The following is a 56,670-nucleotide window of genomic DNA, read 5'->3' as shown; positions in this document are numbered from 1 at the left end:
CCTCGGGCACATGGGGGCCGGGTCTTCGGCCCGACTCGCCCGGTTCACCTGTCACTCCTGTCCAGGTCCCGTTCCCACGATTCGCTGTCGTAGTCGCGTACGACGTGCACGGCGGCCTCCTCGGCCGCCGCCGCGCCGCCGTCGATGCCCACGTCGGAGGCGAACAGCTCCCTGTCGGTGTCCGGGTGGGCGCCCTCGTCGGGTGCGACGAGCCGTCCCGCCCGCCGAGTCCCGGCCTCGGGATCGATCGGCTCGCCCTCGCCGCCGGGGAGGTCGCCGATGCCGTCCCCGTCGTCCGCCGCCGTGTCGGGCAGTTCCTGGCCCAGCCGCTCGTCGAGAGACTCGCCGTCGTGCTGCTCCGCCGCGGTCGTACCCGTCCTGTTCACCCCGAGCGGCTTCTCCGGCGGAGAGTAGCCCTCGTCGAGGATGTCGTCGTAACTGCGCTCGTCCACCGCGTCCTGCAGATCCAGTGGCGCGGCGTCCTCCTGCTCCTCGTTGCTGCCCGTCGGCTGATAGACGTCGTCGGCCATGCTGCCGTCGCTCGTCATGACTGCCTCCCTTCTCCCCGCCCCGGCCCCGCGCCGGGCCGGACTGTGCGGCCCGGGTGCGGCAGGCGTTTCGGACAGGGGCCGTACGAGACGGTGTCCACGGGCGGACGGTCGTGGGGCCGCGCACCGAGCGTGGCGCTCGAGGGCGGCTTCGTTCCTGTGGGAGACATCCGACTGGCCAACGACGGTCTCCTCCTCTCCGCGCGGAACCGCGTACCGTCGCGTCGCGAGTGCCCCTGCCGGCCGGCGCGAACCCTCCGCCGCCCGCCGCGCAGCGCACACTGCCCGCGTCCGTCCCCCGCACGGCCACGGGCTCCCGCCTCAGCCCGCCCGCGGCTCCCGTTGCCGCGTGAGTGGCTGCCGGACCCGCGAGACGGCAGGCTGGCTGTGTGGGTGGTGCGCCGATCGTCGTGCACCGGCCGTCCGCGTCGGGCGGCCGGCGGGTGAGCGTGCACCTGCACGGCCGGGACGAGATCCTGGGGACCGCCTACTCCGATCACGACCTGGTCGTCTTCCTCGAGGCGAGCGGTATCGAGGACCCGGACACGGTGATCGACGACCCGGCCTGGGTCGAGTGGCGCGGCGGCCGCGCCCACCAGTGGACCGCCGCCTGACCCACCGGGCACCGAGCTCCACCGCGAGGAGCGGACACCGCCGGCCCTCGCGGGACGAGGCGAAGGAGGACGGTTGTGCGTGCGCGGGACCTTGCCGAGGCGTATCCGTTCGTGACGACCGACGACGGCGCGATGGACGCGGCCAGGATGCTGGCCGAACGGTCGCTCCCGGCCCTGCTCGTCCTCGACGCCGACGGCCATCCCTACGCCATCGTGCCCGGTTCCCAGCTCGTGCGGCAGCTCATGCCGCACTACATCGTCGAGGATCCGCGGCTCGCGGCCGTCGTCGACGAGCGGCACGACACGGATGTCGCCGAGCGGCTGCCAGGGCTCACCGTCGCGGAATGGGCTCCCCGGAGCGCGTTCCCCCCGCCGGTCGTCGGACCTGACGCCCGCCCGATGGAGGTCGCCGCGCTGATGGCCCGCACGCGCAGCCCCCTGATCGCGGTCATCGAGCGCGACGCCGACGGAGTACGCCTGCTCGGCACGGTCACCGCCGCCCGCCTCATGGCGTACTTCATCGAAGTGAAGTGACGGGTCTCCCCGGGGGCCGGCGCCACGGCTGTCGCTTCGGCCGGCACGTGCGTACAGGTACAGGTACAGGCACAGGCACAGGTACAGGTCAGGAAAACCATGCGTGGGTGGACAGTTCGGGCCGGACCCCGCGGTGCACTCGGGCGAGTACGACCGCGCTGGACACCAGTCCGACGTGGCTGAGGGCCTGCGGGAAGTTGCCCAGGAAGGCGCCGGTGCCGGGGTCTATCTCCTCGGAGAGCAGACCGAGAGGGCTGGCGTAGGAGCAGAGCCGCTCGAAAAGCTCCGAGGCCTCCTCGACGCGGCCCTGACCGGCCAGATTGTCCACGAGCCAGAAGCTGCACAGGACGAAAGCGCCCTCGGGCTCGTCCAGTCCGTCCGGTGACAGCTGCGGAAGATAGCGGTGGAGCAGCCCGCCGCCGGCGTCGAGCCGGCTCGCCATGGCCCGGGTGGTGGCCACCATGCGGGGGTGGTCCGCGGGCACGACCCGCCGCAGCGGGAGGGCGAGCAGCGAGGCGTCGAGACCGCCGCCGGGGCCGAGGTGCTCGGTGAGCGTGCCGGTGTCCTCGTCCCAGGCTTCGCGCAGGATGTGGTCGGTCAGTCGACTCGCCTCCTTGGCCCACGCGTCAGCGTCACCGGGCAGGTCCAGGCGGTCGACGAGCCGGGCGGCCCGGTCGAGAGCCACTTGGCACATCGCGGCGGAGTAGGTGAAGGGACGGCCGGCCGTGCGCACCTCCCAGATACCGCGGTCCGGGGTCTGCCAGGCGTGACGGGCCCGCCCTGCCAGAGCGGCCAGCCGCTGCCACAAGCCGCTGTCGAGCCGGCCGCCGGTCGCCGTCCACTGGAACGCGCAGTCCAGGATCTCCCCGTACACGTCGTGCTGGATCTGCTCGGCAGCGGCGTTTCCCCAGCGCACCGGGGCCGACGCACGGTAGCCCTCCAGCTCCTCGTCGACCGTCTCGGTCTGAGGCAGCTGCCCGTCGACGTCGTAGAGAACCCGGGGCCGGTCGCTCCACCGGGCTGTGGTGAGGGCCCAGTGCAGAAAGCCACCGGCCTCCATGGGCAGCCCGATGCGCCGTAGCGCGAAGACCGCGTACGCGGCGTCTCGTATCCAGGTGTAGCGGTAGTCCCAGTTCCGGCTGCCTCCGATGCGCTCCGGCAGGGACGAGGTGGGGGCCGCGATCATGGCGCCGTTCTCGACGTAGTCCAGGAGCTTGAGGGTGATCGCCGAGCGTCGCACCAGATCGGCCTGGGGAACGTCGCGCACCACCTGCGCCGACCAGCGCCGCCACGCCTGGACGGTGTCCTGGAGCGCCGAGTCGACCCGTTCCACGGAGGTCCGCACAGGCCCGCCCCAGCTGAGCGTGAGCGCCAGCCTCTCTCCGGAGTGCAACGACAGCGTGCAGTCGCAGCCGGGCAAGGGGCGCGACGATCCCAGATGGAGGGAAACGCCCTGCTGGGGGCAGATCAGGAGCCGGCCGTCGGCCTGTCGCTCGGTGCGGACGCCGCCGCGTGGCCGGAGGAGTACGCGCAGATCGACGCTGCCGGCAAGCACGTGTACGCGCCGGGCCAGCACGTGGGCACCCGCTCGTTCGTCCTCTTCCAGGAGGGCCTCGGACCGGAGCAGGAACGCGTCGGTCACCTCGACCACGCCTGTAGGCGTCTGCAGCCGCGTGACGAGCACAGCGGTGTCGCCCACATACCGTTGGCTGCTGCTGTGCAGCCCTTCCGGGGCGACGAGGAAGCGCCCGCCGCGCCGGTTGTCCAGCAGATCGCAGAACAGCGGCGGGGAGTCGAAGCGGGGCACACACATGAAGCTGACGGCGCCGTCCCGTCCCACCAGGGCCGAACCCCGGCCGTCCCCGAGCAGACCGTGATCGGCTATCGGAAGGTACCCGTCACGTTCCACCAGACGCCTCAGCCCGTTGCTGCCCATAAGGCTCCCTTCCCGCCCACTGCCGAGTCGAGGTCCGGCCCCTCACCGCTGCCGGACCGGACGGCGCGAGCGCCGTGGAGCCGGCCGCCCCGGGGCTCTGCGTGCTGTGCGGCGAAACGCACGCATGCAGCTGCGGAGCCGAGCGGGTACCCGCATTCCGCGCCGCCAGACGCCGACGGCCGGGGGACCGCAAGTGGGCCTTGGTCGCAGGGGCCGCTGCCGCTCACTACGGCCCGTGGCGCGCCGGGGCTGAGCCTGACGCGCCTGCCCCGGGGCTTGGCTCCCAACCGGACCGGACCAAGTACGCGACCGATCGGGTGCGCCCCGCTCGGGACGCGGCGGGCTTCGGCGGCCCGTTGCAGGGAGTAACTCCGGTCAATGACGGCCGGATCGCTCCCGCCCCCGTGAGGTCTCCGGTCAGCGCAAGGTCCTTGGCCTTCCCGCGCCGGCGGCCTCAGCCCGGTGCCCGGCCCGGCGGCGGCCTCAGCCCGGTGCCCGGCCCGGAGGCCGGCCGTGTCGCGGAGGAAGGCCAGCGCGGTGAGGCGGCGTACGGCCGGCTTCTCCATGATGTGAAGCCGGATCGGGTCGGCCGGCGCCGCCGGCACCGGGAGCAGCTCGTCGCCGGCCGGCGGCAACAGGCCGGGCTCTCGGCGCCGGCCCCCGGTCCGGCCGTCCGAGGCCCGTCGCGCGCAACGTGCCCGGACGGTGGCACCAGGTGGCGCCATGTGGCACCACCTGGTGCCACGCAGTGCTATTCCACGTCCCGCCATGCCGTGATGCCATAGTGGCTCAGGCTGCCCCGTCCATGTTTCCGCAGGTCGGCCGTGTCTCATCGCGGATTCTCGCCCATGCTGCGCCATCGGCCTTGCGTATGGCGCCACTATGGTGCCATGATGGCGTCATGGACCTCACCCCGTATGTCGAGACCCTCCGCCGCGAACTCGCGGTGGCCGCCGAAGCCGGCGGCGACGAAGCCCGCGAGCTGGCCGACAGGCTCACCGCTCCCCTGGAGTCGGCGACCCGGCTGACGATGCTCGGCGTGCTCTCCGCCGCGATGGACGAGATCACCCGTGAACTCGCCCCCGGTTCGGTCGACGTACGGCTGCGCGGACTCGACCCCGACTTCGTGGTGACACTGCCGTCCGTCGGCGGCGGTGTCCCGGCGGAGCCGGCCGCGCCCGTCGAACCGCCGAGGACCTCAGCCCCGGCCGACAGCGAGGAGGGCGGCACCGCCCGCGTCAACCTGCGCCTGCCGGCCCACCTCAAGGCCCGCGCCGAGGAGGCCGCGACCCGCGAGGGCCTGTCGGTCAACGCGTGGCTGGTGCGTGCCGTGTCGGCCGCGGTCGACGGCGGCGCCCGGCCCCGTACGACGGAGAAGGCCCGGACCGTCGGTCAGAGCTTCACGGGCTGGGTGCGCTAGCCGCGCCCCGCCCGCACCACTCACCTCACTGCTTCATCCACATCACGTCCCACCAGCGGGGACGCCCTGAAGACCCAAGAGGACGGGACAGCCATGCCTTCTTTCGACACTCCCGAACCGATCTCGGCCACGGCGCATGTGGTGGCCGGCTCCATCCAGTTCACCGCCGGCGACCGCCTCGACGCCGTCGTCGAGGTACGCCCCCGCGACCCGAAGAAGGACCTTGACGTACGGGCGGCCGACCAGACCGAGGTCACCTGCGCGAACGGCACACTGACCGTCAGGACGCCCAAGCCCAATCTGCTCGGCCTCGGCCGCACCGGCACCGTCGACGTGACGGTCGAACTGCCCACGGGCTCACACGTCGACATGAGCGGCTCCTGGGCCCAGGTGCTCGGCGAGGGCCGGCTCGGCGACGTCCAGGTGAAGACCTCGTCCGGCGACGTACGCCTCGACGCGACCGGCGCCCTGAAGCTGACCGCGTCGCACGGCTCGATCACCGTGGACCGGGTCGGGGGCGCGGCCGAGATCACCACCAGCTCCGGCAGCCTGCGCGTCGGCATCGTCGACGGCCCCGCCGTCCTGAAGAACTCGCACGGCACCACGACCGTCGGTGCCGTGACCGGCGAGCTGCGGGTGAGCGGCGCGAACGGTGACATCGAGATCCGGCGCGCCGAGGACTCCGTCACCGCCACCACCGCCCACGGCACGCTGCGTGTGGGCGAAGTGGCCCGGGGGATCGTCCAGTTGGAGACCTCCTACGGTGCCATCGAGGTCGGTGTCCGCGAGGGCACGGCCGCCTGGCTCGACGTCAGCTCGGACGCCGGCCAGGTACGCAACACGCTCACCGCGTCCGGGGCGCCGGAGAAGACCGAGGACACCGTCAAGGTCCGCGCCCGGACCCGCTACGGCAACATCGACGTGCGCCGCGCCCGGGGCTGAGCCCCCGGCCCCGCGGCTCTCCCCGCCAACCCTCACCTCAGCCACCCCAGTTGCCTCACCCTTCGAATGGGAGGGCTCCATGCCTTCATCTGTCATGTCCACGTCCAGGCGAGAGGGCGGTTCGCAACCGCCCGCCGCCGTCTCCACCGTCGGCCTGCGCAAGTCGTACGGCGACAAGACCGTGCTCGACGGCATCGATCTGCGTATCCCCGCCGGTACCGTGTTCGCGCTGCTCGGCCCCAACGGCGCCGGCAAGACCACCGCCGTCAAGATCCTCTCCACCCTCATCACCGCCGACGCCGGCGAGATCCGAGTCGGCGGTCACGACCTCGCCGCCGACCCGCAGGCCGTGCGCGCCGCGATCGGCGTCACCGGCCAGTTCTCCGCCGTCGACGGCCTGATCACCGGCGAGGAGAACATGCTCCTCATGGCGGACCTGCACCACCTCTCCCGCAGCGAGGGGCGGCGCACCGCCGCCGAGTTGCTGGAGCGCTTCGACCTCACCGACGCCGCGAAGAAGCCGGCCTCCACCTACTCCGGCGGCATGAAGCGCCGCCTCGACATCGCCATGACCCTGGTCGGCAACCCGCGGATCATCTTCCTCGACGAGCCCACCACCGGCCTCGACCCCCGATCCCGTCACAACATGTGGCAGATCATCCGCGAACTCGTCTCCGACGACGGCGTCACCGTCTTCCTCACCACCCAGTACCTGGAGGAGGCCGACCAGCTCGCCGACCGCATCGCCGTGCTCAACGACGGCAGGATCGCCGCACAGGGCACCGCGGAAGAGCTGAAGCGGCTGATCCCCGGCGGCCACGTCCGGCTCCGGTTCGCCGACCCGGCCGCGTACCGGACCGCCGCCCTCGCGCTGACCGAGGTGACCCGGGACGACGAAGCGCTGGCGCTGCAGATCCCCAGCGACGGCACCCAGCGTGAGCTCCGCTCCATCATCGACTGGCTGGACGCCGCCGGCATCGAGGCGGACGAACTGACCGTGCACACGCCCGACCTCGACGACGTGTTCTTCGCCCTGACCGGCTCCGACCGGCCGAACCAGCCCAACCTGCCGACGGAGGCTGTCCGATGAGCTCCCTCTCCCTCGCCGTACGCGACTCGTCCACGATGCTCCGCCGCAACCTCCTGCACGCGCGGCGCTACCCGTCCCTCACCCTGAACCTGCTGCTCACACCGATCATGTTGCTGCTGCTCTTCGTCTACATCTTCGGCGACGTGATGAGCGCGGGCATCGGCGGCGGCAGCGCCGACCGCTCCCAGTACATCGCCTATCTGGTGCCGGGCCTCGTGCTGATGACCATCGGCAGCACCACGATCGGCACCGCGGTGTCGGTCTCCAACGACATGACCGAGGGCATCATCGCCCGCTTCCGCACGATGGCCATCCACCGCAGCTCCGTGCTCACCGGACACGTCATCGGCAGCGTGCTCCAGTCGATTCTGAGCACGGTCCTGGTGGGCGCCGTCGCCGTGGCCATCGGCTTCCGCTCCACGGACGCCACCGCCCTGGAGTGGATCGCGGCATTCGGGCTGCTGGTGCTCTTCGCCCTGGCGCTCACCTGGATCGCCGTCGGGATGGGCATGGTCAGCCCGAGCGCCGAAGCGGCCAGCAACAACGCGCTGCCGCTGATCTTCCTCCCGCTCATCTCCAGCACCTTCGTCCCGGTCGACGCGATGCCGGGCTGGTTCCAGCCGATCGCCGAGTACCAGCCGTTCACGCCGGCCATCGAAACCCTGCGCGGCCTGCTGCTCGGCAGCGAGATCGGCCACAACGGGTGGCTCGCCGTCGCCTGGTGCCTGGGCCTGACGGTGCTCGGCTGCTTCTGGTCGAAGGCGGTCTTCAACCGCGATCCGAGGTAGCCGGTACGGACCGTCTTCCGCGGCCGGTCCCGCTCATGGGCGGCGCACTCCGACACGATGTCGGCGTCCGCCGCCCTTCAGCGCGTTCCCGGCCACCCCGCCCGGGGGCTCACGACGGGTCCGCCGAGCCTCGCTTGTCCTCGACATGGACGACGTGGAGTTCGGTGCCGTCCCGATGGCGCTTGGAACGTCCGAGCAACCCGACGGCGATCTCCGACCGATCGCGAGCCTCATCAGGGCCGACGTAGGTGAGGACGTCGTTGTGGTGCCCGGTGACGACCCATCCCTCGGCGTCCTGGGGGCCGATCACCCCGACGTCACCCGCCGAAGACCCGGCGTGCGCCGGGCCGAACTGCTTCAGGATCTCGGTGGCCTGTTCTGCAAGGTCGCCGTCCGGAGCGGTCAGCACCACACACGTGCCGTGCTCGAACAGCACCCAGGACTTGCCGGGGTCGGCGAGAAGCCGCCGCCAGACGTCTGTCAGTTCGGTATTCACGGCAGGCATGATGCCGCAGGGCGCCGACACAGGCACCGGCGACCGGGGCGCGCCCACCGGCGACCGGAGGAAGCACCGCACGCCCCGGACGGAGACTCGCGTGTCCACGCGGGTTGACGCCCTGCGGGAGAGCGGCGCTATCGGAACGGGCCAGACGTTGTCAACTCCCCTTCTTCTCGGCCGGGGCAGCGCTCTACGCTGATTTCGTGACATACATGAGCTGGTCAGACGTATTGAGGAGAGGAACTGCGGACTCCGGCTTGACCTTTGCCCGGTCGCGCTGGACGCAGCCAGGGAAGTTCGTGTGGGTGGTGCCACGCCAAATGATCAGCGCTCCGACAGGGGATCAGTATCCGCTGTGCACCACGGTGTACTTCAAGGACGTCGACGACCTGGTCAAACCGTACTTCCCGAGCATGGACGGGATGACCGAGGCCGACGACTGGTACGTGGGAGTCTCCGGCCGGCCCCCGGAATAGCGGGCTCGGCGTTCCGGCAGGGGAGGCGTCGCCCGCTCGTCGGCCCGGCGCGACGCCCGTCGCGTTCGGCCGACGGCCGGCCCCCGAGCCGGACCGTCGGCGCCGTTCGGCATACTTCCCGCATGAACCGCTCCGCCCGCCGCGCCCACCTGCTGATATCCGTGGAGCTGGCCATCGGCGCCGGTGTGCTCGCCGCCTGCGGCGCCTACGTCACGGTCGGGGCCGGGGCCGCGGTCATCGCCGGTGCCGTGACCGGCCTGGGTGCCTGGGCCGGCACGCTCCTCGTCCGCCGCCGGGTCTTCGCCGACCTGGCGAGGGCCGAATCGGAGGCGGGCGCCCAGGGCTACGCCGAGGGGCTCGCCCATGCCGTGGTCATGGGTGTGGTCACGTACGAGGCGGCCGTCTTCCCGCTCACCGGCGCCGGCGGCGTCACCGCCCAGGAGCGGCTCGCGCGCCGCACCGTCGCCTACCGGATCGCCGCTGACGACGGCCTCCCGCACCAGGTGCGCACCGCGGCCGCGGCCGCCCTCGAGGCCATCGACCACGGCGAGGACCGCGAGCGCGCCCACGACGCCGTGGAGGCGCTGCACGGCGCGGTCCACAAGCTGCGGCGCGCGGAGCAGCAGGATCTGACATGACCCTCGGCCACGAACTGCGCGCCCCCGGCGGGACGCTCCACTCCACGACGGCGGCCGGCCCCGTCTACCGCCCGCACGCCCTGCGCACCGACCCGCCGAAGCCCGGCCTGCTCCACACCGGCCCGGGCGGCATCTCCATCGAGGCCGAACTCCGGAACTCCCGTCCCGGGGGACTCGCCGCCCTGCCCCGCCCGATGACCGTCGGCGGAGTGGAAGTACCGTGCCTCCGCGTCTCATGACGACGCGTCCCCTCCGCCCTCACCGCCCAGGGACAGGGTCTGACCGGACGCGCCACCGGCGTGGTCGGCGGGGTCGACAGGATTCCTCCAGTGACTGTTGCTGCCATGGGCACGCTCGCGCCGCACGTCGATGGCCCACTGGACCGCTCCGTACAGCACGACGACCGCCGCCAAACCGCCGATCACCAACCACATCTCCACGGGTGCCCCCTCGTCTCTGCCCCGGGGGCCGCGGACGCCCGCGGCCCCATGTCCTGGTTCATGGGGGCAGCGTCCCCCGCAGGTCACCGTGTTACTGCCTATTTGAGCAAGCTCAGAGGTGGCACAGAACGAGCCGCCCGCGCGGCCGCTCGGCGCCGTCCGGCCGGACTACCGGCGCTGTCCCCTTCCGCTCAGCGCGTCCCGCACGCTGTCCCACAGGCTCAGGGGCGGAGCAGTCAGCTTGTTCGCCCGGGGGGAGTCGAGGGCACGCGGACGGGGCCGGGTCGGGGTGGCCTTCCTGGCGGTGCGGACGCGGTCGCCGAGCCGCTGAAGGAGATCGGGAGGACAGAGCGCCTGCAGGCGCGGGAAGAGACGCTGTTCCTCCTCGCGGACGTGATCGGTGACGAGTGTCATGAGCGAGAGCGTGAGGGGTACGAACCGGGCGTCGTCGGGTCCGGTTTCGTCCAGCTCCCGCAGGAGCTGCTCGACCTCCGCATGGTCGGCGAGTTCCCGGTCGGCCCACTGATCACCGTCGACCACGTGATCGCGCACGGCCGGATACAAGTACTCCTTCTCGACCGTCGAATGGCGTACGAGTTCGATGGTGGCCTGCTCGACGAGTTCCTTGCGGGCGTGACTGCCGGGCGCCGCGGCACGGATCTGGTCGAACAGTCGCTGTACCGCGCGGTGGTCGGCGGTGAGTTCCTCGATGATGTCTGCCTCATGGCCCACCTTGGCCCTCCGGAGAATCCCGTCGGCCCGAACCTCGCGTCCGGGGACTGTCTGTCGGCTGCCTGCCGGGAAGCCGAAACCGGCTGTCCCGTCCGGGACCGTAGCAAGCTACCGCGCGGCCGGCAGCGGGCCGCAAAGGCCACGAGGGCGTGCCCCTGTTGGGCCTAATGCGGACCCTGTAAGGGATTGAGGACCCATAGTTCGGGTACGCACGTGCCTGCCGTGGGGTACGCCGCCGGATGGTCGCCGAGGGACGAGGGAGCGGGACGCATGCTGTTCGGGAAACGGAGGGCGAGGCTCCGGGGGCAGAGCCGCCAGGCGGCCTTCAGTTCCTATGTGGCCGTGGACCGCAGGGCGCCGCTCTCCGAACTCGGCAAGGAGCTGCTGCGCAAGGCGTTTCCTGACCACTGGTCCTTCCTGCTGGGCGAGATCGCGCTGTACAGCTTTCTGGTCCTGCTCATCACCGGCAGCTATCTCGCGCTGTTCTTCGACCCCGGGCTGACCGAAACGGTCTACACAGGCTCCTACGAGCCTTTGCAAGGGCTCCGGATGTCCGCCGCCTACGTCACGACGCTCGACATCAGTTTCGACGTCCGCGGCGGTCTGCTGATCCGGCAGATGCACCACTGGGCCGCTCTCGTCTTCGTCGCCGCCATCGCCGTTCACATGCTGCGGATCTTCTTCACGGGCGCGTTCCGCCGGCCACGCGAGATGAACTGGATGATCGGGGTGACGCTCTTCGTTCTCGCCCTCCTGGAGGGCTTCGCCGGATACTCCCTGCCGGACGACCTGCTCTCGGGCACCGGCCTTCGCACGGCGGACAGCATTGTGAAGTCCGTTCCCGTCGTGGGGACTTATCTGAGCTTCTTCATCTGGGACGGCGCCTTCCCGGGCGACGCGATCATCCGGCGCCTCTACATCCTGCACGTACTGTTCATTCCCGGCGCGATCCTCGCCCTGATCGTCGTCCACCTCTTCATGGTCGTCTACCTCAAGCACACCCAGTGGTCGGCCCCCGGCAAGACCAATCGCAACGTCATCGGCCCGCCACTGTTCCCCCACTACACCGCGAAATCGGTCGGCCTGTCGATGGCGGTCTTCGGCGTCACCGCCGTGATGGGAGCCGTCGCCCAGATCAACCCCGTCTGGAACTACGGCCCTTATCGCCCGGACCACATCTCCACCAACGTCCAGCCGGACTGGTACGTCGGTTTCCTCGAGGGCGCCCTGCGGCTGATGCCACCGCTGCAGACCACCGTGGCGGGGCACACCGTCATGTGGAACGTCTTCGTGCCGGCGATCGTGCTTCCCGGGCTGCTCTTCATGCTGCTGTACCTCTATCCGTACGTCGAGAGGTGGATCACCGGGGACCTGATGGAGCACCATCTGTGCGACCGGCCGCGGGACCGCCCGACGCGCACCGGCCTGGGAGTCGCCGCCATCGTCTTCTACGCGGTGCTGCTGGCGGCCGGCGGCAACGACGTGATCTCGCTGGTCTTCCGTGTCCCGTTGGAGGGTCTGACCTGGTTCTTCCGGGTGACGGTGATCGTGGGCCCGGTGATCGCCTTCATGGCGACCAAACGCATCTGCCTCGCCCTGCAGTCGCACGACCGCCGGCTGCTGGAGGAGGGGGAGGAGAGCGGCAAGGTCAGCCAGAGCCCCTACGGTGCGATCAGCGAGAGCCACGAGCCGCTCGACGCCGAGCGGCGCTACCGCCTGCTGGTCCGGGCCCTTCCCGAGCCCCTGACGCACCCCGGGGCCTCGGCGCCGCGCAGGCACCGGCTCCGGGCCCGGCTGAGCGCGTGGTTCTACCGCGAGCGTGTGGACATGCCCACGACTCCGGAGGAGCGCCTGCAGATCTCGGGCAAGGTCCTGGACCCCACCGCCGCCCCGGAGAAGGAATGACGACCAAGTACTCCGCAGGGCCGTCGGCGCGTTTCAGTCCTCACGTCCGGCGAATTGGAAGACCAGGCCCATGACGCCCGCGGCCGTGACCCCGAAGCCGATGAGGGACAGCCACAGCAGTCCGAACACGATGCCGGCAGCCAGCAGCGCGACACCCAGCCCGGTCACCAGGGGGTGGCTGCTGTGCGGAGGAAAGAAGTCGATGGGACCGCTGCGCTCACTCACGTGTGAATCCGGCCGGTCCTCCGGACGTTTGCCCTTCCGCCGGTAGTTGACGACACAGAAGAACGCGATCAGCGCCGACATGAGGAAGGAGACGGTGAGCGCCGCGATGCCGACCGGTTCCTGTGCGAACCAGATGTACGCCGCGTCCGTGACGAGGAAGAACAGGGCGACACCGGCGAACAGATACGCTTCCGTTTTCATCGCTTCTGATCTCCCAGCGTGTCCGGAGTGGCTTCGACGGTTCCCGTCTCGGCGGCGGGCAGTTCGTGCGCCTGTGGATGGTGCAGGTCGAAGGCGGGGGAGTCGGAACGTACGCGCGGCAGGGCGTCGAAGTTGTGGCGGGGAGGCGGGCAGGACGTGGCCCACTCCAGGGAACGCCCGAATCCCCACGGGTCGTCGACCTCGATCCTTTTGGCGTACTTGGCTGTCTTCCAGACGTTGTAGAGGAAGGGCAGCGTGGACAGCCCCAGCAGGAACGAGCCGATCGAGGAGACCGTGTTGAGGGCGGTGAATCCGTCCGCCGCCAGATAGTCGGCGTAGCGGCGCGGCATACCGCTCTCGCCCAGCCAGTGCTGTACGAGAAACGTGATCTGGAACCCCACGAACAGGGTCCAGAAGTGAATCTTGCCGAGCCGTTCGTCCAGCATCTTGCCCGTCAGTTTCGGCCACCAGAAGTAGAAGCCGCCGAACATGGCGAAGACGATGGTGCCGAACAGCACGTAGTGGAGATGGGCCACGACGAAGTAGGAATCGGTGAGGTGGAAGTCCAGGGGCGGCGAGGCGACGAGTACGCCGCTGAGTCCGCCCAGGAGGAAGGTCACCATGAAACCGATCGCCCACACCATCGGCGTCTCGAACGACAGCGAACCTTTCCACATGGTGCCGATCCAGTTGAAGAACTTGACACCCGTCGGCACGGCGATCAGGAACGACATGAACGAGAAGAACGGCAGCAGCACGGCCCCCGTGGCGAACATGTGATGCGCCCAGACGGTCGCCGACAGCATCGTGATGGCGATCGTCGCCCCCACCATGCCGACATAGCCGAAGACGGGCTTGCGGCTGAACACGGCGACGATTTCGGTGACCACACCGAAGAACGGCAGCGCGACGATGTAGACCTCGGGATGCCCGAAGAACCAGAACAGGTGCTGCCACAGGAGCGCCCCGCCGTTCGCCGGATCGTAGATGTGCGAGCCGAACTGCCGGTCCGACTCCAGTGCCAGCAGCGCGGCGGTCAGCACCGGAAAGGCCAGCAGCGCGAGGATGGAGGTGAACAGAATGTTCCAGGTGAAGATCGGCATCCGGAACATGGTCATCCCGGGCGCCCGCAGCGAGATGATCGTGGTGATGAAATTGACCGAGCCGAGCGTGGTGCTCAGGCCCGCCACGACCAGCCCCATGGTCCACAGATCACCCCCGAGACCGGGCGAATGGACGGCGTTGTTCAGTGGCGCATAGGCGAACCACCCGAAAGGGGCCGCTCCGCCGGGAAGGAGAAATCCCGACACGACCATGATCCCGCCGAACAGGAACAGCCAGTACGTCAGCGCGTTGAGGCGCGGAAAGGCCACATCCGGAGCGCCGATCTGCAACGGCATGATGGCGTTGGCGAACCCGGCGAAGGTGGGCGTCGCGAACAGCAGCATCATGATCGTGCCGTGAATAGTGAAGAACTGGTTGTACTGATGGTGGGTCAGCAGCTGCATGCCCGGCCGTGCCAGCTCCGCCCGCATCAGCATCGCCAGCAGTCCGGCGACGAGGAAGAAGGCGAACGAGGTCACCAGATACATGTTCCCGATCTTCTTGTGATCGGTTGTCGTGAAATAGGTTCTGATTCCCTCGCCGGAACGGACACGCGCGTGGGTGGACGCGTCCCGCGCCGCTTCGCGCCGCTGCTCGTCCATCTTAGACATGGACCCCTCCGAAGTGCCTTGCCGGTGGTGGGCGTCGGCCCGTCATGGCGCCTGCTGGTGTAGCCCGGTCGTGGGTCGGCAAACATGCGAAGCGCTCGCGTTGAGCATCGCAAGGCCCGCGGTGATCGAAACGGAGCATCCGTAGGCTTGCCCGTTGTTACGGAGGGACGCTCGAATCCCGTGTGCCAGGGCCATCTCGTATGTCACATCCGCTGTTCATGGTGGCCGCGCTTCCGAGCGGCCTCGTGCGTCGTCGCGCCGGCACGACCGGAGAGCCTGTCCGGGCGAGAACGCGTGCCCGTGACGCGATTCCCGGGGACGGTGAGGAACGGCTTCGTGGCGTCGACAGCAGGAGGCTATAGGCCGCGCCGGGCATGAGCAGGAGACTCGCCTGACGGACAGCAGAAACGCGCGACGGTTCCTTCCACAGCGGTATCCGCGCATGCCGTGCGTCCTGTTTCCGCTGTGGCGCGGTGCGGCCCGCCGGCTCTTTGAGGTATGACGGTTCGGAGATATGACGGAATGGTGCCGCGGCTCGCGGCTACGAGGGGTGCGACGAGTCAGGCACTGGCCGGACGGCGAAAGGGCGACAGGGTGGCGCGGACGAGGACCGACCCGCAGGAGCTCCCGGCGCCGGACAGCGCGCCGGAGCCACTGCGGCACTACGCGCTCCTGGCCGACGGCGAGCGGGGCGTCCTCGTCGGCCCCCACGGCGAGTACACCTGGATGTGCGCCCCCCGGTGGGACTCCGACGCGGTCTTCTCGACCCTGGTCGGCGGCCCCGGAACGTATGTGGTGACGCCGTCGTGCCGCAGTGTCTGGGGCGGCTACTACGAGGAAGGATCACTCATCTGGCGCAGCCGCTGGGTCACCGACTCCGGCATCGTGGAGTGCCACGAAGCACTGGCCTTCCCCGGCGATCCGCACCGCGCGGTCATCCTCAGGCGGGTCGTCGCCCGCGAGAACGTCGCCCGGGTCTCCGTCGCCCTGGAGCCGTGCGCGGGATTCGGCCGCCATCCGATGCAGGACCTTTCCCGCGACGAGTGCGGCGTGTGGACCGGACGGTCCGGCGATGTGTGGCTGCGCTGGTCGGGCTGCCCCGACGCCCGGCCGGTCGGGGCGGGGGACCGGCGGCTCGCCACGGAGCTGAAGGTGGAGCCCGGCGCCCACCACGACATGGTGCTCGAGATCAGCGACCGGCCGTTGTCCGCTCCGCTTCCCGAGCCGGACATCGCGTGGGAGACCACCCGGGCGGCGTGGCACCGGGACGTGCCCGGCCTGGAGAACACGATCGCCCGCCGTGACGCACGTCAGTCCTGCGCGGTCCTGCGGGGGCTCACGGGAGCGGCCGGGGGAATGGTCGCGGCCACGACCACGAGCCTGCCGGAGCGGGCGGCGGAGGGCCGCAACTACGACTACCGCTACGTGTGGATCCGGGACCAGTGCATCGCCGGCCAGGCCGCGGCAGCCGCCGGCGCCCACGGCCTCCTGGACGACGCGGTGCGTTTCGTCACGGGCCGGCTGCACGAGGACGGGCCCGGTCTCGCACCCGCGTACACGGTCGACGCGCGCCCGGTCCCGGACCAGCGGCAGATCGACCTGCCCGGCTACCCGGGCGGCTTCGACCGGGTGGGGAACCATGTCAGCGCACAGTTCCAGCTCGACGCCTTCGGCGAAGCGCTCCTGCTGCTGGCCGCGGCGGCCCGCCATCACCGGCTCGATGCCGGGGGATGGCGAGCGGCGGGCATCGCCGCCGACGCGATCGCCCGGCGCCGGCGGGAACCCGACGCGGGCATGTGGGAGCTGGCTCCCCGCCGCTGGACCCACAGCCGCCTCATCTGCGCCGCGGGCCTGCGGGCCATCGCCACGGCCGGCTCCCCGCACCGCCGGACGGCCGATTGGCTGTCACTGGCCGACAGGATCGTCACCGACACCGCGGCGGAGTCGTTGCACCCGTCGGGACGCTGGCAGCGCTCGCCCGAGGACCCCGCCGTGGACGGGTCGCTGCTGCTGCCCGCCGTCCGGGGGGCCCTGCCGGCCGACGACCCGCGGAGCGTCGCCACATTGCGCTCCTACGTCGCGGAGCTGACGGACGATCACTTCGCCTACCGCTTCCGCCAGGACCGCCGCCCACTGCACGAGGCCGAGGGCGCGTTTCTCCTCTGCGGGTTCGCCACCGCACTGGCGGAGCACCAGCAGGGCCGCGAGGTGTCCGCGTACCGCTGGTTCGAGCGGAACCGGGCCGCCTGCGGACCGCCCGGACTGTTCTCGGAGGAGTACGACATCGCGCAACGCCAGATGCGCGGCAATCTTCCCCAGGCGTTCGTCCACGCCATGATGCTCGAATGCTCGGTGCGGCTCGCCACGCCGTGGCAGCAGCCGTGACACCACGGCCCCCGCCGCTTCCGATCTCAGCGAGAAAGGTGCTTCCATGACTCAGACCGTGGTCATCACCGGGGCGAGTGCCGGCATCGGCCGCGCCACCGTCCGGGAGTTCGCCCGCCGCGGTGCGCGGATCGGACTGCTGGCCCGCGGCAGGACCGGTTTGGAGGCGGCGGCGCGTGAAGTCGAACAGGCCGGTGGCAGCGCGCTGGTGCTGCCGACGGACGTCGCCGACCACGGCCAGGTCCGGGCCGCCGCCGACGCCGTGGCAGAGGCGTTCGGACCGATCGACGTATGGGTCAACGCCGCCTTCACCTCTGTCTTCGCACCCTTCACGAAGATCGGCGCGGACGAGTTCAAGCGGGTCACGGAGGTCACCTATCTCGGGTACGTCCACGGCACGAAGGTGGCGCTGGACCACATGCTCCCGCTGCAGCACGGCACGATCGTGCAGGTCGGTTCCGCCCTCGGAGACCGCTCGGTGCCACTCCAGTCCGCCTACTGCGGCGCCAAGCACGCCATCAACGGCTTCACTTCCTCCGTACGCACCGAGCTGATGCACGACAAGAGCAACGTCCACATCACCGTCGTGCAGATGCCCGGCGTCAACACGCCGCAGTTCCAATGGGTGTTGTCGCGCCTGTCGCGGCACCCGAGGCCCGTGGCGCCCGTCTACCAGCCCGAGGTCGGGGCCCGCGCCGTCGTGTACGCCGCCGACCATCCGCGGCGCAAGCAGTACTACGCCGGGGGTTCGACGGTCGCCACCATCCTGGCGGACAAGTTCGCGCCCGGTCTGCTCGACCGGTATCTCGCCCGTACCGCCTACGGCTCCCAGCAGACCGACGACGAGGTACGCGAGGACCGGCCGGACAATCTGTGGGAGCCGCTCGACGGCGGCGAGGACGGCCGGGACTTCGGCGCGCACGGCATCTTCGACGCGCAGGCGCACGACCGCGCACCCCAACTCCTCGCATCCCGGCATCCCGGGATCGCGGCGGGTGTGGCGGCCGGAGTGCTCACCGGCGCGTGGTACGGCCTCCGCCGCTGCCGCCGGCGGTCCTGAGACCGGCCGCCCGCAGCACCCGGGCGCCCAGGGCCACGACAGCGGCTGCCGTCGCCCCGGCGGCCGACACCCGCAGCACCCGGTGCCGCAGCGGAGGCGACGGGCGGGAGCGGGCGCCATCCCGCTCCCGCGCGGCCGTGCCCGAGCCGTGTGTGCGGGCCAGTTTCATGAGCTCGGCCGTGTGAAGGGCACGTCGTCCGGTGCCGGCGTCCTTGATCTGGGTCTTGCAGGAGAAGCCGTCCGCGACGACGAACGTGTCCCTGTCGGCGTCACGGACTGCGGGGAGGAGCGCCTGCTCCCCGCACTCCATGGAGATGCCGTACTTGCCCGACTCGAATCCCCAGGAGCCGGCCAGACCGCAACAGCCGCCCTCCAGATTCTCGACCTCGGTCCCCATCCGTTCCAGCAGCTGCTGTGCCGGCTTCATGCCGCCGGTGGCCCGGTGGTGGCAGTGCCCCCACAGCAGGGCCTTCCCGCCGAGCTGCGGAGGCTCGATGTCGAAGGCGCGGAAGAATTCGGCGAAGTGGTAGGCGTTGCGGGTGAGCCGGGCCGCGTCGTCGTCGTGGGGGATGAGCTTGCCCAGTTCGTCCTTGAAGACGGCGAGGCAGCTCGGTTCCATGCCCACCACCGGTGTTCCGGCGCGGATGTGCGGCCGGAGGGTGTCGAGCACGCGGTGCAGGTAGCGTTCGGCCGCGTCGAGGAAACCGTAGTCGTACAGCGGACGGCCGCAGCAGAGATGGCTCGTCGGCATGACGACCTGCCAGCCGGCCGCCTCGATCGCCTCGACGCAGGCGACGCCCACGTCGGTGTGGAAGTAGTTGTTGAAGGTGTCCGGGAAGAGGACGACGGGCCGGCCGGCCGGGTTCGTCGTGCCGCCGCGCCGGGCGAACCACTGCTGGAGCGTCATCGGTGCGAACGTGGGCAGCGGGCGCCGCCGGTCGATGCCCGCCACCGCCTTCGTGAGCCGCGCCGGCCCGGGGGCGTGGGCGGCGAAGTTGGCCAACTCCGGGAACCGGGAGGCCAGACGGGCGGCCTTGTCGATGAAGCCGAATACATAGGCGTAGCGGGGGCGCCAGCGGCGTGCGGACTTGAAGTGGTGGTGCAGGAACTCCGCCTTGTACGTCGGCATGTCGACGTTGACCGGGCAGTCGTTGGTGCATCCCTTGCAGGCGAGGCAGAGATCGAGGGCGTCGGCCACCTCCCTGGACTGCCACCCGTCGGTGACGACGTCCCCCTCCAGCATCTCGAACAGCAGGCGGGCCCGGCCCCGGGTGGAGTGCTTCTCCTCCCGGGTGACCTGGTAGCTGGGGCACATCGTGGTCTCGGCCCCGGGCACCCGGCACTTGCCGACGCCGACACACCGGAGCGCCGCATGGGCGAAGTCCCCGCCGTCCTCCTCGTACGCGAACTTGGTCTTCGGCCGGGGCGGGTTGTAGTCCGTGCCGAGCCTGAGGTTCTCGTCCAGGCGGTACGCGTCGACGACCTTGCCCGGGTTCATCTTGTGCCCGGGGTCCCAGATGGCCTTGAACTCCCGCATCGCATGGACCAGTTCCGGTCCGTACTGCTTCTCCAGGAGCTCGGCGCGCTGCTGGCCGTCGCCGTGCTCACCGGACAGCGAGCCGCCGTAGCCCGTCACCAGGTCCGCGGCCTCCTCCATGAAGGCGCGGTAGGTGGCCAGGCCGTCGGCGTGGCGCAGGTCGAAGCTGATCCGGGAGTGGATGCAGCCCTGGCCGAAGTGGCCGTACATCGCCGCCGTGAGGCCGTGCTTGTCCAGGAGCCCGCGCAATCCGCGTACGTACTCGCCGATCCTCGCCGGCGGGACCGCCGAGTCCTCCCATCCCGGCCAGTGGTCCTTGCCGCCCGGCGGGAAGGCGGTCGAGCCCAGGCCGCTTTCCCGGATGGCCCACAGCCGCTCGCTGATCCCGCCCTCCGCCACGCTCTTGGCGATGAGGACCCGGTCGCGCGCGTATCCCCTCTCCTTGGTCAGCCACGCCACGAACGCGTCGGCGCGCCGGGCGCACTCGTCTGCCGTGTCCGCGCCGAACTGCACCAGCAGCCAGGCTCCGCCGTCCGGGCGGGGCAGCTGCCGGATCTCCTCGACGTTCAGGTGCTCGAGCTGCTGGTTCTTGATGATCACATCGTCGAGGGCCTCCAGGCCGATGGGCCTCCAGCGCTCGATGATCTCCAGGCAGTGCTCGGCGGCGTCGGCGAGTTCGTCGTACTCGACCACGACCAGCGTGCGCTTGAGCATGGCCGGCGTGAGCATCAGCACGGACCGCAGGGCGGTGGCGCAGGTGCTTTCGCTGCCCACGAGGGCGCGCGCCACGTTGAAGCCCCGTTCCGGCAGCAGCTCGTCCAGGTTGTAGCCGGAGACCCGCCGGGGGACCTCGTCCACCGGGCGGAAGCCGGCGCGAATGGCGTCGGCGTACCGGTCGCGCAGGTCCTTCAGGGCGGCGTAGATCTCCCCCTTCGGGCCGCCCTCGGCGATGATCCTCTCGAGGTCCTTCTCCTCGTCGACCCCGACCCAGAAGCGCTCCCCGCCGTAGGTGACGACTTCCAGGGCGTGGACGTTGTCGGAGGTGCGCGGCCCCGGCCCGTAGAGCTGGGACTGCACCGAGTGGACACCGCAGGAGTTGTTGCCGATGTTGCCGCCGATGACGCAGCGGGAGTGGGAGGACGGGTCCGGGCCGAAGACGAGATTGTGGACGCCGGTCCGGCGGTTCAGCTCCTCGTTGATCACCCCGGGCTCGCACGTCACCAGACGCCGGGCGACGTCGATGTCCTCGATGCGGGTGAGGTACTTGGAGTGGTCGATGATCACGGCCTCGTTGACCGTCTCGCCGGAAAGACTGGTGCCGCCGCCGCGGTTGAGGACCGGCGCGCCGAACCGGTGGCACACCCGGTGCACGGCGACCACGTCGTCCAGGGTGCGGGGCACGACGACGCCGATGGGCACCTGGCGGTAGTTGGAGGCGTCGTTGGCGTACAGCGCCTTGGACGCCGTGTCGAAGCGCACCTCACCGTCGACGGCCTTGCGCAGCGCCCGCTCGAGCCTGCCCACCTCGATGGTGTCGCGGCCCCGCGGCGGCCCGGAGACCTCCGGACGGGTCTTCGCCGGTACCTCGCGCCTCGCACGTCGCGATGGCTTCGTCATCGTCCTGCACTCTCCCTCGTACGCCGGTCACGCCTGCGCGGGGCCGTAGACCCGGTACGGCTCCGCATCGGCCCATTTGATCTCCAGCCCGAGGCCCGGGCGCCCGGTGTCGGGCCACAGGGCGGCGCCGTCGGGCGGCAGCGTCCCCTCGAACAGCAACTCCTCGACACGGACGTGGTCGTGGAAGTACTCCAGATGCCGCAGTCTCTCCACGGCGCAGAAGGCGTGTGCGGACACGGCGGGTGCGCAATGGGCGGAGAGGTCGACGTGATGGGCCGCCGCGAGCCCCGCGACCTGCAGAAGCCCCGTGATGCCGCCGCAGCGGGTCACATCGGCCTGCAGACAGTCCACCGCGGACGCGGTCAGCAGATTGGTGAAGTCGCGCAGCACATAGCCGTACTCCCCGGCGGCCACCTCGAGCCGCCCGGGGGCGCGGTCACGCAGCATCCGCAGGCCCTCGAAATCAGCCGAACTCACCGGCTCCTCGAACCAGTGGACGTCCCACTCCGCGGCGTACCGCTGCGCCCAGTGCAGCGCCTCCTTGCGGCCGAACGCGCCGTTCGCGTCGGCGAACAGCTCGGCATCGTCACCGATCGCGCCGCGTACGGCGGCCAGCCGGGCCGGGTCCTGTTCCGGCCTCCGCCCGGTCTTCATCTTCACCCGCGGGATGCCCCGGTCCACCCAGCCGGCGAGCTGCTCCGTCAGCCGGCCGACCGGGTAGTTGGTGAACCCGCCGCTGCCGTAGACCGGCACATGGTCGTGGAAGGCCGGCAGCAGCCGCGTCAGCGGGAGGCCGAGGAGGCGCGCCTTGAGATCCCACAGGGCCACGTCGGCCGCCGACACGGCCATGGCCCCCGCACCGGGCCGGCCGGCGTTGCGGAGCCGCGCACCCATCCGGTGCCAGAGCGCGGAGGGTGACGACGCGTCGGCGTGCAACAGGAGCGGCACGAGCCGGGAGGTCAGGAGGTGGGCGACGGACACATCGCCGTACGTGTAGCCGATGCCCGTGCGGTCGCCCGACCGCACCCGTACCAGAACGACAGTGGTCGAACCCCACTCCAGCGTTCCGTCCTGTTCCCGTCCGCCGGGGCCGTCGGTGGGAATGTCGAACGCGTGCACGTCGACGGCGTCGATCGTCCACTCGGGTGCGCGGCGGCTCGCCGTCGGACTACGTGTCATGGCTGCGGCCGGGCTTCGCCGGGGCGTGCACGACCGCCGTGGCGGCCTTCCTGCCGGACGTCGCCTCGCGGCGGCCCCGGCGCCGCAGTACGAAGTCGGCGACCAAAGCCATCGGATCTCCCTTGAACGTGCCCGTCCCGTCCCATTGGGGTGACCGTGAACGCAAAGGTGCAAACCCTGTGCGGAGGCGGGCCACCCTCGTGGCGCTCAGACCGCAGGAGTCGTTCAGCGGCCGCGGCCGCTGAGCATGTCGCGGGCGCGGTCGACCAGGCCGGCGCCGGGTCCGAGCAGCTTGTTGGCCGGAGGCTTGTCCGGTGCGGCCGGGTGCGGCCGGGTGGGCGCCTTCTCCTTCGCCGCCCGGACCTTGTCCCCGAGCTCCTGCAACTGCTCAGCCGAGCAGGCGGCCCGCAGCAAGGGGAACAGCCGGCCTTCCTCGTCCTGGACGTGCTCGGTGACCGACTGCACCAGCCGCGTCATCGTCTGCTCGAACTCCGTCTGCCCCGGCTCGGCGCCCTCCAGGTCCTTGAGCATCCGCTCGACATCCGCGTGGTCCGCGAGTTCCTTGTCCGCGAGCCCGGCGCCGCCCTCGACGTGCTTGCGCACCGCCGGGTACAGGTACTCCTCCTCGGCGACCGAGTGCCGTACCAGTTCGATCGTCATCCGGTCGGCCAGCTCGCGGCGCCGCCCGCCGTCCATGGCCGTGTCCTGGATCTGCTCGAACAGCGCTTCCACCTCGCGGTGATCCTCGGTGAGCTCCTCGATCACATTCCCGCCGTGCGCCATGTCCTTGCCCTCTCCTCGTCCGGAGTGCGGCCGCTCGCCGGCCGCGATGCACCCGGCATGTGTATCCCGGCAGCGGGCATACCTAACCGGGCTTTCCGGCCGGGCGACCGGGAGGAGTGTGCGCCGGATCGCGGGGAGCCGCTCGCCGGGAGTGCGGCGACTGCGGTCGTACCCACCGTTCGCCGCTCGAGCGTGGGTAGAGGGGCCGGCGCGACCCCGAGCCGGGACCGGCGCGCTCACATGCGGGCTTGGCCCCGGTGTGCACGGAGCGGTCGCTGAGCTCGCCCACCAGGCCCACAGCGCTTCGGCGCCGCGGCCCGGCGAGTCCAGCAGAGGCGGCCTCTTGACCGCGCTTCGTCAGAGCCCTACGCTCCCCGCACATCGTCAGGAAACCTTCCTAACAATCACTCCGCAAGTCTGTCGCCCGTCCCCCTGCCGCCGGAACGTCCCCGACTCCGCATCCGGCCACGGTGTGTCCCGATCAGGCACCCACCCCCAGCCCACACAGCGAGGAGATCTCCGTTGTTACCCACCCCACCCCACGGCCGCTACGCCGGGACCTCCCGCCGGGGCATTCTCGGTGCGGCGGCCGGCGCCCTGGCCGCAGCCGCGCTGCCGGCCACCCTGCGGCTGCCGTCCGCGACCGCGGCCGCCCAACCGCTCGCCGGCTCCTGGGCGTTGCGCTGGGCGCCCGCTCCGGCGTCCGTCGGTCTCGGCGCCTTCGAGACCATCGAGGACGACCGGGCCGACTCCCACACGGCCGGCCAGCCGCACATCTACCCCGTCAACGACACCTTCCGGTTCAACATGCACATGGCCGACCGGGACACCTCCACGGACCGGCAGCGCCAGGAAGTGACCGGCATGCGCACGTCCAGGAGCTCGTATCTGAGCTGGCTGCCGGGCGAGACATGGCGCACGACGTACCAGATGTACCTACCGAGCTCGCTGAAGGCGACCACGTCCTTCACGCACATCATGCAGACCAAGCGGCCCGGCCCCGGCACCTCACCCATCACCGTGATGTCCCTGCGCCGGGTCAACGGCGTGCAGACGATCGAACTGAAGCTGTTCGAGTCGAACATCCTCGTCGGCCGCACCGACCTCGCCCCGCTGCGCAACTCCTGGGTCGACGTCGACTTCCAGATCAAGATCGGCGACGGCGTCGCGGGCAGCGTGCGCTGGATTCTCCGCAAGGACGGCGTCCTGCTCGTCGACGGGACGAAGACGGGTGTCGACACCTCCCTCGGCGACCGGGTGCGGCCCAAGTGGGGCATCTACCGCTCGCTCGGCGACACCTCCGGTTCGCTGCAGGACTGCCACCTGCTGCTGCGGAACATGCGCGGCTACCAACTGGTCGACGGCCCCGCCGCCACCGACCACCAGGCCGAGAACGCCTTCGTCTCGCAGGGCGTCGTCGAATCCAACCACGCCGGATACTCCGGAACCGGCTTCGTGAACTACGACAACGTCACCGGCTCTTTCGTCGAGTGGTCCGTCCCGGCGAGCACAGCGGGCCAGGCGACCCTGGCCCTGCGCTACGCCAACGGCACGGCCCTGAACCGCCCGATGAACATCGCCGTCAACGGCACGGTCGTCTCCGCCGGGCACGCCTTCAACCCCACCGGCGGCTGGGCCTCCTGGGCGACCACCACGCTCACCGTGCCGCTGTCGGCCGGCACCAACACGATCCGGGCCACGGCCACCACCGCCAACGGCGGACCCAACGTCGACAAGATCACGCTCAGTTGAATTCCCGTTGACCTCCAGTTGATCCCCACCGCGAGGACATCATGCGCAGACACCTCTCCACGCTTCTCACCGGCGCACTGCTTGCCGGTCTGAGCCTCGGCCTCATCCCCGCCTCGGCGTCCGCCACCGCCACCACGTCCGCCACCGCCACCATGTCCGCGACTGCCACCATGTCCGCCCCCGCCCCCGCCGTCGAGGCCGCCGCCCATCAGGAGTGGCGGCCGAACACGTATTACGCGGCGGGCACGCGAGTGTCCTACGCCGGCAAGGACTACGAGTGCCGGCAGAGCCACACGTCCCTGACGGGCTGGGAGCCTCCCAACACCCCCGCGCTGTGGACAGTGCTCGGGGACGGCAGCGGCGGCGGCAGTGACACGACGGCACCGACCGCTCCGGCCGGCCTGCGCGCCACCGGTACCAGTTCCTCCACTGTGTCGCTGGCCTGGAACCCGTCCACCGACAATGTGGGTGTGACCGGCTACGTGGTGTTCCGCAATGGTGTCCAGGTCGCCACGCCGACCGGGACGACGTACACGGTCGGCAGCTTGGCGGCGAGTACGTCGTACACGTTCACCGTTCGCGCCGAGGACGCGGCGGGCAACGAGTCGGCCGCGTCGGACTCGCTCACCGCCACCACCCGGAGCAGCGGCGGCGGCACACCCGCCTCGATCAACGGCCGGCTGAAGGTGTGCGGCGTGCAGCTGTGCAACCAGTACGGCAAGCCGATCCAGCTGCGCGGCATGAGCAGCCACGGCCTGCAGTGGTACAGCCAGTGCCTGACCAGCGGTTCCCTGGACGCGCTCGCCGGCGACTGGAACGCCGACGTCCTGCGCATCTCCCTCTATGTCCAGGAGGGCGGCTACGAGACCGACCCCAGGGCGTTCACCGACCGGGTCCACCAGCTCATCGAGATGGCGACCGCCCGCGGCATGTACGCCCTCGTCGACTGGCACCAGCTCACGCCCGGCGACCCCAACCACAACCTCTCCCGTGCCAAGACCTTCTTCACCGAGATCGCCCAGCGCCACCGCGGCAAGACCAACCTGCTGTACGACATCGCAAACGAGCCCAACGGCGTCAGCTGGTCGCGGATCAAGTCCTACGCCGAGCAGCTCATCCCCGTCATCCGCGCCCAGGACCCCGCCACGCCGATTCTCATCGGCACCCACGGCTGGGGCTCCCTCGGCATCTCGGACGGCCGCGACGAGACCGACATCGTCAACAACCCGGTCCAGGCCACCAACATCATGTACACGTTCCACTTCTACGCGGCCTCGCACGGCCAGGAGTACCTCGACGCGCTGCACCGGGCGTCGGACCGCCTCCCGGTCTTCGTCACCGAGTTCGGCACCCAGGAAGCCACCGGTGACGGCCCGAACAACTTCACCCGCACTCAGCAGTACCTCGATCTGATGGCCGCCAAGAAGATCAGCTGGGTCAACTGGAACTTCTCCGACGACGAGCGCTCCGGCGCCGTGTTCAAGGCGGGCACCTGCGACAATAACGGCCCCTGGACCGGCACCACGTCACTGAAGCCGGCCGGCGTCTGGATCCGCGACCGGATCAGGACCCCGGACTCCTTCCCCACGAGCTGAGCACCGCACCCGACCGAATGACCGCACCCCCACCACCGGGACCGGAGGCCGACAACAGCCTCCGGCCCCGGCGGCGTGCGTGGGCCACCGGCGCTGAGCACTCCGGCGGACCTCCGTCTCCACCGGGCAGCGGAGACGGTCCGTGCCTGCGAACGATGCCTGCGGGCACCGGCGTTGACGGCACCGTCAAGGTCCACACCCGGCGCCCACTGGCCGCCCTGCGAGCCCACCCGGCCCGGGCCGCCTACGCGAGCGCAGCCACTGGAGAAGAGACGTGCTTGAGCCTGCCGGTACCCGACGGTCCGTCACAACTGCCGGCGAGCCTGAGCGTGTACGGCGCGGACGGCAGGGTCATCGTCGAACAGAAACTGTCCGGGAACTGAGACCCCTCCGGTACAGAGCGCCTGACCTGCACCGACGCGCCAGAAGCGACGACCGCCCATCGAGCGCCCCCGGTACAACAGCGACCCGGTTCCACGACCGAGACCGGTGATTTGCACGATGCCGGGGCGTGCGGACTCCCGAGAGACTGCCCGGGCAGTTTCCGTCCCCTTCCCTACGGAGGTGCTCGATGTCCGCCCTGCTCTCCAAGTGCTTGGCGAGAAGTCGCCGGCGATTATCAGGTACGCGAAGGACCGGGGCGCTGTACGGCGCCCTCGTGCTGTCGATCGTCGCAACGGCCCTCGTGCCCGCCGGCGTCGCCACGGCTTCCGGTCCTTCGGGCGCCTCGGCGGCCGAAGGACCGACCGTCACCACCCGGCAGGGGGAGGTGCGAGGCAAGGCAGGGCAGACGGCGAACTCCTACCTCGGCATCCCGTACGCCGCGCCGCCGGTCGGGTCGCTGCGGTGGAGGCCGCCGTCCGCGCCCGAGCGCCGGCACGGCGTTCGGGACGCCACCACGCCGGGCAACCCCTGTATGCAGGCCGTCCGGTCCAGCCCGTGGGGGAACCTCGCGGGCCCGGGCACGCCCAGCGAGGACTGCCTGTACCTGAACGTCCACACGCCCGCGCAACGGTCCCTCAAGAAGCGGCCGGTGATGGTGTGGATCCACGGCGGTGGCTTCACCGTCGGCTCCGGGACGTTCTACGACGGCAGCAACCTGGCGGCCAAGGGCGACGTCGTCAACGTCACCTTCAACTACCGTCTCGGCGCGTTCGGTTATCTGGCCCACCCCGGCCTGGCCGAGGAGTCGGCGCAGGGGTTGTCCGGCAACTACGGTCTGCTCGACCAGCAGGCCGCCCTGCGCTGGGTGCGGGACAACATCACGGCGTTCGGCGGCGACCCCGACAACGTCACGGTCTTCGGTGAATCGGCGGGCGGCGGCAGTGTCTGCCAGAACCTGATCTCGCCCCGCGCGATCGGCCTGTTCGACCGGGCCGTCGCCCAGTCCGGCTGCGGCTTCCCGCTGCCGACCCAGGAGTCACAGCAGGACAGGGGCGCGACCTGGGGGACCTCGCTCGGGTGCACGGACGTGGCCTGCCTGCGTAACCGCCCCGCCGACCAGGTGCTCAGCGCCTCGCTGGGCCCCACCGCCCGCTGGACCCCCAACGTCGACGGCAAGGTCCTGCCGCTCCAGGTGCCGGACGCGCTGGAACGCGGCCGGTTCCACCGGGTCCCCGTCCTCCAGGGCACCACCGCCGACGAGGGCCGGCTCACCGTGGCGACCACCTACGACCTGGCCGGCAGGCAGCTCACCGCGGCGGGCTACCCGGTCGCGGTCCGGGAGCTCTACGGTGATCGGGCCGACGAGATCCTGGCCCGCTACCCGCTGTCGGACCACGGCACGCCCGCGGAGGCCCTGGGCGCCGTCTTCACGGACTCCCAGTTCGCCTGCCTCCAGTCGCGGACGGCGAGCCTCATGGCCGCGCACACCCGGTCCTACCAGTACGAGTTCGCCGACCGTCACGCCATGGACTATCTGAACCTGCCGATCGGTTTCCCGATCGGCGCCCCGCACGGTTCGGAGATCAGGTACGTCTTCGGCAGCGTCTCGGGCACCCCCGCACAGAACGCCCTGGCGGACAGGATGCTCGGCTACTGGACCAACTTCGCGAAGACCGGCGTTCCGTACGCGGCCGACGCTCCGCGATGGAACCTCTTCCCGAACGTCCAGACCCTGGCTCCCGAGGCGATCACCGGGGGGACGGCCTTCCCCCAGGACCACAAGTGCGACCTGTGGGACCGGCCCGCCTCCTGACGGCGCTCGTTGCCTGATGGCACGACGGCCCTCATGGCACAACGGCCCGGCGCCCGTGACCCGGCTTGCCGCACGGCAATCGGCGCCACGGGCGCCGGGACCGTCACTCCCACCTCAGTCCCGCGTCTCCACTACTCGAAGAACTTCAGGCTCCAGCCCGTGTCGGTGTTCGGACCGGGGACGTCGGCGCGGCTGTAGGCGGTGTCGCCCCACCAGGCGAATGTGCCGGTGCACCAGCACCGGTTCTCCCACGCGTACGGCGTCCCCTTCGCGACCGCGTGGAACATCAAGGGAAACCTCGGGCCGGCGGGCGGGCTCGTGCCGATGTCACCGTCGAGCAGGACGACATCGGTGTCGCCGGTCCAGCCCGACCAGACGAACCAGCGCTGCCCGCCGAAGGTGAACAGGGTCCCGTCGATGGCCCACTTGTCGTCGGGCAGAGCGAGCTTCGTCTCGGCCGTGTATCCACGGTCGGGACTGGCGGAGCTGATCGCGTACATACGGTGGGCCGTGCCACGGCCGGCCGCGAAGCAGATGTAGTAGCGGCCGCCGTCGCGCACGATCTCCGGGGCCCAGACCTCTCCGAGATTTCGGGAGTCCGACCACACCTGCCGGGCGGGGCCGAGGCCAGGCCCGTCGTCGACGAAGCCTGCCGCACGGCGATGCCGCCGCCGGTCGACTGCACGGAGATGTACGTGCCGCCGGCCCTCAGGACGCTCGGGGTCCGCGGCGCGCAGACCGGTCTGACCCGCCTGGGCGGTTCGGCGGACGTCAGGGACAACAGGTCACCGTGCCGCCCTACACCAACGACTGGTGGGCGTACCTGCCGCTGTACGACGGCTACGTCACCAACGTCTACATGAGCTCGCCGGACAACAAGCTGCCCGGCGTGCCCGTCTGCTGAACCAACACGTGACGACACGAAAGGCAGCCACTGTGCGTAAGCACGTTCTGAGCGCTCTGGCCGGAGTCGCCGCCCTCGCAGGGGTGATGATCACCGCCCCGCCCGCCGTCGCCGAGCCCAACCCGCCCGGCTGCCCGAAGGGATACTTCTGCGCCTACTCCGAGCCGAACCAGGGCAGAACACTGCTGATGAAGACGGCCGGTGACTGGTCCGGCGAAATCCATCACGTCGGCTCCGTGTTCAACAACGGCTACGTCTACCCCGGCGCCGATCACATCGACCTGAACTACGGCTACACGACCTCGGTCCGCCACATCTGCCTGCACTACAACCCCGGTCCGGGACAGTACAAAGCCAACATCATCTACGCCACGATCGGGACGGTGCAGTGGCGGGGCGAATGCTGAGCGGTCCCGAGAGCCTCTGAGCCGCCTGCCGTACAGCGATGAGCCGGCCCGGCAACCGGTGGACCCGAGGTGAGGTGTGACGGCGCGGGAGCCGCGAGCTCGCGCACCGTCACCGCCGGCTCGCCGGACCCCATGAGGGCGCCGTCCGGCGTGCCGCCCGGGGAGCCGGTCCCGTTCCCCCGGCACATCGACCGGCGTCTGTCGACATGTTGCTATGATGCGCCGCTCAGCCGTATCCGCGTCGCGTCCCATGCCGCTCGGGCAACAGACCGGGGGCGGCGCCCCCGAAACCGGAACGAGGACCCATGCCGCAGCGCGCCGCGACCATCGTCGGCGGCGGGATCGGCGGCCTCGCGGCGGCCGTCGCCCTGCACCGCCGGGGCTGGCACGTCGAGGTGCTGGAACGGGCCCCCGAGTTCACCGAGATCGGCGCCGGCATCTCCCTGTGGCCGAACGCACTGCACGCCCTCGAGGCGCTCGGCCTGGCCGACGCCGTCCGGACGCTCGGCGCCGTCGAGGCCACCGGCGGCGTGCGCGACCGCCGGGGCCGCTGGCTGTCCCGCACGGACAACGCCGAACTGGAGCGCCGTTTCGGCCATCCCCTGGTGGTCCTGCACCGTGCGGACCTGCTTCGGGTGCTCACCGAGGCACTGCCCGGCAGCCTGCTGCCGGGCAGTGAGGTGTCCGGGGTCCGCGACGGCGGACACCGCCCGGCCGTCGACCACCGTGGGGGCGAGTCCCGGCCCGACCTCGTGGTCGGCGCCGACGGGCTGCGCAGCACCGTCCGCCGCGCCCTGTGGCCGGACGCGGCCGGCCCCCGGTACGCCGGCTACACCGCTTGGCGCATGGTCACCGAGCCCCTCGCCGAACCGCTCCCCGAGGGCGCGGTGACCTGGGGCCGCGGCGAGAGGTTCGGCTGCACGGCGCTGCCCGGCCGGCGGATGTACTGCTTCGCGACCGCGTCGCTCCCCGCGGGAGCGGCCACGGGCCCGTCCGAGTACGCCGAACTGCTGCGCCGGTTCGGGACCTGGCCGGATCCCGTCCCCGCCCTGCTGGCCGCCGTCCCGGCGGACGCGGTGCTCCGGCACGACCTGTACGACCTGCCGCCGCTGCCCTCCCATGTCCACGGCCGGGTCGCGCTGCTGGGCGACGCGGCCCATGCCATGACCCCCAACCTGGGCCAGGGCGCATGCCAGGCCCTCGAGGACGCGGTCACCCTCGCCCACTGCCTCGACGGGACCCCGGACGTGGCCGCCGCGCTCCGCTCGTACGACCTGCTGCGCCGCCCGAGGACCCAGGCCGTCACGCGCCGCTCCGCCCGGCTCGGCGCTGTCGGCCAGCTGTCGTGGCCGCCCGCGGTGCTGCTGCGCGACACCGTCGCCCGGCTGACGCCGACGCGGGCGACGGTGCGTGCCATGACGCCGGTGCTCGGCTGGACCGCGCCCGGCGGCCGGGCCACCACGACCGAGAGAGAGGGCGACTGATGCCGGACTGGACGTATCACCCGCTGCGCGGCCCGGCCGCTGCCGTCCTCGGCCGGCGCCGTTCGCAGCGAACCGCACTGCGGCTGCTGGCCTCGATCGGCTCCCGTCCCGCCGGCGCGCGGCTGATCGCCCGGGGGTTCGGCCACCGCCATCCGCCACAGCGGCTCGCCGGCGAGATCGCCGGCGTGCCCGTGACCGTTCGCCTCGGCATATCCGTCCCGCCCTCGCTCGCCCGCGAAGCGGTACGCGCCATGCCCCCGCTCGGCGCCGGTGTCGTCGAGGTGGCGCCCGTCTCGGCGGCGGACGCGGAGGCCGTACGCGAGGCCGCCGCCGGCCGCTCGATCCCGCTGGTCGTCCGCGCCTGCGACCCGGAGGCCGAGGCAGCGCTCAAGCCCCATGTCGACGGGTTCACCCACGACGACGACCCGCACACCATCCACGTGTCCGACCCGTCGGTCACCGCCGCGGCCGCCGCGCTCGAGGATCCGGGCGCCGTCGTCCTCGCCCGGCCCGGAGTGCTCGTCGCGGCCGGACCGGGCTGGTTCCAGAGGGTCACCGAGGCAGCCACGCCCACCGGGCCCGCTCCGGCGCTGCGGGACGTCGGCCGCGATCCCCGCCGCTGGCCCGCCTGGTGGTGGGCGCTGCTCGTCGGGCTCGGCATGACGGGCGCCGGACTCGGCGCCGCGGCGATCACGCTCGGACCCGTGCTGCTCTGGTACGACCGCGACTACCTCGGCATGACGCTGCACGAACTGCGTGCCGCCAACCACCACCTCGTGCCCTTCCTCCAGCACGACCGGATCACCATGGCCGGCACGATGGTGGCGATCGGCGCCCTCTACACCGGCCTCGCCGTGGGCGGGATCAGACGCGGCTGGCCCTGGGCCCGCGAGGTGTATCTGCTCTCCGGGGCGATCGGCTTCCCCACTCTGTTCTACTTCCTGGCCACCGGCTTCGTGGAACCCCTGCACACGGCCACCGCCCTCGTGCTGTTCCCGATGTTCGTGGCCGGAGTCCGCCGGGCCCCGCACACACCGCGGTGGCGTCTGGCGCCCGAGGGCCCGGAGCCGGAGCGCCGGCGGGCGCTGGCCGGCCAGCTGATGCTGATCGTCACGGGAGCGGGGCTGTTCGTCGGCGGAGCGGTGATCTCGGTGGTCGGCCTGACCGGTGTCTTCGTCCCGACCGACCTGGTCTTCCTGGGCGCCGACGCACAGACGCTGGAAGCCGTGAACCCCCGGCTCGTGCCGTTCGTCGCCCACGACCGGGCCGGGTTCGGCGGCGCGCTGATGGCCGCGGCGGTGGCCATCGTCCTGCTCAGCGCGTGGGGCTGGCGGCGAGGTGAGGCCTGGGTGTTCTGGACCCTGGCCGCGGCGGCGGCCGCCGGCTTCCTGCCGGTCGTCGCGGTGCACGGCGCGATCCACTACACCGACTTCCTCCACCTCGCGCCGGTCTGCCTCGGCATCGCCATGACCACCACCGGCCTGCTGCTCGCGCGTCCGTACCTCGCCGCCAAGACACCGACGAACCCGAAGGACTGACCGGGCCGCCCCGGCCCGAGCGCTCCACCACCGCAGGCCCGACTGCACAGCGGGCCCGTCGCCCACTCCAGGCCTGTCCAAGAGCTTCAGTCACCCCAGCGGCAAGGCAGTTTCTGTGCACACCAGCGGCCCGCGCGCCGGCTCGCGGTCTCGGCCGACGGGCGCGCAGCGGTCAGCCACGCCGCATCCCGCCTGCCGGCCGGCCTCGCCGTCGCCACGGACCCGACCGACTCCTCGGGCCCGGTGGGCCGGGGACGGCCAGGGGCCGCCTTGACCTCAAGGACGGTCGAGGTTCTACGTTCTCTCCCATGAGCATGGAAACCACAGCGTGGACACAGTTGCACAGCGTCATGAACGCACAGGAAGAGCGCCGCCCCTTCGCGAGGGAGACCCTGCGCCGCATCGGCGCCTTCGCCCGGCCGCACCGCCGCCGCCTGGCCCTGTTCGTCCTGCTCGGCACCGCGACGGCGCTGCTCGCCGTCGCCACGCCGGTCCTGGCCGGGCGCGTCGTGGACACGATCGTGTCGGACGGGGAGGAGAGCACGGTCGTACGGCTGGCGCTGCTCATCGCGCTGATCGCGGTGGTGGAGGCGGCACTCGGCATCCTCGGCCGAAGACTGTCGGCGAGGCTGGGTGAGGAACTCATCCTCGACCTGCGGACAGCGGTCTTCGACCATGTACAGCGGATGCCGGTCGCGTTCTTCACCCGTACCCGTACGGGAGCGCTCGTCTCCCGTCTCAACAACGATGTCATCGGCGCCCAGCGGGCCTTCGGCAACACCCTGTCCACCGTGGTGAGCAATCTGGTCACGCTGGTGCTCACGCTCGCGGTGATGCTCACCCTGTCCTGGCGGATCACCCTCCTGGCACTGGTCCTGCTGCCGGTGTTCGTGATTCCCGCCCGGCGCATGGGCAGCCGCATGGCGCGCATGCAGCGTGAGGCCGCCACGCTCAACGCGGCCATGGGCACCCGTATGACCGAGCGGTTCTCCGCCCCCGGCGCCACGCTGGTCAAGCTCTTCGGCCGTCCCGAGGAGGAGTCGGAGCAGTTCGCGGAGCGGGCCCGCCGGGTACGGGACATCGGGGTCCGCACCGCCACGGCCCAGACGGTGTTCATCACCGCCCTGACCCTGGTCTCCGCACTCGCCCTGGCACTCGTCTACGGCCTCGGCGGCTGGTACTCGCTGCGCGGCGCCCTCGAGCCGGGCGCGGTCGTGTCCCTGGCGCTGCTGCTGACCCGCCTGTACGCGCCGCTCACCTCACTGGCCGGGGCACGGGTGGAAGTGATGAGCGCGCTGGTCAGCTTCGAGCGGGTCTTCGAGATCCTGGACCTGAAGCCCCTTATCGAGGAGAAGCCGGACGCGCGCACGGTTCCCGGCGGCCCGGTGTCCGTCGAGTTCGACGACGTCCGCTTCGGCTACCCGTCGGCCGACAAGGTCTCCCTGGCCTCGCTGGAGGAGGTGGCCTCCCTCGACAGCAGGGGCGGCGACGAGGTGCTGCACGGCATCTCCTTCCGCGCGGAACCCGGGCAGACCGTCGCTCTCGTCGGGTCCTCGGGCGCCGGCAAGTCGACCGTCGCACAGCTGCTGCCGCGTCTCTACGACGTCGACGCGGGCGCCGTGCGGCTGGGCGGCGTCGACGTCCGGGACCTGAGCGCGGCCTCGTTGCGCGACACCCTCGGCATGGTCACCCAGGACGGCCACCTCTTCCACGACAGCGTCCGCGCCAACCTGCTCCTGGCCCGCCCGGACGCGGACGAATCCGACCTGTGGGACGCCCTGCGCCGCGCCCGCCTGGAGGACCTCGTACGGTCCCTGCCCGACGGCCTGGACACGGTGGTCGGAGAACGCGGCTACCGGCTCTCCGGCGGCGAACGCCAGCGCATGACCATCGCCCGGCTGCTGCTGGCCCGGCAGCGCGTCGTCATCCTGGACGAGGCGACCGCCCACCTCGACAACACCTCCGAGGCCGCCGTCCAGGAGGCGCTCGCGGAGGCACTGGAGGGCAGGACGGCGGTGGTCATCGCGCACCGGCTGTCCACCGTCCGGGCCGCGGACCTCATCCTGGTCGTCGAGTCCGGCCGGATCGTGGAACGCGGCACCCACGAGGAACTCCTGACCGCCGACGGCCGCTACGCCGAGCTGTACCGCACCCAGTTCGAACGCCAGCCGGCGCACGGCGTGGCGGAGTCGCCCGTCGTGGCATAGAGGGCCGCGGCTGTGCCCGCGTACACCGCCCCTCCGCCTGTCGGACGCGCATGTGAGCGGGCCGCGGCGGCGGGTGATCGCGTACCCGACGGCCCTCGGACCGATGCATGATCCGCACCCGGAGTGGCACCCGGTCACGGAGAGACGACAGCCCACCACGAGGGGAAGCGGTTCGCGATGACGACAGGCCCGATCCCGACGCTCAAGAAGATCTCCGAGTCCGACCAGACCGTCGCGGCACCCGAACAGGACGTCCGCGGCCGAAAGGTGGTCAACAGGACCGGGGACGAACTCGGCAAGATCGGCGACCTCCTGATCGACGAGGAGGAGCGCAAGGTCCGCTTCCTGCTGGTGGAACACGGAGGGTTCCTCGGCATGGGGGAGAAGAAGACGTTCATCCCCGTCGACGCCGTCACCCACGTCGCCGACGAGTACGTCCGGATCGACTCGTCCCAGGAGCAGGTCGCCAAGGCTCCCGAGTACGATCCCGAACTCGCGGACCAGTCGGACTACTACGACAGCGTCTACACCCACTACGGCCTCCCGCCGTTCTGGGGCCCCGGCTACATGTACCCGCCGTTCCCGTACCTCCGCTGACGGGCGCGGCCCTCACCGGCCGGGACGCGGCGGTGCTCCCGCGAGCCGGCCGAGCGCCGGGCCGCGGGAGCCCCGGCAAGATCCGAACGAGAGGATCTTGTTGTCCTCGGGGTGCAGCCAGTCGTCACCGGCCGCGGCGGCGGTCTGCGCGTCCCCCACCGCCGAGGCGCCGCTGCTCGCGTCCCCCACCGCCGGAGCGGCCTGGGCCACCGCGCCGCCCGCGAGGCCGCTCACCGATATGAGTCCCGCCGTCGTGACCGCGGCCGGCAGTCTTCGCAGGCGGCGGCTGTCTCTTCGTAACTGCCTCACTGTGTGCCGACCTTTCCGTCTGGAGCGGGGAGAACGGAGGTGCACGTGCACGGGAGGCGGGAGCGCTCCCGGAGTCAGACTATGGGAGCGCTCCCACGCATCACTTCGGCCAGGACTGTAGGGCGCGCCCCGCCGCTTGGCAAGACGCGTGACAGAAACGGCCATCCTTGTCCGGCATCTTGACGTCGCACCTTTCGCCCCTGACATTGGGAGCGCTCCCACAGCCACGCGTGCGCTTCCGTCTCTCAGACCCCCGCGCACCTTCCCTACTTCCAAGAGGACCTTTGGCGTGTCGCATCATCAGCTCCTCCTTCCCCCTACGGCCCGTACGCCCCGCCGCCCAGGCCGGCGCAGACGCCTGGCACTGAGCGTCGCCGCCCTCGCCGGCCTGCTCGCCGGGGCCGTGGCCGTGGCACCCGCCACCGCTGCCGCCGCCGAGCCGGCCGAGGAGGCGCCCGAACTCATCGTCAACGGCGACTTCGCCGGCGGCGCCGCCCCCTGGTGGTGGACCGACAACAGCCCCGGCGCCGTCGTGGACGGGCGTCTGTGCGCCGAGGTCCCCGCCGGCACAGCCAACCCGTGGGACGCCATCGTCGGACAGAACGGCCTCGCTCTGGCAGCCGGCGAGGGATACACGCTGAGCTACTCGGCGACGTCGACCGTGCCGGTCACCATCCGTACCAACGTGCAACTGGCCGTCGACCCCTGGACCCAGGAGCTCGCCGCGACACAGCAGGTCGGGGAGAGCGCCGAACGCGTCAGTCACACCTTCACGGCGTCCGCCGACCACGATGCCGCCCAACTCGTCTTCCAGGTCGGCGGCAGCGAGCAGGCGTTCACCTTCTGCATCGACGACGTCTCCCTGCGCGGCGGCACCGCACCGCCCCCGTACGAGCCGGACACCGGCTCGCCCGTCCGCGTCAACCAGGTCGGCTACCTCACGAACGGCCCGAAGAGCGGCACCTTCGTCACCGAGGCCACCGAGCCGCTGACGTGGACGGTCAACGACGCCGACGGGACACGGCGGGCCAGTGGCACCACCACCCCGGCCGGTGTGGACCCCACCTCGCGGCAGAACGTCCACACCTTCGACTTCAGCGCGGTGACCACCGCCGGTGACGGCTACACCGTCACGGTCGGGGAGAACCAGAGCGAGCCGTTCGCGATCGGCGACGACCTCTACGACTCGCTGCGCACCGACGCGCTCGCGTACTTCTACCACAACCGCAGCGGCATCGAGATCGACGCCGACATCGTCGGCGAGGAGTACGCCCGCCCGGCCGGACACGTGGGCGTGAGCCCCAACCAGGGCGACAACGACGTGCCCTGCCGGCCAGGGGTGTGCGACTACCGCCTGGACGCGGCGGGCGGCTGGTACGACGCCGGTGACCACGGCAAGTACGTCGTCAACGGCGGCATTTCCGTGGCCCAGCTGATGGCCGCCTTCGAGCGGACGCTGACGGAGGAGCACGCCGACGCCGCCCCGCTCGGCGACGGCAAGCTGCGGCTCCCCGAGCACGGCAACGCCACTCCCGACATCCTCGACGAGGTCCGCTGGGAGATGGACTTCCTGATGCGGATGATGGTGCCGACGGGCGAGCCGCTGGCCGGCATGGCGCACCACAAGCTCCACGACAAGGCATGGACCGGCCTGCCGACCCTCCCCGACCAGGACCCGCAGCCCCGCGAACTGCACCCGCCGACCACCGCGGCGACCCTCAACGTGGCAGCCACCGCCGCGCAGTGCGCCCGTCTCTTCGCGCCGTACGACGCCGGCTTCGCGGCCAAGTGCCGTACGGCCGCGGTCACCGCGTGGAACGCGGCCAAGGCCCACCCGGACATCCTGGCCGACCCGAACGACGGGACGGGCGGCGGCGCGTACCCCGACGACGACGTGCGCGACGAGTTCTACTGGGCGGCCGCCGAACTGTTCCTCACCACCGGACAGGACGCCTACCGCCAGGAGGTGCTGCGCTCACCGCTGCACGGCGACACCGACCTGGTCTTCCCGCGCGGCGGCATGTCGTGGGGCTCGGTGGCGGGCCTCGGCGCGCTGAACCTGGCGACCGTGCCCAGCAAGCTGACGGCCGATCAGCTTCGGTCGGTGCGGTCCATGGTGACGCAGGCGGCCGACGGATACGCGGCCGACTCCGCCCGGACCGCGTACGGCCTGCCCTACGCGCCCACCGACGGCCACTACGTGTGGGGCTCGAACAGCCAGGTCGCCAACAACATGGTGGTCCTCGGCACGGCCCACGACCTGACCGGCAAGGCCGTGTACCGCGACGGCGTGCTGCGCGGCCTCGACTACCTGCTCGGCCGCAACCCGCTCAACCAGTCGTACGTCACCGGCTACGGCGAGCGGGACTCGCGCAACCAGCACCACCGCTTCTGGGCGAACCAGCTCGACCCGTCCCTGCCGAACCCGGCGCCGGGCTCCCTGGCCGGCGGCCCCAACGACGCCATCCAGGACCCGGTCGCGCAGAGCAAGCTGAAGGGCTGCGCGCCCGCGATGTGCTACATCGACGACATCGAGTCGTGGGCGACGAACGAGATCACCGTCAACTGGAACGCCCCGCTCGCCTGGGTGGCCTCCTACGTGGACGACCTCGGCGGCGGCGCCCGCAAGCAGGTCTGTGAGGTCACCTACACATCGACCCGGTGGGGCGGCGGCTTCACCACCCAGGTCGTGGTGAAGAACACCGGCGGCGAGACGGTCAGCCCCTGGCAGCTGTCGTGGACGTACGCCGACACGCAGCGCCTGTCCCACCCGTGGGGCGCCACCGTTTCCCAGACCGGCCCGAACGTCGTGGCCAAGTCGCTGAGCTGGAATTCCACACTGGCTCCTGGGGGAACCGCGCGGTTCGGCTTCAACGGCACATCGAGCGGACAGGTCCACGACCCGCGGGTCTTCAGGCTCAACGGCACGCCCTGCGGGGTGACGCCGGCCGGGTAGAAGGCCGCGATCACGACCGCGCGCCGCCCACGGGAGCAGGTCCCGTGGGCGACGCGCCGTCCGGAGCGGCCGCCCTGCGCCGTTCTCCGGCGCACGACGACGGGGGAGCCCTCGGCCACGGTCCGCGGCTTCGGCGACGTGCGTGGCCCGGGTCCGTCTTTCGTCCTGCCCATGCGGACCAGGGCCGCTATGCCGGCGGTGCGCTCCTCGGGCCGTGCCACCCGCACCGAGTCCAGCGATCCGTCCACGGCGTCACCGGGTACGGCAAGCCGGAGCATCAGTTCCTCCGCGGCCGACCGGCCGACCGGCCGACGTCCGGCAGCGCGGCGAAGGCGGCCTTTGCGCGCCGCCGAGCGAGGGTTCCACCGGGGCAGGAGTCTTCGCGACCGGCTCCGCCCGGCGGGCGCCCGTCTCCATCAGCATCCGCCGGGGGCCGGCAGAACCGGGTGAGTCGCCGACCAGTCCCGTCAGCAACTCCAGCGAGGACGGCCGCCGTTGCGGATCCTTCGCCACCGCGGCGGCGACAAGCGGGCGGAGCCTGGCCGGCAGCAGGGACAGGTCGGGCTCCACGAACGCCGTGCGGTGCGCGACTTCGCCGATGTTCGCCCCGCGGAACGGCTCCACTCCGCTCGCGGCGAAGATGATCAGCGCGCCCCATGCGAAGACGTCCGCGGCCTGCGTGGCCCGGCTCCCGGACAGCACCTCGGGCGCCATGTGCGACGTCACCACGGCCGGATACGGCGGCCAACGCAACGGTCATCGGCCGGTACCCCGTCGCGGTCCTCCCCGGCTGCGCCGACTACGCTTCCGACGTGTCCGCCCGCTCGGCTTCCCGCCCACAGGGATGCCGGAGCGCTACCGTGGCCGCCCCGACCTCGCCAAGGTACGACAACATCACCACCACCAACGACACGGGGGAACAGCAGATGGGCAAGCTCGGCGACAGCCTCGAGAGAGCGGTCCAGGGCGCGTTCACCCGCCCCGTCCCGAAGACGGCGGGAGCGCAGATGCGCTACCTGGTCAAGCAGCTCAAAGGCACGAGGGCGACCGCCGCCGCCCTGGGCATCAGCCGGCGCACGGTGGAACGGTACGTGAAGAACCAGATCAAGCAGCCCCGCCGGGAACTCGCCACCCGCCTGGAGCGCGAAGTCAGGAAGCGGTGGCAGCCGCAGATCCGGGCGAAGGCCAAGCAGCAGGCCGCCACCACCGACGGCATTGTCATCGACACCCGCGCCCGATTCGGCTACACCGCCGCACCCGGCACGACCGACGACGCCCGCCTGCGCCACCTCACCCAGGCCCTGCCCCCGCAGTACGCGGCGCGCCTCTTCGAGGCGCAGGACCAGGGCGCGAGTGAGCAGCGGCTACGCGACATCGCCGCCGAAGGCCTGCAGGAGATCTACTTCAAGGACCACGGCCGCCGCGCCCAGGACCTGCGGGTCGAGTTCACCGACGTCGACTACATCGACTTCGAACTCTAGGCCCCTGCCCTGCGGCTCGCACACACCTGCCGGTGTGACTGAGCGCTTCAGTTGGCGAGTGAGCGGTCGAGTTGGCGGCACCGAGCGCTGGCTGTCGAGGATGCGCTGGATCACGGTGAGGTGCTTGGCGGGTTGGTCGTCACCGATGCACCGCCTGACCCGGTGTGCGAGGGCAGTCAGATGGGGCTGGCGTGGTGGCCAGGACGTGCGACAGGTCCGGCCCGCGGGTATCGCGGACCGGACCTGGTGGGTGTGAGTGCCTGTCGGGGCGTGCGGGTGTTACGGCAGGGTGGCGAGCGGGATGTCGATGTAGGACTCGTTGCCCTCGGGCGAGGTGATCTCGAGGGCGGCGGGGATGGTGTTGTCGTCCGCGAAGAACGGGTCGTAGCTGTCGATGATCAGCTGCAGCCGGCGTCCCTTGGCGAGGACGTAGTGGGCGGGCTGCAGGCGGAAGGTCACCGTGGCGGCCTGCAGGTCGGTCAGCGTGTAGGGGGCGTGGGAGATGATTGCGGCCCGGCCGGTGGACGGGTCGCAGTCCAGCAGGTAGGCGGTGAAGGTCGCGTTTTTCGTCTGCGTCCTCACGGTGAGCCGGGCCTCCAGGTCGCCCTGGACGCGCATCGGCTGCTCCAGCGGTGGCGTGGTCCAGACGGCGGCGACGTCGCGCTTGATCTCGGCGGTCTTGTAGACGTGCGGGAGTCCCACGCGCTCGGCCAGGCCGGTCTTGACGAGAGTGGGCGCGACGACGATGCCGGTGTCCGGGCCGGCGGCCTGCACGGAGTGGGTCCAGCCCGGCTGCGGCCGGCCCTGGGCCATCGGCCCGTCCTGCTGCCCGGCGGGCACGGCGCCGAGGTGGAAGCGCTGCTTGGGGAGGGCGTAGCTTGCCCAGTCGTCGTGGGCGAGGTCGGACAGCAGATTGTGCATGTACTCCGAGCGGATGCCGAACTGCGGCGCGGCGCCGTCGCCCGCGCTGCCGCCGAGGTGGAGGTCCATCCAGCGGTAGGTCATCTCGGTGGGCTTGGAGATGCCGCCGAACAGGCCGGGCATCTCGCCGTTGCCGTGGTCGCCGATCTGCACCAGGAGAGACTTGGGGCCGGTCAGATTGGTGAAGAGGTCGACGACGGCGGGCACGGAGAAGATCGTCTCGTGCCAGTAGGTGGTCATCAGGATCGGCAGCCTGCGGTCGTTGTAGGCGTTCAGCTGCTGCATCGGCGAGCGGAGGCTCGCAAACTCCCCGACCTTGTCGTCGATGACACCGTCGCGGATCTTCTGGATGATCTCCTTGAACTCCGCCGAGCACCGCTCCTCGTGGAACAGGGCCACGAGCGCCTCGAACGCCTTGATGTGCCGGGTGCCGTTCTCGAAGAGCGAGGCGAACAGGTCGCCCCAGGCGCTGGCGCCGGCCACGGCCTTGACCCGCGGGTCCCGTGCCGCCAGCAGCAGGCTGCACCCGGCGCCGTAGGAGGCGCCGAAGCACCCGATCCGATCCGCGTCGACGCCTTCCACGCCGCTGAGGAAGTCGACGATCTCGATGCCGTCGGCGACGTCCTGAGGGCCGGCGACCTGAATTTCACCCTCGGACTTGGCCAGACCGCGCTGGCTGTAGGTCAGGACGACATAGCCGCCCTGTGTCCAGCGTGGGATCGTGCCGAGGTAGGCCAGCCGGCCGAGGTCGTTCAACGGGGCGGGCATGACGATGGCGGGGCAGGCCTGCCCGGGCACGAGGTTGCGCGGCACGCTCAGCCCGGCGTCGATCCGAGTCCCGTCCGCCATGGTGATCTGGGCCTCGCGGTACTCGGCGAGCTCCGCCTGTACCTCGTAGGTGTCCGCGAGGCCCCACTGGTCGAGCCTACCGATCCTGCGCGGCGACGGGTCGAGCAGCGCCTCGCGGATCGCCTCCAGCTTGGCAGCGTCGTCAGGGCTGACAGCGAACGGGTTCTCCGGAGATCCGTTGACCGGCATGGATGTGGCCGCCTTCCGTGGCAGGGATGCTGACGAGATGTCATGGAGATGCTCGCCCTTCCGTGATCACTTCTGGGGCCCACCTCGCGCCGATCACTCGAACGAGTAGATGGTGGCTGTCAAACCTCCCAGCGCAAACGAGGCGGACCCCGCCCCGCATGACTCTGCCGGTCCCTCAGCCGGCCAACGCTCAACTCGCCAACCAAAATGCTCAGTCACAGCCGGACGGGCTGCCGGACAGGGCGCGGACGGTGGCCACGGGAACTCCTGGAAGGACAGGAGGACTGGGCGGTGCAGGGTGAGGGGGCTGCGCCCGTACCGCGTCAGCTCGGGCGGTCGGGCATGCCGTAGGCGTCGGCGATCAGCTCGGTGGAGCGCAGCCGGGCCTGGACGGAGTGGCCGACGCTGCCGATCATGAGCTCGTCGGCGCCGGAGTCCCGCTGGACCTGGTTCAGGTGGGCGGTGACCTGTTCGGGGGTGCCGTGCGGGACGTGGTTCAGCCAGCTGTCCACGGCCTGGCGTTCCTGGGCGTCGTAGCTGTAGGAGTCCACTTCCTCGGGGGACGGCAGCAGGTAGGACTTGCGCTGGAACATGCGGAGCATGGCGTGCGCGAGGGTGCCGGCCTGGCGGCGGGCCGCACTCTCGTCGTCGGATGCGGCCACGGTGAAGCTGACCAGCGCGTACGGCTCGGCCAGGGCCTCGGACGGAGTGAACCGCTCACGGTACAGACGCAGGGCGGCCACGACATCGCGTGGATTGAAGTGCGCGGCGAAAGCGAACGGCAGGCCGAGCCGGGCGGCGAGCTGCGCCGAGTAGCCGGACGAGCCGAGCAGCCACACCGGCAGACGGCCGGTGGGCGGGGTGACGCCGTTGAGCCGGTCCTGGGCGGGCCCCGGCACGGCGTACACGCGGTCGGCGTAGGGGTGCTCGTCCGGGAAGTCGTCGCCGAGGAAGCGCAGCAGTTCGAGGACTTGCCGGGGGAAGTCCTCGGCGTCGCTCGCGCCGCGGCGCAGGGCGGTGGCCGTGGCGTGATCGGTGCCCGGGGCGCGGCCCAGGCCCAGGTCGATGCGGCCGGGGGCGAGGGCGTCCAGCATGCCGAACTGTTCGGCGACGACCAGCGGCGGATGGTTGGGCAGCATGATCCCGCCCGCGCCGAGCCGCAGCCTGCTGGTCTCCGCGGTGAGCCGGGCCAGCAGGACGGGCGGACTGGAGGTGGAGACGCCGGGCATGGCGTGGTGCTCGTTCATCCAATAGCGGGTGAAGCCGCGCCGGTCGGCGAGCCGGGCGAGCTCGATGCTGCCTGCCAGCGCCTCGGCGGCGGTCCGACCGGTGCCGGTCATGGCGGAGTCCAGCACGGACAGGGCGGCGGGGGCGGAGCCACGGCGGGTGCCGCGGACCGGGTCGGTCATGGTCGTGCGGTCCTTCGATGGTGCGGGAGGCGGGGGTGGGTCGGCGCCGGACGCCGGCCGACAGCCGCGGCGGGTCTCTGTCGGCCGGCGCCGCGGCGTGTCCGGCGCATGCGCCCAGCGTGCGTGGAGTCAGCCGCGGACGCCGAAGTCGACGCGGTCGGTGAGACCGGCGGCGGCGAAGGCGGCGGTGAGCTCGTCGCGGCCCTCGGTGAAGTGGGCCCAGCTGTCGTAGTGGACGGGGACCACGCGGCCGGCGTCGAGGATCTTCGCGGCCTGGGCGGCCTGGGCGCTGTTCAGGACGAGCACCTCGCCGTCGAAGACTTCGGTGAAGCGGGGCGCTCCGGCGAAGAGGAGGGCCGTGTCCACCGGGGCGAAGCGTTCGGCGATCTCCTTGACCGCGTCGAGCGAGGCGTTGTCGCCGCTGACATAGACGGTGGGCAGGCCCTCGCCGGTCAGGACGAACCCGACGACCTGGCCGGTGATCGGCTCGACCTCCTCGCGCGGGCCGGGGCCGTGGACGGCGGGCACGCCGGTCACGGTGACCGTGCCGGGACCGCCGTCCCGGCGCTCGAGCTCGACCGACTGCCAGTCGGCGAGGCCGGTGGCCGTCTCCCCGAGACGCTCCCCTCCGCCGGGGGTGGTGAGCGTCAGCGGGACGTCGGCGAGCAGGGCCCGGCCGGAGGTGTCGAGGTTGTCGGCGTGCTCGTCGTGGGAGAGCAGGACGACGTCGATGCGGCCGAGATCGCCCGGGCTGCCGCCGGCCGCCGCCGTCTTGGTCAGCACGCGTCCCGGTGCCTGGTAGTCACCGGGACCGTCGAACGACGGGTCGGTGAGGAAGCGCAGGCCGCCGTACTCGAAGAGGGCAGTCGGACCGCCGAAGACGCGGACGGGGAACGGGGTGGTCTGCAGGGTCGGGGAAGACACGAAAGAAGCTCCTCACGGATGGTGTGCATATTAACCGTGAGTCGACTGTACGCATGCCTCACGGATGGGTGCAAGCCGTACCATGAGAAGCATGGAAGAGTTCGTGAGGGAAGAAGCCGCCCTGCCGTCGGCGCCGGGTGAGGACGAGCACCCCGCCCTGGCCCTGGCCAACAGCGCCGTCGCACTGCCCGGCGGGCACACGGCCGATCTCCTGGGCACCCCCGCGCAGGCCGAGCAGTGGCTGGAGCGGCGCGACCTCGCTCCGGCCGATGCCGGTCTGGCGGAGGTGTGCGCGACGCAGCTGCGCTCGTTGCGCGAACAGGTCAGGTCGTTGCTGGCCTCCCGTGTCGCCGGCCGGTCCGCCCTGCCCGCCGCCGTCGCGGCGGTCAACGACGCGATGACCCGCGTCCCGACCGCATCCCTGCTGCTGTGGGACGACAAGGCCGGCCCCTACCGCGCCGCACCCCACCCCACCACCGCGATCGTCGAGCACGCCCTGGCGGTCATCGCCGCCGACGCCGCCGACCTGCTGACCGCCCCCGACGCCGCCCGCCTGGCCGCCTGTGCCTCCCCACCCTGCAACCGCTTCCTGCTCAAGCACGGTCGCCGCCAGTGGTGCTCCGTCCGCTGCGGCGACCGCGCCCGCGCCGCCCGCGCCTACGCCCGCCGCACGGCGACGGACTGACGACGCCACATACCCGACCAGACGCCGCATCGCCGGCCCAGCAGGTCGCCGCGCACCAACCGGCTCCCAATGCGAGGATCTTGCGCCGAAGTGTGAGCGGGGCGGGTTCCGGGCCGGCGAGGGGGCGGTGGGTCGTGCGTGGGGGCCGCACAGGGGGCGCCGGGCCGGGTGGTCGGGGTGTCTCGTGGTGGGGGACCGGCAGTGGGGGACCCCGGTGGCGGCGGGGCGGGGGGCAGTGGTGCCGACCGGGCCGCTTCGATCCGGTCCCTTCCGCAGCCTGTGCGGTCCCGGTCGAGACCACCGGCGTCCCGCACGGCGCTGGCGTGGGGTCCGTGATCGTATGGCTCAACGGCACCCACGGCGTGGGCAGGACGACGACCGGTGCACTCGTGCGGCAGCTGATCCCGGGTTCACGGGTGTTCGATGCCGAGAAGGTCGGCGAGACGCTCATGGACATCACGCCGGGGCTGCCGTGGACGGGCAACATCGTGCTCAACAGGCTCGACCTCGCCCCCGCCGCGGAAGCCGACCGGCTCAGGGCCGCGCTCGTGCGGCTCAACCCCGTCGCTCGCATCGTCCCCGCGACCCGTGGCGCGGTGGAGCTGAGCCGACGTACTCGGGACCGGGCTCTTCGACGTCGAGCGTGCTCAGCAGGCGCCGGGCTGGGTCATGGAGCCCAACGGCGACCATGTCCCGGAGACCGAGGAGTACGGCATCTCCTCCACCGTGTTCCGTTCCGACAGGCCCTTCCACCCGGGCCGGTTGTGGAATCTGGTGACCGAGCAGCTCGACAGCGGCCGATTCGGGCAGGTTCTCCGTTCCAAGGGGTTCTTCTGGCCGGCCGGCCGGCCGCGCGTGACAGGACTGTGGTCGCAGGCGGGTGCCGTCGCACGCTTCGAGCCTTCGGGGGCCCGCGATGACGGCACCTCGCAGGGGCAGGAGCTGGTCTTCATCGGCACCGGGCTGCGGGCCGACGAGCTGCGAGCTGCCCTGACCGACTGCCTGCTGGCCGACGGCGAACCGGTGCCGGACGACGACGCCTTCCCGGCCTGGGAGACGTACGGCATCGACGACGCGTGCGAGCACGAGGTGCCGGTGGGGGCCGCTCCCATCTGATACTCCGGGCCGGGTGGTGGTCGCAGCCACGGCACCGCCCGGCCCGGCGTTCGTAGGTGCGCAGATCCGGGGCTTCGCCGGCCGAGCGCCGCCCCCGACCGCGTGCGAGGACGCGCCCCGGCAGGCCGGGGCGCGCCCTTGTGCGGGAGCGGATCAGAAGAGCGAGTACAGCAGCCTGTCGGGCGATCCGTTGCCGGCGCTGTTGACCACACCGGTGGTGGAGTTGGCCGTCAAGGCGTCGCCGACCTGGGCCGGGGTGGCCGTGGGATTGCCGGCCAGGTACAGGGCCGCGGCGCCTGCGACGTGCGGGGAGGCCATGGATGTGCCACTGATGGTGTTGGTGGCCGAGTCGCCGGTGCTCCAGGCCGAGGTGAGGCCCACCCCGGGCGCGAAGAGGTCCAGGCAGGTGCCGTAGTTGGACCAGGACGACTTGGTGTCGGTGTTGTCGGTGGCGCCGACCGTGAGGGCCTCGGGGACGCGGGCGGGCGAGTACTTGCAGGCGTCCTGCGCCCTGCCGCCCTGATTGCCGTTGCCGGCGGCGACGGCGTAACTGACGCCGGAGGCTATGGAGTTCTGCACGGCGGCGTCGAGGGTGGAGTTGGCGCCGCCGCCGAGGCTCATGTTGGCCACGGCGGGCTTCACGGCGTTGGCCGTGACCCACTCGACGCCGGCGACGACGCCGGAGATGGTGCCGGACCCGTTGCAGTCGAGGACGCGCACGCCGACGATGGAGGCGGCTTTGGCGACACCGTAGGCGGTTCCGGCGGCGGTTCCGGCGACGTGGGTGCCGTGGCCGTTGCAGTCGTTGCCGTTCTGGCCGTCGCCGATCGTGTCGGTGCCGATGCTCGCCCGGCCGCCGAAGTCGTTGTGACTGACGCGGACACCGGTGTCGATGACGTACACGCGGACGCCGGAGGCCGTCGTGTTGTACGTGTACGAACCGTCGAGCGGCAGTTGGCGCTGGTCGATGCGGTCGAGGCCCCAGGTGGCGTCCGACTGCGTCGCGTTGACGCGGACCCGGGCGTCCTGTTCGACGTACGCGACGCGCGGGTCGGCGGCGAGGCGGTGCGCCTGGGCGGCGGTCATCTTCGCCGCGAAGCCGCGTACGGATGAGCGGTACAGGTGCGTCACGGTGCCGTCGTAGGTGTCGGCGAGGCGTTCCGCGGCGCTCCGGACGGACGCCTCGGGGGTGTCCTCGAGGACCGCGATCCAGCTGTCGGCCACGGCCGTGGCGGCGGGCGCGAGTCGTACGTCGGGACGGTCCGCGCTGTGCGCGGGGGTCGCCGCGAGGAGTCCTGCGGCGAGTGCGGCGGCAGGAACGAGCACGCGAAGTCGTCGCGCGGGGGATCTCATGTGATGAACCAGACCTTTCGTTGTCCGGGTTGCGGGCAATTCGGGCCGTGCGGTGGTGCTGCCGTCCGGGGTCTCCGGTCGGCTCCCGCGCCACGGGTGGTCAGGCCATGGGCAGGCTCAAGGCACGTACGCGGAGGGGCGGTTGTGCGTGCACATCCGCCGTCCGGTCGAGCCGGGGCAACCGTGCCACGGCGCCTAGCGGCGCACAAGGTGAATGGCAGGTTCGCTTCAAGGAAACGGGTGATCACCTTCCGGATCGCCGCCGCCGCTTCGGCGACGGCCGCGGATCCCGGTGGGCTCGGGCGGTCCGGGCCGCGGAGGAGGCGGTCGCGGCAAAGGAGCGCGCGGAGTTGCGGCGGCGCGTGTCCCGCATGCAGAGAAGCGGGTCCGGACAGATGACAATGAAAACGATTATCGATAAGGTCGCGTTCGGTCACACGACGGCGCCGCCGTCATGGCCCGGAAGAACCTCAACCGTGCCGTGTGAAGGGAAAGTCGTGGCTCATCTGCTGATGGTCGAGAGCTGGGTCGGGTCCATGAGCAGACTGCTGCCACGGGCCGTCCGGGAGGCCGGTCACGAGTTCACCTTTCTGACCCGTGACCTGCACCACTACCTGCGCTCCGCCCCGGAGGGCGCCGCGCACCCGCTCCTCGCGGCCCGCCATGTCCTCACCACGGAGACCAACGACACCGACACCATGCTGTCCTTCGTCGAGCGGGCCCACGAGGCGCTGCGCTTCGACGGAGTGATCACCTCCTGCGACTACTACCTCAGGACGGCCGCCCGGGTCGCCGGGCGGCTGGAACTGCCCGGCCCCACGCCCGAGTCGGTCGAGAACGCGTGCCGCAAGGACGCCACCCGCCGGGTGCTGGCGGAGGCCGGTCTGCCGGGACCGCGCTTCGCCGTGTGCGCGGAGTGGGCCGGGGCCGCCGCCGCGGCCCGCGACATCGGCTACCCGCTGGTGCTCAAGCCCGTGGACCTGTGCGCCGGCATGTTCGTACGCCGCGTCGACGACGAGGCCGCCCTCGCACACGCCTACCGCGCCCTCGCAGCCTTCCCCGTCAACGCCCGCGGACAGCGCCGCGACCCCGTGGTCCTGCTCGAGGAGCTCCTCGACGGGCCCGAGGTCAGCGTCGAGACCGTGTCCTACGGCGGGGCCGTGCATGTCGTCGGCGTCACCGACAAGAGCGTCGGCGGGGCTCCCGCGTTCATCGAGACCGGGCACATGTTCCCCGCCGCCCTGGACCCCGCGGACACCCAGGCCGTCGAGGAGACCGCGCGCCGGGCGCTCAAGGCGCTCGGGCTGGACGGCGTCGTCGCCCACACCGAGATCAAACTGACGACGGACGGGCCACGCCTGGTCGAGGTCAACCCCCGGCCGGCCGGCAACCGCATCACCGAGCTCATTCGCCACGTGACCGGCATCGACCTCGCCGCCGCCTGCGTGGACGTCGCCCTCGGCCGCGAGCCGGACCTGCGCCGCCACGCCACCGGACTGACCAGCGCCGCGATCGGCTTCCTGGTGCCGGACCAGGACGGAGTACTGGAGGCCGTCGACGGCGCCGACACGGTCCACGCGGCGGACGGCCTGCTGGAGCTCCAGCTCGCCGATCCCGGCAAGGCGGTCAGGGCCGCGGGCAGCAACAACGAGTACCTCGGCCACGTGATGGCCGGCGACGCGCACGGTGCGGGCGCCCGCGACCGGGTCGAAGCCCTCCTCGCGCGGCTGCATCCCCGGGTGGTGACCCGATGACCGCCCTCACCGGCCCAGCCGCCCTGGCCTCCTCGTACGACGACCTCGTCGAACGGGTTCTGGCCGGCGGCATCGGCCCCGACCCGCGCACCCGGCGGATCGCGGTGGCCTTCACCACCCGTCAGGCCGTACGACACGAAGGACGCGGCTCCGGCTACCGCAACGAAGTGCTCAGCCTGCGCCTCGCCGAAGCCGTGGGCTCCTGCGCGGTCGAACCCGGCGAGCTGCCCGACGGCGCCGTCGAGGACTGCGTCGGCGCCGACGTCGCCCGCCTCCTGGCGCACGAGCTGCCGCCGGTCCGCGTCGCCGCCCTCGACGCCTACCTGATGCACGCCCTTCCGCACGGCCCCGCCCACGGCGCACAGCCCTGCCGACTGCCCGCCGGCACCTCGCTGGACAAGTCCCGCGCGAGGGCCGGGGCCGTGGTGGAGCTGATCGGCGCCGCGCCCGGAGCGACCGTGCTCGTGGTGGGCGTGGTCAACTCGCTGCTGGAGGCCCTGCGGGCACGCGGCCTCGCGTACATCCCGTGCGACCTCAAGGGCGGCACGACCGAATGGGGCGAGCCCGTACGCACCGACGCCCTGGCGGAGTTGGAGCGCTGCGACGCGGTCCTCGCCTCCGGCATGACCCTCGGCAACGGCAGCTTCGAGCCGCTGCGACGGCACGCGCAGCGCCACGGCACACCGCTGGTGATGTTCGCGCAGACCGGCAGCGCGGTCCTGCCCCGCCTGATCGGCTCCGGCGTCAGCGCGGTGTGCGCGGAGCCGTACCCCTTCTTCTGGCTGGACGGCGGCCCGGGGACCATCCACCGCTACGGAGCCGCCCTGTGACCACGGCCGTCCTCAGCCCCGGAAGCTCCGGCAGCACGGGAAGCACCGCGGTCAACCGGGAACTCCTCGGCCTGCTCGGCCGGACCCCGCTCGCCCGCGTCACGGCCGATCTGCCATGCCCGCAGCCCGGCTTCTGGGCCAAGCTCGAAGGACTCGGCGTCGGCGGCATGAAGGCACGGGCGGCCGTCTCCATGCTGCTGGGCGCGAAGGAACGCGGCGAACTGCGGCCCGGCGCACCCGTGGTGGAATCCACCTCCGGCACGCTCGGCATCGGACTTGCCTTCGCCGGACAGGCCCTCGGCCACCCGATCGTGCTGGTCGGGGACACCGAACTGGAGCCGCCGATGCGGCAGTTACTGCGCGCCTACGGGGCCCGGCTGGAACTGGCGGACCGCCCGGCCGCCGACGGGGGATGGCAGGCCGCCCGACTCGCCCGGCTCCGCGAACTGCTCACCCAGCTCCCGGACGCGTACTGGCCCGACCAGTACAACAACCCCGACAACAAGACCGGTTACGCCTCCCTGGCGGCCGAACTCGCCACTGAGCTCGACCACCTCGACGTGCTGGTGTGCAGCGTCGGAACCGGCGGCCACAGCGCCGGGATCGTCGGCCCGCTGCGGCGTCACTGGCCGGGTCTGCGGCTCATCGGCGTGGACGCCACCGGTTCCACGATCTTCGGCCAGCCCGCCAGGCCCCGGCTGATGCGCGGCCTGGGCAGCAGCATCCACCCGCGCAACGTCGCCTACGACGCGTTCGACGAGGTCCACTGGGTCGGCCCCGCCGAGGCCGCCGACGCGTGCCGGCGGCTCGCCCGCTCCAGCTTCGTCAGCGGGGGCTGGAGCACCGGCGCCGTCGCCCTCGTCGCCGCCTGGGCCGCCCGCGTCCACCCGGGCGCGGTCGTCGCCACGGTCTTCCCCGACGGGCCGCACCGCTACCTCGGCAGCGTGTTCGACGACGACTTCACCGCCGCCCACGGCGTCGGACCGGACACCGCGGCCACGCGACCCATAGAAATACCGCACCCCACGGCCGTGGAGGCCACCGGCTGGGCCCGGTGCCGCACGGTCACCGATCCACTCGCCACGACCCCGGAAGAGAACCCGTGAAGACCGGCCGGCGCACCGTACGCCTCGACCTCAGCGAGCCACTGCGCATCTCCCGCTCCACGATGGCGGCCCGTGAAGCCGTATGGCTGACCGTCGAGCACGAAGGCCTGCACGGCCACGGAGAGGCCGTCACCAGCGTGTACTACGGCCTCGACGCCGAGACCCTCGGGCGGCTGCTGCACGCGCGGTCCCAGTGGCTGGCCCGTTTCGCCGACCCCGAGACCGCCCTGGAAGTCCTGCGGGCCGGCACCGGGGAGGACGCCGCCGCCCCGCCGGCCGTGACCGCGGCCGTGGAGTCCGCGCTGCTCGACCTCGTCGGCAAGCGCGCGGGCGTCCCCGTGCACCAACTCATGGGCCACCGTGGGGACCCGCCCTCCGCCTCGACCGCCCGTACCATCGGCATCACCACACCTCGACGGGCCGAAGCGCTGGCGGCACGCCTCGTACGGGACGGATTCTCCGTCCTCAAGCTCAAGGCCGGCGCCCCGGACCCGGCCGAGGACCTGGCCCGCGTACGGGCCGTCCGCGCCGCGGCGCCGCACGCCCGGCTGTTGCTGGACCCCAACGGCGCGTGGACCGTCCCGGAGTGCGAGCGACTGCTGCCGCTCTTCGCGGAGCTGGGTGTCGAGGCCGTCGAACAGCCCCTGGCCCCCGGCGATCCGGAGGCGCTGGCGCAGCTCGCGGAGCGCTCGCCGCTGCCGGTCATCGCGGACGAGGACGCCGTCGGCCACGAGGACGCGCGCCGCCTCGCCGGACGCGTCCAGGGCGTCAACGTCAAACTCGCCAAGTGCGGTGGCGTCGCCGCCGCCCTCCGGATCGCCGACCTGATCGCGGACACCGGAACCGACCTGATGCTCGGCTGCCTGACCGCCAGCACCCTCGGCATCGCCCCCGCCGTCCACCTGGCCGACCGCGCCCGCTGGGTCGACCTCGACGGCCATCTGCTGCTCGCGGACGATCCCTGGGCGGGCATCGGCGGCGCCGACGGCACCGTACGCGCGGGCCGCGGCCCGGGGCTCGGGGTACGCAGGCGCGGCGACGAGGAGGCGCGTCCATGAACACATGGCGCGAGATACGCGGCTTCCCGCTCGCGATACGGCTCCTCCTGGTCAACCAGCTCGGCGTCAACACCGGCTTCTACCTGCTCGTCCCGTACCTCGCCCTGCACCTGAGCGAGGACCTCGGGATGTCGGCGGCCGTCGTCGGCATCGTGCTCGGGGTGCGCAACCTCAGCCAGCAGGGCCTGTTCCTCATCGGCGGCACGGCGTCGGACCGGCTGGGGGCGCGCGGCGTCATCATCGCCGGATGCGCGCTGCGCACCGTCGGCTTCGGGCTGTTCGCGCTCGGCGACGGGCTGCCCGTGCTCCTCGCCGCCTCCGTGCTCAGCGGCCTGGCCGGGGCGCTCTTCAACCCGGCCGTGCGGGCCTATCTCGCCCTGGAGGCGGGGGAGCGCAAGGCGGAGGCGTTCGCCCTTTTCAACGTCTTCGCCACCACGGGCGCCCTGATCGGGCCGCTGCTCGGCAGCGCCCTGCTGCTGGTCGACTTCCGCGCCTCGGCGCTCACGGCGGCCGGGATCTTCGCGGTGCTCACCGTCGCCCAGGCCCTGGTGCTGCCGACCCGCCGGGTCGCGCCGAGCGGGAACAGTGTCGTCGCCGACTGGCGCGAGGTGATCGGCAACCGGGGCTTCCTGGCCTTCGCCCTGGCCATGGTCGGCATGTTCACCATGGAGAACCAGCTGTACCTGCTGCTTCCCGACGGGGCCCGGCGGGCCACCGGCTGGGACGGCGCGGCCGGGCTCGTCTTCCTTCTCGGCACCCTCACCAACCTCTGGCTTCAGCTGCGCGTGACCCGCGCGCTGAAGGAACGGGGCAGCAGGGCGCGCTGGATCAGCGCCGGACTCGCGCTGATGGGGCTGTCCTTCGTACCGCCGATGGCGGTGTCCGGGTACGGCACGGCCCCCGACGGCCTCGCGGACGCGGCGGTGCGCACACTGCCCGTCCTGGCCGGCGCGCTGCTGCTCTACCTGGGCGTGATGATGGCCCAGCCGTTCGTGATGGAACTGATCCCTGGCTTCGGCCGGCCCGAACTCACCGGCACCTACTTCGGCCTGTTCTACGTGGTCTCCGGCATCGCCGCCGCCGTCGGCAACACGATCGTCGGCTGGGCCATGGACGCGGGCGAGCGTATGGACGCGCCGTGGCTGCCGTGGGCGTGCTGCCTGGCCTTCGGCCTCGCCTCCGCCGCCGGAGTCGCCCGGCTGCACCGCCGCCGGGTTCTGCCCGCCGGCCCCGCGACCGTACGGGCGACAGTATGAGGAGCGCGCCGCAGACGACCACCACCGCGAACCTGCTCACCGACAACCCCGCGCTGTACGAGGCCCGCTTCCCCGACCCCGAACGGCTCGCCGGGCGCTGGACAGAGGACTGCCTGCGCCGGCACGGGCCGCCCGGTCCACGCGTCCTGGACATCGGCTGCGGCACCGGCCGTGACGCCGCGTATCTGCACCGCGCCGGCCGCGGCGTCACCGGCGCGGACCTGTCGGAGGCGATGCTGACGTACGCCCGCGCCGAGCACCCCGGCCCCGACTACGTCCGGGCCGACCTGCACAGATTCGACCTGGGGGAGCGGGCCTTCGACGCGGTGGTGTGCCTGGACAGCGCCCTGCTGTACTGCCACACCAACGACCAGCTCGACGGCTTCCTGACCTCCTGCCGCCGGTCGCTGGCGCCCGGCGGCCTGCTCGTCGCCGAGATGCGCAACGGCGCCTTCTTCCTGGGCCGTACGGAACTCCTCGACGCCCCGCTCGTCGGCGGATTCACCCGGCGGGGCACCGTCTACCGCTCCACCACCACCCTGTACCTGGACCGGGCGGCCCAACTGCTGCGCCGCACGCGGGTGTGGACCGCCGACGACGGCTCCCCTCCGGTCGAGCAGCGCTCCGCCTGGCGCCTGCTCTTCCCGCAGGAGCTGCGCCATGTCCTCGCCGCCCACGGCTTCGAGGTGCTCGCCCTGTACGACGGGCCGGGCCCGCGCACCGAACCGCCATGGCGGGAGGGCGACCCGCCCGCCGCGACGGCCGACGGCGACCGGCTCCACCTGGTCGCCCGTCTCACCCCCGCCCCCCTCACCTGAGCCCCCCACGCGTCCATCCGCTCGCCCAGCAGCAAGGAACACCGCCATGAACGACGTCCCCGTGAACCAAAGCCCCGTCAACGACCCGCGCTTTGCCGGTCTGCGCCGCAGGGGATTCCTCGCCGCCACAGGCGCCGCCGGCCTCGGCGCCCTCACCCTGGCCGCCTGCGCCGGCACCGGACCGGCCGCCGACACGGCCAAGGGCGGCGGCAGGCCCCGGCGCGGTGGACGGCTGCGCGCCGCGTTCGCCGGCGGCGGCGCGAGCGAAACGCTCGACCCGCACCTGAGCAACCTGTTCGCCGACGTGGCCCGCGCCAAGGCCCTCTTCGAGAAGCTCGCCGACTACGGCCCCGACCTGTCCGCGCAGCCGAGGCTCGCCGCGAGGTGGGAGCCCAACGCGGGCCTGGACCGCTGGAAGGTCACGCTGCGCGAGGCCGTCTTCCACGACGGCAGGCCGGTCACCGCCAAGGACGTCCTCTACAGCTACCGGCGCATCACCGACCCGAAGAAGGCGTTCCGCGCCAAGGCGTCCCTCGAACCCATCGACCTCGGGGCCAGCCGCACGCTGGACGACCGCACCGTCGAGTTCGTCCTCAAGCGCCCGACCGCCGAATTCCCCAACGTGCTCGCCGCGTTCGGCGCGTACATCGTCCCCGAAGGGGAGCAGGACTTCGACAAGAAGCCCGTCGGCAGCGGCCCCTTCCGTTTCGTCTCCTTCGCCCCCGGCAGGTCCGCCGTCTTCAAGCGCAACGACGACCACTGGGACGGCGCCCCCTACCTGGACGAGCTGGAGTTCGTCGTCGCCAACGAGGAGTCCGCCCGCGTCAACGCCCTCCTCGGCGGGCAGATCGAGTACGCCCACGAGCTCGATCCCACCACCGCCCGCGCCCACGAGGGCAAGGGACAGATCGAGATCCTCCGGCTCCCGGGCAGCTCCATGCAGGGCTTCGTCATGAAGACCGACCGCCCGCCGTTCGACGACCAGCGGGTCCGCGAGGCGTTCTTCCTGATCGCCGACCGCAAGGAACTGGTCGACGGCGCCCTCTCCGGCGCGGGCCAGATCGGCAACGACCTGTTCGGCAAGGGCTACGAGTACTACGCGGCGAGCCTGCCCCAGCGCGAACAGGACCTCGACCGGGCGAAGGCGCTGCTCAAGCAGGCCGGCGCCGAGAACCTGAAGGTCACCCTCGACACCTCGCCCGTCGCCGCCGGATTCACCGAGGCCGCCACCATCTTCCGCGACCAGGCCGCCAAGGCGGCCGTCACCATCACCGTCAAAACCGGCAGCAAGGACAGCTACTGGAAGGACATCCTCGACTCCGGGACGCTCGCCTCCTACCGCTCCGGCGCCATGCCCATCGAGGCCCACATCTCCCAGCGCCTGCTCACCGGTTCCACCACCAACGCCACCAAGTGGCACCACAAGGACTTCGACGCCCTCTACCAGCAGGCGCAGTCCACCAAGGACAAGACCGCCCGCACCGCCGTGTACGAGCGTATGCAGCGCCGTCTGCACGCCGAAGGCGGCTTCCTCATCTGGGGCTTCGCCGACTGGATCCTCGGCACCGCCCGTAACGTCAAGGGCGTCGAGACCGAGGCGCCGGCCAACTCCCTCGACTGGGCGCGCTTCGACAAGGTATGGCTCGCGTGAGCGGACCACGCTCCTGGATCGCCCGGCGGCTACTGCTCGGTGCGGCGCAGACGGCAGCCG

Annotated in this window: 49 protein-coding genes and 4 pseudogenes (1 of these 53 running past the window's edge); 35 read left to right on the top strand and 18 right to left on the bottom strand. The window is 71.5% G+C overall.

Going from position 1 to position 56,670, the window contains the following annotated elements:
• Positions 1-44: 44 nt before the first annotated feature.
• Complete coding sequence (locus tag ACFYOP_RS22280; RefSeq protein ID WP_356893250.1) at positions 45-548, bottom strand: DUF5709 domain-containing protein; 504 nt, start codon at positions 546-548, stop codon at positions 45-47.
• Positions 549-937: 389 nt separating this feature from the next.
• Here ACFYOP_RS22280 and ACFYOP_RS22275 point away from each other — a divergent pair, with 389 nt between their 5' ends.
• Together ACFYOP_RS22275 and ACFYOP_RS22270 are read left to right on the top strand one after the other, a co-directional pair.
• Entirely contained in the window at positions 938-1,162 is a 225-nt protein-coding gene (locus tag ACFYOP_RS22275) for a hypothetical protein (protein ID WP_356893252.1), read from the top strand.
• Positions 1,163-1,237: 75 nt separating this feature from the next.
• Entirely contained in the window at positions 1,238-1,696 is a 459-nt protein-coding gene (locus ACFYOP_RS22270; RefSeq protein WP_356893254.1) for a CBS domain-containing protein, read from the top strand.
• A gap of 88 nt (positions 1,697-1,784) precedes the next feature.
• On the opposite strand, the gene ACFYOP_RS22265 is transcribed toward ACFYOP_RS22270, so the two are convergent.
• Positions 1,785-3,632: a glycoside hydrolase family 15 protein gene (locus tag ACFYOP_RS22265; protein WP_356893256.1), complete on the bottom strand. Its 1,848-nt coding sequence runs from the start codon at positions 3,630-3,632 to the stop codon at positions 1,785-1,787.
• Positions 3,633-4,533: 901 nt separating this feature from the next.
• On the opposite strand from ACFYOP_RS22265, the gene ACFYOP_RS22260 reads away from it, so the two are divergent.
• The 4 genes from ACFYOP_RS22260 to ACFYOP_RS22245 all read left to right on the top strand — a co-directional run bounded on the left by ACFYOP_RS22260 (position 4,534) and on the right by ACFYOP_RS22245 (position 7,872).
• Complete coding sequence (locus ACFYOP_RS22260; RefSeq protein WP_356893258.1) at positions 4,534-5,052, top strand: toxin-antitoxin system HicB family antitoxin; 519 nt, start codon at positions 4,534-4,536, stop codon at positions 5,050-5,052.
• Between the two features lie 93 nt (positions 5,053-5,145).
• Complete coding sequence (locus tag ACFYOP_RS22255; RefSeq protein WP_356893260.1) at positions 5,146-5,994, top strand: DUF4097 family beta strand repeat-containing protein; 849 nt, start codon at positions 5,146-5,148, stop codon at positions 5,992-5,994.
• Positions 5,995-6,073: 79 nt separating this feature from the next.
• Positions 6,074-7,084, top strand: coding sequence for an ATP-binding cassette domain-containing protein (locus ACFYOP_RS22250; protein ID WP_388452496.1), 1,011 nt, complete (start codon positions 6,074-6,076; stop codon positions 7,082-7,084).
• Positions 7,081-7,872 carry an ABC transporter permease gene (locus ACFYOP_RS22245; protein WP_356893264.1) on the top strand — a complete coding sequence of 264 codons (792 nt, stop codon included), beginning with the start codon at positions 7,081-7,083 and terminating at the stop codon, positions 7,870-7,872. The genes ACFYOP_RS22250 and ACFYOP_RS22245 overlap by 4 nt, the downstream gene beginning before the upstream one ends.
• 109 nt (positions 7,873-7,981) lie before the next feature.
• On the opposite strand, the gene ACFYOP_RS22240 is transcribed toward ACFYOP_RS22245, so the two are convergent.
• Positions 7,982-8,377: a hypothetical protein gene (locus ACFYOP_RS22240; protein ID WP_356893266.1), complete on the bottom strand. Its 396-nt coding sequence runs from the start codon at positions 8,375-8,377 to the stop codon at positions 7,982-7,984.
• A 314-nt stretch (positions 8,378-8,691) separates the two neighbouring features.
• Between ACFYOP_RS22240 and ACFYOP_RS22235 the strand changes: the two genes are divergently transcribed.
• The 3 genes from ACFYOP_RS22235 (at position 8,692) to ACFYOP_RS22225 (ending at position 9,724) form a co-directional block, all read left to right on the top strand.
• On the top strand, positions 8,692-8,847 hold the full coding sequence (locus ACFYOP_RS22235; RefSeq protein WP_356893268.1) for a hypothetical protein: 156 nt from the start codon (positions 8,692-8,694) through the stop codon (positions 8,845-8,847).
• Between the two features lie 122 nt (positions 8,848-8,969).
• On the top strand, positions 8,970-9,485 hold the full coding sequence (locus ACFYOP_RS22230; RefSeq protein ID WP_356893270.1) for a hypothetical protein: 516 nt from the start codon (positions 8,970-8,972) through the stop codon (positions 9,483-9,485).
• A complete protein-coding gene (locus ACFYOP_RS22225; protein ID WP_356893272.1) occupies positions 9,482-9,724 on the top strand; it encodes a hypothetical protein in 243 nt (80 codons plus the stop codon). Before ACFYOP_RS22230 ends, ACFYOP_RS22225 begins: the two co-directional genes overlap by 4 nt.
• On the opposite strand, the gene ACFYOP_RS22220 is transcribed toward ACFYOP_RS22225, so the two are convergent.
• Positions 9,719-9,925: a hypothetical protein gene (locus ACFYOP_RS22220; RefSeq protein WP_356893274.1), complete on the bottom strand. Its 207-nt coding sequence runs from the start codon at positions 9,923-9,925 to the stop codon at positions 9,719-9,721. The two genes, ACFYOP_RS22225 and ACFYOP_RS22220, sit on opposite strands and share 6 nt — an antisense overlap.
• A 168-nt stretch (positions 9,926-10,093) precedes the next feature.
• On the bottom strand, positions 10,094-10,657 hold the full coding sequence (locus ACFYOP_RS22215; RefSeq protein ID WP_356893276.1) for a hemerythrin domain-containing protein: 564 nt from the start codon (positions 10,655-10,657) through the stop codon (positions 10,094-10,096).
• A 270-nt stretch (positions 10,658-10,927) separates the two neighbouring features.
• On the opposite strand from ACFYOP_RS22215, the gene ACFYOP_RS22210 reads away from it, so the two are divergent.
• The gene (locus tag ACFYOP_RS22210; protein ID WP_356893278.1) at positions 10,928-12,562 is read left to right on the top strand and encodes a ubiquinol-cytochrome c reductase cytochrome b subunit; all 1,635 of its coding nucleotides are present in this window, start codon (positions 10,928-10,930) and stop codon (positions 12,560-12,562) included.
• 33 nt (positions 12,563-12,595) lie between these two features.
• Here the strand turns inward: ACFYOP_RS22210 and ACFYOP_RS22205 are convergent, their stop codons facing one another.
• Both ACFYOP_RS22205 and ctaD read right to left on the bottom strand, forming a co-directional pair.
• Positions 12,596-12,988 carry a cytochrome c oxidase subunit 4 gene (locus ACFYOP_RS22205; RefSeq protein ID WP_356893280.1) on the bottom strand — a complete coding sequence of 131 codons (393 nt, stop codon included), beginning with the start codon at positions 12,986-12,988 and terminating at the stop codon, positions 12,596-12,598.
• Positions 12,985-14,703 (bottom strand): cytochrome c oxidase subunit I, encoded by a 1,719-nt coding sequence (gene ctaD / locus ACFYOP_RS22200; protein ID WP_388452488.1) that lies wholly within the window; start codon positions 14,701-14,703, stop codon positions 12,985-12,987. Before ctaD ends, ACFYOP_RS22205 begins: the two co-directional genes overlap by 4 nt.
• Before the next feature lie 594 nt (positions 14,704-15,297).
• Here ctaD and ACFYOP_RS22195 point away from each other — a divergent pair.
• Entirely contained in the window at positions 15,298-17,088 is a 1,791-nt protein-coding gene (locus ACFYOP_RS22195) for a glycoside hydrolase family 15 protein (protein WP_356893282.1), read from the top strand.
• A gap of 46 nt (positions 17,089-17,134) precedes the next feature.
• Positions 17,135-18,148, top strand: coding sequence for an SDR family oxidoreductase (locus ACFYOP_RS22190; RefSeq protein WP_356893284.1), 1,014 nt, complete (start codon positions 17,135-17,137; stop codon positions 18,146-18,148).
• Here the strand turns inward: ACFYOP_RS22190 and ACFYOP_RS22185 are convergent.
• The 4 genes from ACFYOP_RS22185 to ACFYOP_RS22170 form a co-directional block, all read right to left on the bottom strand.
• Entirely contained in the window at positions 18,102-21,302 is a 3,201-nt protein-coding gene (locus ACFYOP_RS22185) for an FAD-linked oxidase C-terminal domain-containing protein (RefSeq protein WP_356893286.1), read from the bottom strand. The two genes, ACFYOP_RS22190 and ACFYOP_RS22185, sit on opposite strands and share 47 nt — an antisense overlap.
• A 27-nt stretch (positions 21,303-21,329) precedes the next feature.
• The gene (locus ACFYOP_RS22180; RefSeq protein WP_356893288.1) at positions 21,330-22,481 is read right to left on the bottom strand and encodes an enolase C-terminal domain-like protein; all 1,152 of its coding nucleotides are present in this window, start codon (positions 22,479-22,481) and stop codon (positions 21,330-21,332) included.
• Complete coding sequence (locus tag ACFYOP_RS22175) at positions 22,471-22,593, bottom strand: hypothetical protein (RefSeq protein ID WP_356893290.1); 123 nt, start codon at positions 22,591-22,593, stop codon at positions 22,471-22,473. Before ACFYOP_RS22175 ends, ACFYOP_RS22180 begins: the two co-directional genes overlap by 11 nt.
• Before the next feature lie 113 nt (positions 22,594-22,706).
• Positions 22,707-23,264, bottom strand: a complete 558-nt coding sequence (locus ACFYOP_RS22170; RefSeq protein WP_356893292.1) for a hemerythrin domain-containing protein — start codon at positions 23,262-23,264, stop codon at positions 22,707-22,709.
• Between the two features lie 573 nt (positions 23,265-23,837).
• Here ACFYOP_RS22170 and ACFYOP_RS22165 point away from each other — a divergent pair.
• The 5 genes and pseudogenes from ACFYOP_RS22165 to ACFYOP_RS22145 form a co-directional block, all read left to right on the top strand.
• Positions 23,838-24,623 (top strand): annotated as a pseudogene (locus tag ACFYOP_RS22165) (Tat pathway signal sequence domain protein); the annotation flags it as partial.
• Positions 24,603-25,016, top strand: a complete 414-nt coding sequence (locus ACFYOP_RS22160) for a carbohydrate-binding protein (protein WP_356893364.1) — start codon at positions 24,603-24,605, stop codon at positions 25,014-25,016. The pseudogene ACFYOP_RS22165 and the gene ACFYOP_RS22160, both read left to right, overlap by 21 nt.
• 41 nt (positions 25,017-25,057) lie before the next feature.
• Positions 25,058-25,342 (top strand): annotated as a pseudogene (locus ACFYOP_RS22155) (carbohydrate-binding protein); the annotation flags it as partial.
• 15 nt (positions 25,343-25,357) lie between these two features.
• Positions 25,358-26,611 carry a cellulase family glycosylhydrolase gene (locus ACFYOP_RS22150; RefSeq protein ID WP_388452584.1) on the top strand — a complete coding sequence of 418 codons (1,254 nt, stop codon included), beginning with the start codon at positions 25,358-25,360 and terminating at the stop codon, positions 26,609-26,611.
• A 658-nt stretch (positions 26,612-27,269) separates the two neighbouring features.
• Entirely contained in the window at positions 27,270-28,808 is a 1,539-nt protein-coding gene (locus ACFYOP_RS22145; protein WP_356893296.1) for a carboxylesterase/lipase family protein, read from the top strand.
• Between the two features lie 131 nt (positions 28,809-28,939).
• On the opposite strand, the pseudogene ACFYOP_RS22140 reads toward ACFYOP_RS22145, so the two are convergent.
• Positions 28,940-29,569: pseudogene (locus tag ACFYOP_RS22140) on the bottom strand (family 43 glycosylhydrolase); the annotation flags it as partial.
• Positions 29,570-29,744: 175 nt separating this feature from the next.
• Here ACFYOP_RS22140 and ACFYOP_RS22135 point away from each other — a divergent pair.
• From ACFYOP_RS22135 to ACFYOP_RS22115, 5 genes are all read left to right on the top strand, one after another.
• The gene (locus ACFYOP_RS22135; protein WP_356893298.1) at positions 29,745-30,119 is read left to right on the top strand and encodes a hypothetical protein; all 375 of its coding nucleotides are present in this window, start codon (positions 29,745-29,747) and stop codon (positions 30,117-30,119) included.
• A gap of 305 nt (positions 30,120-30,424) precedes the next feature.
• Entirely contained in the window at positions 30,425-31,603 is a 1,179-nt protein-coding gene (locus ACFYOP_RS22130) for an FAD-dependent monooxygenase (RefSeq protein ID WP_356893300.1), read from the top strand.
• A complete protein-coding gene (locus tag ACFYOP_RS22125) occupies positions 31,603-33,141 on the top strand; it encodes a hypothetical protein (protein ID WP_356893302.1) in 1,539 nt (512 codons plus the stop codon). The genes ACFYOP_RS22130 and ACFYOP_RS22125 overlap by 1 nt, the downstream gene beginning before the upstream one ends.
• 308 nt (positions 33,142-33,449) lie before the next feature.
• Positions 33,450-35,348: an ABC transporter ATP-binding protein gene (locus ACFYOP_RS22120; protein WP_356893304.1), complete on the top strand. Its 1,899-nt coding sequence runs from the start codon at positions 33,450-33,452 to the stop codon at positions 35,346-35,348.
• A 177-nt stretch (positions 35,349-35,525) separates the two neighbouring features.
• Positions 35,526-35,945 carry a PRC-barrel domain-containing protein gene (locus tag ACFYOP_RS22115; protein ID WP_356893306.1) on the top strand — a complete coding sequence of 140 codons (420 nt, stop codon included), beginning with the start codon at positions 35,526-35,528 and terminating at the stop codon, positions 35,943-35,945.
• Between the two features lie 12 nt (positions 35,946-35,957).
• Here the strand turns inward: ACFYOP_RS22115 and ACFYOP_RS22110 are convergent, their stop codons facing one another.
• Positions 35,958-36,179, bottom strand: coding sequence for a hypothetical protein (locus ACFYOP_RS22110; protein ID WP_356893308.1), 222 nt, complete (start codon positions 36,177-36,179; stop codon positions 35,958-35,960).
• Between the two features lie 433 nt (positions 36,180-36,612).
• On the opposite strand from ACFYOP_RS22110, the gene ACFYOP_RS22105 reads away from it, so the two are divergent.
• On the top strand, positions 36,613-39,210 hold the full coding sequence (locus tag ACFYOP_RS22105; RefSeq protein WP_388452581.1) for a glycoside hydrolase family 9 protein: 2,598 nt from the start codon (positions 36,613-36,615) through the stop codon (positions 39,208-39,210).
• A gap of 252 nt (positions 39,211-39,462) precedes the next feature.
• Here ACFYOP_RS22105 and ACFYOP_RS22100 read toward each other — a convergent pair whose 3' ends face one another.
• Positions 39,463-39,936 (bottom strand): hypothetical protein, encoded by a 474-nt coding sequence (locus ACFYOP_RS22100; protein ID WP_356893310.1) that lies wholly within the window; start codon positions 39,934-39,936, stop codon positions 39,463-39,465.
• Positions 39,937-40,136: 200 nt separating this feature from the next.
• Between ACFYOP_RS22100 and tpg the strand changes: the two genes are divergently transcribed.
• Positions 40,137-40,691, top strand: a complete 555-nt coding sequence (gene tpg / locus ACFYOP_RS22095; protein WP_356893368.1) for a telomere-protecting terminal protein Tpg — start codon at positions 40,137-40,139, stop codon at positions 40,689-40,691.
• A gap of 279 nt (positions 40,692-40,970) precedes the next feature.
• Here the strand turns inward: tpg and ACFYOP_RS22090 are convergent, their stop codons facing one another.
• From ACFYOP_RS22090 to ACFYOP_RS22080, 3 genes are all read right to left on the bottom strand, one after another.
• Entirely contained in the window at positions 40,971-42,650 is a 1,680-nt protein-coding gene (locus tag ACFYOP_RS22090) for a CocE/NonD family hydrolase (RefSeq protein ID WP_356893312.1), read from the bottom strand.
• A gap of 323 nt (positions 42,651-42,973) precedes the next feature.
• The gene (locus ACFYOP_RS22085; protein ID WP_356893314.1) at positions 42,974-44,059 is read right to left on the bottom strand and encodes an LLM class flavin-dependent oxidoreductase; all 1,086 of its coding nucleotides are present in this window, start codon (positions 44,057-44,059) and stop codon (positions 42,974-42,976) included.
• Positions 44,060-44,188: 129 nt separating this feature from the next.
• Complete coding sequence (locus tag ACFYOP_RS22080) at positions 44,189-44,983, bottom strand: MBL fold metallo-hydrolase (RefSeq protein ID WP_356893316.1); 795 nt, start codon at positions 44,981-44,983, stop codon at positions 44,189-44,191.
• A gap of 91 nt (positions 44,984-45,074) precedes the next feature.
• Between ACFYOP_RS22080 and ACFYOP_RS22075 the strand changes: the two genes are divergently transcribed.
• From ACFYOP_RS22075 to ACFYOP_RS22065, 3 genes and pseudogenes are all read left to right on the top strand, one after another.
• Positions 45,075-45,668, top strand: a complete 594-nt coding sequence (locus ACFYOP_RS22075) for a CGNR zinc finger domain-containing protein (RefSeq protein ID WP_356893318.1) — start codon at positions 45,075-45,077, stop codon at positions 45,666-45,668.
• Positions 45,669-46,000: 332 nt separating this feature from the next.
• Positions 46,001-46,153 (top strand): annotated as a pseudogene (locus ACFYOP_RS22070) (ATP-binding protein); the annotation flags it as partial.
• Between the two features lie 184 nt (positions 46,154-46,337).
• Complete coding sequence (locus tag ACFYOP_RS22065) at positions 46,338-46,784, top strand: GTP-binding protein (RefSeq protein ID WP_388452474.1); 447 nt, start codon at positions 46,338-46,340, stop codon at positions 46,782-46,784.
• A 153-nt stretch (positions 46,785-46,937) separates the two neighbouring features.
• On the opposite strand, the gene ACFYOP_RS22060 is transcribed toward ACFYOP_RS22065, so the two are convergent.
• The gene (locus tag ACFYOP_RS22060) at positions 46,938-48,137 is read right to left on the bottom strand and encodes a S8 family peptidase (RefSeq protein ID WP_356893320.1); all 1,200 of its coding nucleotides are present in this window, start codon (positions 48,135-48,137) and stop codon (positions 46,938-46,940) included.
• Positions 48,138-48,634: 497 nt separating this feature from the next.
• Here ACFYOP_RS22060 and ACFYOP_RS22055 point away from each other — a divergent pair, with 497 nt between their 5' ends.
• The 8 genes in view from ACFYOP_RS22055 to ACFYOP_RS22020 are tightly spaced (at most 46 nt apart) and all read left to right on the top strand, a layout consistent with a single transcriptional unit that may run on beyond the window.
• Positions 48,635-49,891 carry an ATP-grasp domain-containing protein gene (locus tag ACFYOP_RS22055; RefSeq protein WP_356893322.1) on the top strand — a complete coding sequence of 419 codons (1,257 nt, stop codon included), beginning with the start codon at positions 48,635-48,637 and terminating at the stop codon, positions 49,889-49,891.
• On the top strand, positions 49,888-50,721 hold the full coding sequence (locus tag ACFYOP_RS22050; protein WP_356893324.1) for a Rossmann-like domain-containing protein: 834 nt from the start codon (positions 49,888-49,890) through the stop codon (positions 50,719-50,721). Before ACFYOP_RS22055 ends, ACFYOP_RS22050 begins: the two co-directional genes overlap by 4 nt.
• Complete coding sequence (locus tag ACFYOP_RS22045) at positions 50,718-51,827, top strand: PLP-dependent cysteine synthase family protein (RefSeq protein WP_388452469.1); 1,110 nt, start codon at positions 50,718-50,720, stop codon at positions 51,825-51,827. Before ACFYOP_RS22050 ends, ACFYOP_RS22045 begins: the two co-directional genes overlap by 4 nt.
• Positions 51,824-52,885 (top strand): enolase C-terminal domain-like protein, encoded by a 1,062-nt coding sequence (locus tag ACFYOP_RS22040; protein ID WP_356893326.1) that lies wholly within the window; start codon positions 51,824-51,826, stop codon positions 52,883-52,885. The genes ACFYOP_RS22045 and ACFYOP_RS22040 overlap by 4 nt, the downstream gene beginning before the upstream one ends.
• Positions 52,882-54,141 (top strand): MFS transporter, encoded by a 1,260-nt coding sequence (locus ACFYOP_RS22035; RefSeq protein WP_356893328.1) that lies wholly within the window; start codon positions 52,882-52,884, stop codon positions 54,139-54,141. The genes ACFYOP_RS22040 and ACFYOP_RS22035 overlap by 4 nt, the downstream gene beginning before the upstream one ends.
• A complete protein-coding gene (locus ACFYOP_RS22030) occupies positions 54,138-54,959 on the top strand; it encodes a methyltransferase domain-containing protein (RefSeq protein WP_356893330.1) in 822 nt (273 codons plus the stop codon). Before ACFYOP_RS22035 ends, ACFYOP_RS22030 begins: the two co-directional genes overlap by 4 nt.
• Before the next feature lie 46 nt (positions 54,960-55,005).
• Complete coding sequence (locus ACFYOP_RS22025; RefSeq protein WP_356893332.1) at positions 55,006-56,610, top strand: ABC transporter substrate-binding protein; 1,605 nt, start codon at positions 55,006-55,008, stop codon at positions 56,608-56,610.
• Positions 56,607-56,670, top strand: partial view of an ABC transporter permease gene (locus ACFYOP_RS22020; protein ID WP_356893334.1) — the 5' portion only. Its footprint extends 890 nt past the window's final position; only the first 64 of its 954 coding nucleotides appear in the window; its start codon is at positions 56,607-56,609; its stop codon lies off the right edge, out of view. Before ACFYOP_RS22025 ends, ACFYOP_RS22020 begins: the two co-directional genes overlap by 4 nt.

Source organism: Streptomyces sp. NPDC006294, assembly GCF_042870895.1.
Classification (GTDB): domain Bacteria; phylum Actinomycetota; class Actinomycetes; order Streptomycetales; family Streptomycetaceae; genus Streptomyces.
Note: the sequence above shows the minus strand (reverse complement) of the source record. Positions and strands in the feature narration are given on the sequence as shown.

Coding starts and splice junctions, on each gene's coding strand:
- ACFYOP_RS22280 (WP_356893250.1), bottom strand. CDS start 548: ATGACGAGCGACGGCAGCATGGCCGACGACGTCTATCAGCCGACGGGC.
- ACFYOP_RS22265 (WP_356893256.1), bottom strand. CDS start 3,632: ATGGGCAGCAACGGGCTGAGGCGTCTGGTGGAACGTGACGGGTACCTT.
- ACFYOP_RS22260 (WP_356893258.1), top strand. CDS start 4,534: ATGGACCTCACCCCGTATGTCGAGACCCTCCGCCGCGAACTCGCGGTG.
- ACFYOP_RS22255 (WP_356893260.1), top strand. CDS start 5,146: ATGCCTTCTTTCGACACTCCCGAACCGATCTCGGCCACGGCGCATGTG.
- ACFYOP_RS22250 (WP_388452496.1), top strand. CDS start 6,074: ATGCCTTCATCTGTCATGTCCACGTCCAGGCGAGAGGGCGGTTCGCAA.
- ACFYOP_RS22245 (WP_356893264.1), top strand. CDS start 7,081: ATGAGCTCCCTCTCCCTCGCCGTACGCGACTCGTCCACGATGCTCCGC.
- ACFYOP_RS22240 (WP_356893266.1), bottom strand. CDS start 8,377: ATGCCTGCCGTGAATACCGAACTGACAGACGTCTGGCGGCGGCTTCTC.
- ACFYOP_RS22235 (WP_356893268.1), top strand. CDS start 8,692: ATGATCAGCGCTCCGACAGGGGATCAGTATCCGCTGTGCACCACGGTG.
- ACFYOP_RS22230 (WP_356893270.1), top strand. CDS start 8,970: ATGAACCGCTCCGCCCGCCGCGCCCACCTGCTGATATCCGTGGAGCTG.
- ACFYOP_RS22225 (WP_356893272.1), top strand. CDS start 9,482: ATGACCCTCGGCCACGAACTGCGCGCCCCCGGCGGGACGCTCCACTCC.
- ACFYOP_RS22210 (WP_356893278.1), top strand. CDS start 10,928: ATGCTGTTCGGGAAACGGAGGGCGAGGCTCCGGGGGCAGAGCCGCCAG.
- ACFYOP_RS22205 (WP_356893280.1), bottom strand. CDS start 12,988: ATGAAAACGGAAGCGTATCTGTTCGCCGGTGTCGCCCTGTTCTTCCTC.
- ctaD (WP_388452488.1), bottom strand. CDS start 14,703: ATGTCTAAGATGGACGAGCAGCGGCGCGAAGCGGCGCGGGACGCGTCC.
- ACFYOP_RS22190 (WP_356893284.1), top strand. CDS start 17,135: ATGACTCAGACCGTGGTCATCACCGGGGCGAGTGCCGGCATCGGCCGC.
- ACFYOP_RS22185 (WP_356893286.1), bottom strand. CDS start 21,302: ATGACGAAGCCATCGCGACGTGCGAGGCGCGAGGTACCGGCGAAGACC.
- ACFYOP_RS22180 (WP_356893288.1), bottom strand. CDS start 22,481: ATGACACGTAGTCCGACGGCGAGCCGCCGCGCACCCGAGTGGACGATC.
- ACFYOP_RS22175 (WP_356893290.1), bottom strand. CDS start 22,593: ATGGCTTTGGTCGCCGACTTCGTACTGCGGCGCCGGGGCCGCCGCGAG.
- ACFYOP_RS22170 (WP_356893292.1), bottom strand. CDS start 23,264: ATGGCGCACGGCGGGAATGTGATCGAGGAGCTCACCGAGGATCACCGC.
- ACFYOP_RS22160 (WP_356893364.1), top strand. CDS start 24,603: ATGCGCGGCTACCAACTGGTCGACGGCCCCGCCGCCACCGACCACCAG.
- ACFYOP_RS22130 (WP_356893300.1), top strand. CDS start 30,425: ATGCCGCAGCGCGCCGCGACCATCGTCGGCGGCGGGATCGGCGGCCTC.
- ACFYOP_RS22125 (WP_356893302.1), top strand. CDS start 31,603: ATGCCGGACTGGACGTATCACCCGCTGCGCGGCCCGGCCGCTGCCGTC.
- ACFYOP_RS22120 (WP_356893304.1), top strand. CDS start 33,450: ATGAGCATGGAAACCACAGCGTGGACACAGTTGCACAGCGTCATGAAC.
- ACFYOP_RS22115 (WP_356893306.1), top strand. CDS start 35,526: ATGACGACAGGCCCGATCCCGACGCTCAAGAAGATCTCCGAGTCCGAC.
- tpg (WP_356893368.1), top strand. CDS start 40,137: ATGGGCAAGCTCGGCGACAGCCTCGAGAGAGCGGTCCAGGGCGCGTTC.
- ACFYOP_RS22090 (WP_356893312.1), bottom strand. CDS start 42,650: ATGCCGGTCAACGGATCTCCGGAGAACCCGTTCGCTGTCAGCCCTGAC.
- ACFYOP_RS22085 (WP_356893314.1), bottom strand. CDS start 44,059: ATGACCGACCCGGTCCGCGGCACCCGCCGTGGCTCCGCCCCCGCCGCC.
- ACFYOP_RS22075 (WP_356893318.1), top strand. CDS start 45,075: ATGGAAGAGTTCGTGAGGGAAGAAGCCGCCCTGCCGTCGGCGCCGGGT.
- ACFYOP_RS22065 (WP_388452474.1), top strand. CDS start 46,338: ATGGAGCCCAACGGCGACCATGTCCCGGAGACCGAGGAGTACGGCATC.
- ACFYOP_RS22060 (WP_356893320.1), bottom strand. CDS start 48,137: ATGAGATCCCCCGCGCGACGACTTCGCGTGCTCGTTCCTGCCGCCGCA.
- ACFYOP_RS22050 (WP_356893324.1), top strand. CDS start 49,888: ATGACCGCCCTCACCGGCCCAGCCGCCCTGGCCTCCTCGTACGACGAC.
- ACFYOP_RS22035 (WP_356893328.1), top strand. CDS start 52,882: ATGAACACATGGCGCGAGATACGCGGCTTCCCGCTCGCGATACGGCTC.
- ACFYOP_RS22030 (WP_356893330.1), top strand. CDS start 54,138: ATGAGGAGCGCGCCGCAGACGACCACCACCGCGAACCTGCTCACCGAC.
- ACFYOP_RS22025 (WP_356893332.1), top strand. CDS start 55,006: ATGAACGACGTCCCCGTGAACCAAAGCCCCGTCAACGACCCGCGCTTT.